The sequence below is a fragment of the Desulfarculaceae bacterium genome, from assembly GCA_020444545.1.
Lineage (GTDB): Bacteria > Desulfobacterota > Desulfarculia > Desulfarculales > Desulfarculaceae > Desulfoferula.
Window position 1 is genome coordinate 676,840 of sequence record JAHLKT010000003.1, and the last position, 46,330, is coordinate 723,169.

At 56.7% G+C, this 46,330-nt stretch carries 41 protein-coding genes (1 of these 41 cut by a window edge); 17 read left to right on the forward strand and 24 right to left on the reverse strand.

The window, feature by feature from the left end; all coding sequences use genetic code 11:
• The 7 genes from asnB to KQH53_11645 all read right to left on the reverse strand — a co-directional run.
• Positions 1–382 carry the start of an asparagine synthase (glutamine-hydrolyzing) gene (gene asnB, locus KQH53_11615; GenBank protein ID MCB2227315.1) on the reverse strand. Its footprint begins 1,541 nt before the window's first position, so only the first 382 of its 1,923 coding nucleotides appear in the window; the start codon lies at positions 380–382; its stop codon lies off the left edge, out of view.
• Positions 382–1,452, reverse strand: coding sequence for a hypothetical protein (locus KQH53_11620; protein MCB2227316.1), 1,071 nt, complete (start codon positions 1,450–1,452; stop codon positions 382–384). Before KQH53_11620 ends, asnB begins: the two co-directional genes overlap by 1 nt.
• 23 nt (positions 1,453–1,475) lie before the next feature.
• Positions 1,476–2,684 (reverse strand): NAD-dependent epimerase/dehydratase family protein, encoded by a 1,209-nt coding sequence (locus KQH53_11625; GenBank protein MCB2227317.1) that lies wholly within the window; start codon positions 2,682–2,684, stop codon positions 1,476–1,478.
• A 229-nt stretch (positions 2,685–2,913) separates the two neighbouring features.
• On the reverse strand, positions 2,914–3,879 hold the full coding sequence (locus tag KQH53_11630; GenBank protein ID MCB2227318.1) for a hypothetical protein: 966 nt from the start codon (positions 3,877–3,879) through the stop codon (positions 2,914–2,916).
• Positions 3,880–4,040: 161 nt separating this feature from the next.
• Entirely contained in the window at positions 4,041–4,982 is a 942-nt protein-coding gene (locus KQH53_11635; GenBank protein MCB2227319.1) for a GDP-L-fucose synthase, read from the reverse strand.
• 102 nt (positions 4,983–5,084) lie between these two features.
• Complete coding sequence (locus KQH53_11640) at positions 5,085–5,723, reverse strand: putative sugar O-methyltransferase (GenBank protein MCB2227320.1); 639 nt, start codon at positions 5,721–5,723, stop codon at positions 5,085–5,087.
• A 366-nt stretch (positions 5,724–6,089) separates the two neighbouring features.
• Positions 6,090–6,683: a GDP-mannose 4,6-dehydratase gene (locus KQH53_11645; protein ID MCB2227321.1), complete on the reverse strand. Its 594-nt coding sequence runs from the start codon at positions 6,681–6,683 to the stop codon at positions 6,090–6,092.
• 1,119 nt (positions 6,684–7,802) lie between these two features.
• Here KQH53_11645 and KQH53_11650 point away from each other — a divergent pair.
• The 10 genes from KQH53_11650 (at position 7,803) to KQH53_11695 (ending at position 20,811) form a co-directional block, all read left to right on the forward strand.
• Positions 7,803–9,062: a glycosyltransferase gene (locus tag KQH53_11650; GenBank protein ID MCB2227322.1), complete on the forward strand. Its 1,260-nt coding sequence runs from the start codon at positions 7,803–7,805 to the stop codon at positions 9,060–9,062.
• An 86-nt stretch (positions 9,063–9,148) separates the two neighbouring features.
• Positions 9,149–10,498, forward strand: a complete 1,350-nt coding sequence (locus KQH53_11655; protein MCB2227323.1) for a hypothetical protein — start codon at positions 9,149–9,151, stop codon at positions 10,496–10,498.
• A 116-nt stretch (positions 10,499–10,614) separates the two neighbouring features.
• The gene (locus tag KQH53_11660) at positions 10,615–12,072 is read left to right on the forward strand and encodes a sugar transferase (protein MCB2227324.1); all 1,458 of its coding nucleotides are present in this window, start codon (positions 10,615–10,617) and stop codon (positions 12,070–12,072) included.
• A gap of 443 nt (positions 12,073–12,515) precedes the next feature.
• Positions 12,516–13,283, forward strand: a complete 768-nt coding sequence (locus KQH53_11665) for a class I SAM-dependent methyltransferase (protein ID MCB2227325.1) — start codon at positions 12,516–12,518, stop codon at positions 13,281–13,283.
• Between the two features lie 442 nt (positions 13,284–13,725).
• On the forward strand, positions 13,726–14,745 hold the full coding sequence (locus tag KQH53_11670) for a thiamine pyrophosphate-dependent dehydrogenase E1 component subunit alpha (GenBank protein ID MCB2227326.1): 1,020 nt from the start codon (positions 13,726–13,728) through the stop codon (positions 14,743–14,745).
• Between the two features lie 27 nt (positions 14,746–14,772).
• Positions 14,773–15,756 (forward strand): hypothetical protein, encoded by a 984-nt coding sequence (locus tag KQH53_11675; protein ID MCB2227327.1) that lies wholly within the window; start codon positions 14,773–14,775, stop codon positions 15,754–15,756.
• An 82-nt stretch (positions 15,757–15,838) separates the two neighbouring features.
• Positions 15,839–16,945, forward strand: coding sequence for a DegT/DnrJ/EryC1/StrS family aminotransferase (locus KQH53_11680; protein ID MCB2227328.1), 1,107 nt, complete (start codon positions 15,839–15,841; stop codon positions 16,943–16,945).
• Positions 16,946–16,958: 13 nt separating this feature from the next.
• Positions 16,959–18,122, forward strand: coding sequence for an aminotransferase class I/II-fold pyridoxal phosphate-dependent enzyme (locus KQH53_11685; protein MCB2227329.1), 1,164 nt, complete (start codon positions 16,959–16,961; stop codon positions 18,120–18,122).
• A 174-nt stretch (positions 18,123–18,296) separates the two neighbouring features.
• Complete coding sequence (locus KQH53_11690; protein MCB2227330.1) at positions 18,297–19,094, forward strand: hypothetical protein; 798 nt, start codon at positions 18,297–18,299, stop codon at positions 19,092–19,094.
• Between the two features lie 190 nt (positions 19,095–19,284).
• On the forward strand, positions 19,285–20,811 hold the full coding sequence (locus KQH53_11695) for an oligosaccharide flippase family protein (GenBank protein MCB2227331.1): 1,527 nt from the start codon (positions 19,285–19,287) through the stop codon (positions 20,809–20,811).
• A gap of 73 nt (positions 20,812–20,884) precedes the next feature.
• Here the strand turns inward: KQH53_11695 and KQH53_11700 are convergent, their stop codons facing one another.
• The 16 genes from KQH53_11700 to rfbD form a co-directional block, all read right to left on the reverse strand.
• Positions 20,885–21,319: a class I SAM-dependent methyltransferase gene (locus tag KQH53_11700; GenBank protein ID MCB2227332.1), complete on the reverse strand. Its 435-nt coding sequence runs from the start codon at positions 21,317–21,319 to the stop codon at positions 20,885–20,887.
• A gap of 38 nt (positions 21,320–21,357) precedes the next feature.
• Entirely contained in the window at positions 21,358–21,897 is a 540-nt protein-coding gene (locus KQH53_11705; GenBank protein ID MCB2227333.1) for a class I SAM-dependent methyltransferase, read from the reverse strand.
• A gap of 314 nt (positions 21,898–22,211) precedes the next feature.
• The gene (locus KQH53_11710; GenBank protein MCB2227334.1) at positions 22,212–22,751 is read right to left on the reverse strand and encodes a hypothetical protein; all 540 of its coding nucleotides are present in this window, start codon (positions 22,749–22,751) and stop codon (positions 22,212–22,214) included.
• 133 nt (positions 22,752–22,884) lie between these two features.
• On the reverse strand, positions 22,885–23,943 hold the full coding sequence (locus tag KQH53_11715) for a WavE lipopolysaccharide synthesis family protein (GenBank protein ID MCB2227335.1): 1,059 nt from the start codon (positions 23,941–23,943) through the stop codon (positions 22,885–22,887).
• A gap of 50 nt (positions 23,944–23,993) precedes the next feature.
• The gene (locus KQH53_11720; GenBank protein ID MCB2227336.1) at positions 23,994–25,076 is read right to left on the reverse strand and encodes a glycosyltransferase; all 1,083 of its coding nucleotides are present in this window, start codon (positions 25,074–25,076) and stop codon (positions 23,994–23,996) included.
• Between the two features lie 198 nt (positions 25,077–25,274).
• Positions 25,275–25,598, reverse strand: coding sequence for a hypothetical protein (locus KQH53_11725; GenBank protein MCB2227337.1), 324 nt, complete (start codon positions 25,596–25,598; stop codon positions 25,275–25,277).
• A 1-nt stretch (position 25,599) separates the two neighbouring features.
• On the reverse strand, positions 25,600–26,331 hold the full coding sequence (locus KQH53_11730) for a glycosyltransferase family 2 protein (protein MCB2227338.1): 732 nt from the start codon (positions 26,329–26,331) through the stop codon (positions 25,600–25,602).
• Positions 26,332–26,376: 45 nt separating this feature from the next.
• Positions 26,377–27,750, reverse strand: coding sequence for an HAD-IA family hydrolase (locus tag KQH53_11735; GenBank protein MCB2227339.1), 1,374 nt, complete (start codon positions 27,748–27,750; stop codon positions 26,377–26,379).
• Positions 27,743–28,366, reverse strand: coding sequence for a hypothetical protein (locus KQH53_11740; protein ID MCB2227340.1), 624 nt, complete (start codon positions 28,364–28,366; stop codon positions 27,743–27,745). Before KQH53_11740 ends, KQH53_11735 begins: the two co-directional genes overlap by 8 nt.
• A gap of 145 nt (positions 28,367–28,511) precedes the next feature.
• Entirely contained in the window at positions 28,512–30,383 is a 1,872-nt protein-coding gene (locus tag KQH53_11745; GenBank protein ID MCB2227341.1) for a polysaccharide biosynthesis protein, read from the reverse strand.
• A 650-nt stretch (positions 30,384–31,033) separates the two neighbouring features.
• Positions 31,034–32,158 (reverse strand): DegT/DnrJ/EryC1/StrS family aminotransferase, encoded by a 1,125-nt coding sequence (locus KQH53_11750; GenBank protein ID MCB2227342.1) that lies wholly within the window; start codon positions 32,156–32,158, stop codon positions 31,034–31,036.
• Between the two features lie 38 nt (positions 32,159–32,196).
• On the reverse strand, positions 32,197–34,107 hold the full coding sequence (locus tag KQH53_11755) for an alcohol dehydrogenase catalytic domain-containing protein (protein MCB2227343.1): 1,911 nt from the start codon (positions 34,105–34,107) through the stop codon (positions 32,197–32,199).
• A gap of 148 nt (positions 34,108–34,255) precedes the next feature.
• On the reverse strand, positions 34,256–34,717 hold the full coding sequence (locus tag KQH53_11760; GenBank protein ID MCB2227344.1) for a dTDP-4-dehydrorhamnose 3,5-epimerase family protein: 462 nt from the start codon (positions 34,715–34,717) through the stop codon (positions 34,256–34,258).
• A 30-nt stretch (positions 34,718–34,747) separates the two neighbouring features.
• Positions 34,748–35,812 (reverse strand): dTDP-glucose 4,6-dehydratase, encoded by a 1,065-nt coding sequence (gene rfbB, locus KQH53_11765; GenBank protein MCB2227345.1) that lies wholly within the window; start codon positions 35,810–35,812, stop codon positions 34,748–34,750.
• A gap of 2 nt (positions 35,813–35,814) precedes the next feature.
• The gene (gene rfbA / locus KQH53_11770) at positions 35,815–36,705 is read right to left on the reverse strand and encodes a glucose-1-phosphate thymidylyltransferase RfbA (GenBank protein ID MCB2227346.1); all 891 of its coding nucleotides are present in this window, start codon (positions 36,703–36,705) and stop codon (positions 35,815–35,817) included.
• Positions 36,698–37,603 (reverse strand): dTDP-4-dehydrorhamnose reductase, encoded by a 906-nt coding sequence (rfbD, locus tag KQH53_11775; protein MCB2227347.1) that lies wholly within the window; start codon positions 37,601–37,603, stop codon positions 36,698–36,700. Before rfbD ends, rfbA begins: the two co-directional genes overlap by 8 nt.
• Positions 37,604–37,863: 260 nt before the next feature.
• On the opposite strand from rfbD, the gene KQH53_11780 reads away from it, so the two are divergent.
• From KQH53_11780 to KQH53_11810, 7 genes are all read left to right on the forward strand, one after another.
• The gene (locus KQH53_11780; protein MCB2227348.1) at positions 37,864–39,279 is read left to right on the forward strand and encodes an O-antigen ligase family protein; all 1,416 of its coding nucleotides are present in this window, start codon (positions 37,864–37,866) and stop codon (positions 39,277–39,279) included.
• Between the two features lie 73 nt (positions 39,280–39,352).
• Positions 39,353–40,234, forward strand: coding sequence for a zinc ABC transporter substrate-binding protein (locus KQH53_11785; GenBank protein MCB2227349.1), 882 nt, complete (start codon positions 39,353–39,355; stop codon positions 40,232–40,234).
• A gap of 3 nt (positions 40,235–40,237) precedes the next feature.
• Positions 40,238–41,182: a permease gene (locus KQH53_11790; protein MCB2227350.1), complete on the forward strand. Its 945-nt coding sequence runs from the start codon at positions 40,238–40,240 to the stop codon at positions 41,180–41,182.
• Positions 41,179–41,961, forward strand: a complete 783-nt coding sequence (locus tag KQH53_11795) for a hypothetical protein (GenBank protein ID MCB2227351.1) — start codon at positions 41,179–41,181, stop codon at positions 41,959–41,961. Before KQH53_11790 ends, KQH53_11795 begins: the two co-directional genes overlap by 4 nt.
• A gap of 109 nt (positions 41,962–42,070) precedes the next feature.
• Positions 42,071–43,270, forward strand: coding sequence for an MFS transporter (locus tag KQH53_11800; protein MCB2227352.1), 1,200 nt, complete (start codon positions 42,071–42,073; stop codon positions 43,268–43,270).
• Positions 43,271–43,406: 136 nt separating this feature from the next.
• The gene (locus tag KQH53_11805) at positions 43,407–43,940 is read left to right on the forward strand and encodes a 4-vinyl reductase (protein ID MCB2227353.1); all 534 of its coding nucleotides are present in this window, start codon (positions 43,407–43,409) and stop codon (positions 43,938–43,940) included.
• Positions 43,937–44,950 (forward strand): GGDEF domain-containing protein, encoded by a 1,014-nt coding sequence (locus KQH53_11810; GenBank protein ID MCB2227354.1) that lies wholly within the window; start codon positions 43,937–43,939, stop codon positions 44,948–44,950. The genes KQH53_11805 and KQH53_11810 overlap by 4 nt, the downstream gene beginning before the upstream one ends.
• A 54-nt stretch (positions 44,951–45,004) precedes the next feature.
• Here the strand turns inward: KQH53_11810 and KQH53_11815 are convergent, their stop codons facing one another.
• Positions 45,005–46,108 carry a TRAP transporter substrate-binding protein gene (locus KQH53_11815; GenBank protein MCB2227355.1) on the reverse strand — a complete coding sequence of 368 codons (1,104 nt, stop codon included), beginning with the start codon at positions 46,106–46,108 and terminating at the stop codon, positions 45,005–45,007.
• Positions 46,109–46,330: the final 222 nt, after the last annotated feature.

Sequence of the window (46,330 nt, forward strand, 5' to 3'; positions counted from 1 at the left end):
CGAACATTCCTCGCAGACGATTAACAACTCCGGGCCCCCAGTACTCATAGCCTGCCAAGATGACTTCAGTATCTGAATTACTTTTAAAGCGGTAACCGGCAGATTGTAACGTTGACCTCAATTCATTCGCGTTATAAATCTCACCATTATGTACAATCCATATCTTGTTATCACTGTTCCCCATCGGCATATTACCATTTGGGCTTAAATCTCTTATCGAGAGCCTGCAGCTTGCTAATCCGGCTTTAGAATTGGGTGACAGATATATTCCCGTGGCATCCGGCCCCCGATGTCGTAATACATATAATGTGCGCTCGAGGCTTTCTGTCATCGCTTCTGGTTTTTTGGCTGTCTGGCCAAATACACCGGCTATACCACACATTATTTTTCTCCTCCCATTAGATCCGAAATCATCTTTTTTGCTGACTCTACCACATCGTCAATGTCTATCTGAGCTAAGCATAGGGAGGGATTTACATAACATGTGTCCAACATACATCCGGCACACGGAACGGACGGGAATAAATTTATGTTTTTTTCGCCATACGGAAACCACCTGCCTTTTAAATCCCTACTGGCAAATAATGTTATACAAGGGACTCCATGAAGAGAAGCCAAATGCATTGGACCAGTATCATTGCCAATATATAAACTACATTTAGACATAGTACTGCTTACAAAATCTAAGCTTGATCCTGTAACTTCAAATACATTGTTATTTCCCAAATAATCCCTTAATTTCTCCGCAGCTTTTTTTTCGTCACGTCCACCTACTACTAAATAAATTACATTTGGGAATTTATCTTTAATTCTGCGAAACACCTCAAAATAATTATTCACTGACCATCTTTTTGACTGCATTTTGCTGCCTAAACACACAGCAATTACAAACCTATCGCGCAAACCATTTCTCCCCCAAAAATCATTTGCCCCATCACTATCAATAATAAATTTAACACAATTTGATTTATCAGCACTGACATTTATAAATCGAAACACACTAAACAACCTGTCATATTCTTTAGAATATATTGTACATTTTTTATCATTATATAATTGAACCAAGTGCCCGATAAAACCTGCGCATCGATAGTAACCTAATAACTTAAAAAAAACATAATCGCGCAGAATCGACTTTATCGATTTTTTTTGATAACTAGCATATAGGAATAAATCACCAACGCGTGGTTTTAGACTTTGTTTCAATTTATTATATATCAACTTTGGCGGATCATGGGCCTCAAAGTAATGGACATTTATATTTAAATCGACAAGACTAAATACTATTTCCGGAGTTATTATATTATCATTTTGATGTTTTTCTGATATGTATTCTATAGAGCAATTCGGATACTTATGGCAAACATAAAATAATAGTGGCAATGCCGTTAAGGTGTCTCCAAAGGTGCCTGGCCTAAAAACTACGATCCGTTTTGCCGAATCAATAGCCATTATAAGTATCAAGCCAAACAGATTTAATCAATTGGCTCATCATATCCTATTTCGTCCACTTCAATTTCTCTTACCCAAGTTGATCTACAAATAATTTTAGATTTATCGCATCGTTCTTTGTACTTGTCAGCTATTTCATATATTTCCTCCATTAACCCATCGTTAAGCGTTATTGGATCTAATCCAAGATTTATCAAATTATCATTGCATACTTTAAGCGTATTTTCTTTTGCTTCCTTCCTAGGATTTACAAAGTACTTGATCTCCGCGCCAGTTAATTTTGCCACTTTCAAAGCTAAATCATTTACCGTATGCACCTCAGTAACCTGATTGAATATTTTTACCTTATCACCCCTATCCGATGGATTTTCTAGGGCCAATTTAATACACTTTACCGTGTCATTAATATTAATAAAGGCACGAGTCTGGCCACCTTTTCCGTGGACAGTTAGAGGAAACTTAACGGCCGCTTCAATTAAAAATCTGTTCAAAACTGTGCCGTAGTCACCATCATAATCGAATCGATTAACGAGTCTTGGGTCTAAACTAGTCTCCTTTATATTGGTCCCCCATACAACGCCTTGATGTAAATCTGTGACCCTTATTCCATCGTTTTTATTGTAAAAAGAAAACAAAAGGGCATCCATTGTCTTTGATGTATGATAGACACTGCCTGGGTCCGGCGGATATATAATACTCTTTTTAAATTGATTTTTATCGTCCCCTTCTATGAACACCGTTAAATAACCTTCAGGGATAGTAGTTCCAATCGAACCATAACCATATACACCCATCGTACCCAAATGAACCAGATGAATATCGTAACCGGAATCCACTATAGAGCAAAGTATATTATTCGTAGCATTAAGGTTGTTATTAATCGTATAAATTTTAGTTTTGGATGACTTCATAGAGAACGGAGCAGACCGCTGTTCTGCAAAATGAATAATAGCATCTGGTTTAAATTCTTTAATAAAAAATAATAAAAGTTCGAATTCGCAAGCTATATCAATATTTAAGAATTGTATTGATTTTCCAGTGGCACTCGACCACGCATTCAATCTCTCTTCTATTGAGGCAATTGGTGTTAGTGATGAACAATTTAAATCGATATCAATCTTGCGCCTTGACAGGTTATCAATTATAGCCACATCATAACCATTATTAGACAAATAAAGAGATGTCGGCCATCCGAGATAACCATCACCTCCACAAACTATTACCCTGCTCATTACGATATCTCCTAGGATATTACCAATAATTCTTGGGTATTATGCCACTTTGGCTATCCCAAAGCAACAAAAATTGGTTTTAGCGCCGCTATTGTCAAATACATGTGATGAAGCTATTCATTGCTGGCATCCATTAAAATTAATATTTACATCTAGCTCTAAAGCTAGGTTCAGTCATCTTAGGATATTGTTTTCACGAATTAACCTTGCGACTCATATCAATCTCTTACTAACGGGGTAGATTAGCACGCATTTCTTTTATACCTCGGTCTTCTATGACCATGGCCAGGAGCAGCGGTAGGTTAATCTCGTGGTGCCCGGTGATGCTGATACCCCGGCCGCCGGTGAGCACCGGGCGGGTGACCACGTTGGTCATGGGCCGGTAGTGGCGGATCATGTCCAGGTTCACGGTGGTGAAGTCCTTGACCTCGTTGCCCAGGTTGCGCGCGGCCGAAAGGGCCTTTAAGAACACCTCAGGCAGCATCACCGCCGAGCCCACGTTGAACAGCACCCCGCCCTTGAGCTCGGCCACCTGGGCCGTGAAGCGGCGGAAGTCCACGTGACTGGCCTGGCCGGTGGCCGCGCCGTCGAAGCTGGGATGCATGTGGATGATGTCCGCGCCGATGGACACGTGCACCGTGGCCGGCAGGCCCAACCGGGCCGCCGCGGCCAAAAGCGAGACCGAAACGCAGTTGGGGTTGGCTTCCTGCAAGGCCCGCCCCACAGCCAGGCCCAGCCCGGCCCCGGGGTCGGCGGCGATGGCCCCGTTGATGAACTCCCCGGTCTGGCGGGCGGTGCCGAAGCTGCCGTCGGCCAGGGCCTCGGCCACGTCCTCGCTGGTGCGTCCGGCCAGGGCCATCTCGGTGTCGTGCACCACTCCGGCCCCGTTGAAGGCCAGGCCGGTGACGATGCCCCGCTCCATGGCGTCTATGATCAACGGGCTCAGGCCCACCTTGATCACGTGGGCCCCCATGGCCAGCATCACCGGCTTGTCCGCCTTGCGGGCGGCGATCACCGCCCCGGCGGCGGCGCGCAGATCGTCAGCGGCCAGCACCTTGGGCAGGGAGGCCACGAACTGGTTCAAGCTGCCCCCGGCTTGCCAGGGCTTGCCCAGCATGTCGGCCGCCACCTTGGAGGGCCGCATGTCCAGGTCCGAGAGCTTGAGCTTGCCCAGGTCTATGGGTTGCTTGCTCATTGACTGCATCCGAACAGGGTGAGATCCACCAGCTTGGTTAACAAATGCTGGGCGTATGCGACCGAGCCCCGTTGCCAACTGCCATCGACCTGCCCCGGGCGGCCATGCCCGGTGACATTATTTTGCCCGCTTCTTCGACTTCCATAAGATCGCTTCTCATATCAACAGGATCGCTGTCGACGATACCACTCGATGGTGTTCTTGAGGCCTTCCTCGAAGCCCACCCGGGCGGTGAAGCCAAACTCTTCCTTGGCCCGCTCCACGTTCAGGCGGCGGCGGGGCTGGCCGTCGGGCTTGGATGAGTCCCAGCGTATCTCGCCCGTGAAGCCGGTGAGCTTGGTGATCAGCTCCACTAGGTCCTTGATGGAGATTTCCATGTCGCAGCCCAGGTTCACCGGGTCGGACTTGTCGTAGCGCTCGCTGGCCAGGGCGATGCCTTCGGCCGCGTCCTCCACGTAGAGGAACTCCCGGGTGGCCTGGCCGGTGCCCCACACCTCGATATGGTCCGCGCCCGCCTCCATGGCGTCGAAGCACTTTTTGATGAGCGCCGGGATCACGTGGCTGCTCTGGGGGTTGAAGTTGTCGCCCGGGCCGTAGAGGTTCACGGGCAACAGGAAGATGGAGTCAAAGCCGTACTGCTGGCGGTAGGCCTGGCTCTGCACCAAGAGCATCTTCTTGGCCAGGCCGTAGGGCGCGTTGGTCTCCTCGGGATAGCCGTTCCAGATGTCCTCTTCGTGGAAAGGCACCGGGGTGAACTTGGGGTAGGCGCAGATGGTGCCCAGGGCCACGAACTTCTCCACGCCCCTGAGGCGCGCCTGCTCGATGAGCTGCACGCCCATCATCAGGTTGTCGTAAAAGAAGCGGCCCGGCTGGGCCATGTTGGCCCCAATGCCCCCCACCACGGCGGCCAGGTGGATCACCAGGTCCGGCTCGCAGGCGTCGTAGGCCCGGGCGATGCCCTCGGCACTCACCAGGTCGTAGTCCTTGCTGCGGGGCACGAAGATGTTCTCGCAGCCCCGCTCCTTCAGCTTTTTCACCAAATGGGTGCCCAGAAAACCGGCCCCCCCGGTAACCATAACCCTGCGCGCGGACCAAAAGCTCACGGGCGGCTATCCTTTCTCCACGTTTATTTCCTTAACTACGCCAACATTTGCTTCTGGCCATACAATTTATTCATTTAAATATTCTGCAATTATCAAATAAATTTATTGCTGATTACCCCAAATTATAACGCAATTTGTTGGATGGGATCGTGGAATTTCTTCAAATCTTTTTGCAGCTGGTATCATCTCCAAGAGCTCCTGCCAAGAGTAACAATTATATTCAGACGGCGATTCGTTATAAGTTATGTACCCAGCCCTGGCGTTTTTTATTATCTTTTCTATATAGACATCCTGAATTTCCCTATTTAATTCAGTAAAAGCATAATTGCTGACGACCAAATCGTAACTGGAAACCTCAAGCTCATTCATGGTTAGGTAGCTAATGCTGGAATGCATTATAAAATTGTCAAGGTATCTCTGAGCTAATAGCAAGGCTGGTTTAATGTCAACCAAAGTATATTTAAAAGGCCTCGCATAAGCATTTATTACCCGACATTGTCCACCATATCCGACCCCGATTTCGCATATACTTATTCCATCTAGCTGACTGAAATATTTTATTAAATCACCGAGAACCTTAATATAGCGAAGAGTGGTGGGCGATACGTTTCCCACCTCTGGATAGCGGCACAGGACAGGACCGCCATATTCATCGTTCATCTTAAACAATGGCAACTTGTCCCACAAATATTGGCTTTTTCTAATTTCTGCGATATATTCTTTTCCTAATTCTTTTGACACGTGTTCCAATATCTCATTATAGATAGGATTGCGCCTAAACTTGTTAAAGCAACGATAATTAAATGCTGCCCTCATACAAACGTGCGGGTATGCTTGATTGTTAGACACACTAATAAGTGATCGTTTTTTATTAGCCAACGATCTATAAGCTTTTCGGTAAATTCTCTGTAAGATACCCATCGGCACCATTCCCGAATAGGTCACCTTTGTCAACTCATCACAACAAAGACCAACGTTGCCGTGTAGCTAATGAGGTTTGGTTATTTTATCATCGACAAAAGCACTCAAACCCCATTGTTGTAAAGACAGCGCACTATAACCTCCGCCGACCATAACCCTGCGCGCGGACCAAAAACTCACGGGCGGCTATCCTTTTTCCAACTCTTGCATATCCGAATCCACCATCATCCTCACCAGCTCATCGAAGCTCACCTTGGGCTCCCAGCCCAGCTGGCGTTTGGCCTTGTCCGGATCGCCCTTCAAATACTCCACCTCGGCCGGGCGGAAGTAGCGCGGGTCGATCTCCACGTAGTCGTGCCAGTCCAGGCCCACGTAGCCGGAGGCCGCCTCCACGAAGTCCCGCACGCTGTGGGTCTCGCCCGTGGCGCCGGTGTCGCAGGTGTGCTCGGGAACATCAAAGCTCACCTTGACGTGGCTCTGGGCCCCTAGGTTGTAGATCTCGGTGGGTTGCACCTTCATCAAAATCTGGTTGATGCTCGAGGCGTCGGCGAGGTCGCCGTAGACCAGGCGCAGATGGGCGCCCTCGGCCTGAGGCGGATGATACAGATGATCGATGCGGCCGGTGCTGAAAGAGCTGGAGCGGCGGATGATGCCCCAAACCTCGTAACCTTTGGGCAGGAGAAGCTCGGCCAGGTAGGCCCCGTCTTGACCGGTGATGCCGGTCACCAGTGAGCGTTTGTCCAAATCCAATTTAAAATAACACCTACTGGCTGCAACCATACAACCAAACAGAAGGATTAGGGGAATAAATGTGTTGAACTGTAAGCCTTGCGGTCCTCATCTGGACAAAACATCTTCTCTCTCAAACGCTCAACTATCCGCCTGTTATGATACATAAGTCGTGTGAGTATACAACAGGAAGAGGTTACGTTTGCATTCTTTTTGCCAGCGCAAAAAGATATACATCAACGTAGTCTTATGCCTTCGTCGCCTTAAGCTGTTGAAATATATAAACTATAAGCAATTTACCTAGCGGACCGCCTGAGTTTCAACGGAGCCACGCCACAGCTTATCGGCTGCGAATATCACAGGTTTAGCCACAGAGTAAGTTCGATTGGCATTCCCTAAATATTTGCCAGGCGGGCACTTGAGATTGCCCATACAGTCCTTACTGCCATTTCCACTTGAATACAAAGAGATTATAACCGCATTGGTCTAATTGTAATGAACACCAACCCCGACGGCTTTATTTTATGTATTTTATTGATATCATATAACATAATGACCGTTTTCCCTGGCGGCGCATTAACCTTCCCCTTCTGCATAAGGCTCTTTGCGTGCCGTCCCAACTAGAGTTGGCATAAGGCCCTTGTCTTGGACGCCCGATAAGATGACCGTTATGGGTGGCGCATGGCTTCGATTGAAACATTTCTCTGGATATCTTCGCTATTAATACTAGCCAAGAACTACCGTCTACAATCATTTTAAGTGCTTGATAAATATAATCATAATCACACATAATTTAGGAAGGCGCGCCTAGATACCGCTCTGAAATCGCAATCTGGCCTTTTCAGCGCTTATCCCAAGTAATTATTGTACTCATCGTTTTGCCAGACAAATTCACGACCATCTTTCTCATTTGATGACTTTGAGGGCAATTTTATCTATGAATACTCTAAGTTGAATTGTTTCTTGCCTTTACAGGAGGTCAGAATTAAGATTTGAACCTGAGGATCAGAAACATGGAATCCAGCCCCGCATCTCCCTGCGAGGCCCTTCGCCTCGGGAATTCGCCCGGCGCAGAATGGCCAAAACTCCGGCGGGAGGATCTTCGGATGGGCCTGATCTTCCTTTTTGGCCCAAGCTGGACTGGGTGACCTCTGTTATATGGGGGCTTGGATGCTTGTTTGGTTGTTAGAGGCAAGTGAAATCCTTCCACTAGAAGATGACACTCGCAAAATGCGTGCGGGATATTTAGCAGATGTCTTAACTAGCCGAGGCCATAATGTAGTATGGTGGGCAAGCACATTTAATCATCAATTAAAAAAATTTATTTACGATAAAGATACTGACATTGAAATAAATAGCAGGTTAACTATAAAAATGATTCATGGCTGTGGATATGGCGGTAACAGGTCGATTAAAAGATACATACATCATCGATTAATAGCCAACAAGTTTTACAAATTCGCTCAACGCTGTGAACGGCCAGACATTATCATTTCATTTATACCTTGCCATCGATTGGCATATATGGCCACAAAATATGCCAAAAATAATAGCGTCCCAATAATCGTGGACATCAGAGACAAGTGGCCCGATATCTTTATTACAAGCAAAAACAAAATTTTTGAGATTATTGCCAACATAATACTTTTTAGTGAGCAAAAGTGCACAAAATATGCAATGCGTAACGCATCAACACTGGCTGCTGTTTCTGAAACATATCTAAACTGGGCTTTGCATAAAATTGACAGGGCAAGAAATAAAATGGACAGAGTTTATTATTTAGGATACGCAAATAGCGATATTAACAGCGGCGGCAAACTTTATAAAGATGAAAATATTTCGGATGAGTTACGCCAATTAATTGATGGCAATTCCAGTAAAAAATTAATAGTTTTTGTCGGAACTTTTGGCTTTTCATATGATTTGATAACGATGGTAGATGTTGGCGCAAGGTTTCACGAGCAGCGCCAAACAGATGTTGTTTTCGTATTGGCCGGCACCGGGGAAAACTACGACAAAGTAAATAATTCAATAAGGTCGCCAAATGTTTTGTTGACGGGTTGGATTAATCATGATGAAATCAAATATGTGCTTAGCAAAAGTTATGCTGGCTTGATGCCATATCATGATTATGCCCCCCAAAGCCTCCCCAACAAATTTTTCGAATATGCAGTAAATAACCTCCCTATTATTTCTTCTTTAAAAGGAGAGATCGCTGAAATAATAACTGAAAATCAAATTGGCATCAATTATAAAGCTAACGACAAACAAGATCTCTATAATGCAATACAGTATCTGGTGGAAAATGAGAGCCTACATGACAAAATGGTTAATGAAAACTTGGCTGCCTTCCGCAACACATGCAATGCTAACTTAATTTATGAAGAATACGCGACCTATATAGAAGAAATATTTCGAAACAATGTTTAACATTATTGGGCATACCATGAACACCAACCGCCAAACAACCAGATCGGGCCCAGCCGCTTCATTCCTAAATGCTGAAAAGGCGCAAAATGTATAATGGCTATACCATATCGCTGGGTTTAATGGCTAGTTTATTATGGGTTTTTATCCTTTACAAAGAACGCGATGATTTATTAGGCATTTTTTCCCCAATTAGCTTAGTATCTATTGGCATTCTTGCTTTCTACATTGTGCCAAGCTTGTACTGGCAAGTTGTCCCATGGCGGAGCATTTTCCCGCCATATTATGGGGGTATTTTGCTGGTGATGATCGCGGCAACAGTGTTTTCCATTCCATTTTTTATTCGTGCTGCCTTAAGCAAAAAACGCGGGGACAAGCACCTACAGCCGCACAATATTCAGGAAAAAATCAAGCTGAATAAGTGGAGCTATTTGGGGGTGGCATTCATAGTAATCGGCTTTATGTGGAGGATTTATCTTATATCAATAGGTCGGCAATCACGGCTTGATAGAGAAATGGCCACATTCATGGGGTCAAAGGATTTGGCCTATTTGCTAGGCAATATTATATATGTATATCCTGCGTTTTATGCAATATTGATATTATTTGGCAATAAATTTAAACAAAAAATTGGATTCGCCCTGCTGATGAGCGACGGATTGTTACAGATGTTTACCTTACATAGATATGAGATATTAACATACACCCTTAGGGCGATGATAATAGTCAGATTAAAGTACAATAGGTTTAATAAAAAAATAATGGCGGCTGCAATTGTATTTATTATATTAATAATTGCTATCTTGGGTCAAGTCGGCCCCTATGCAAGTCAGATTGCTTGGAATAAAAGGTATCTCAATGCCAGTGATATTGTTGAATTAGTATCAAGCTATGAATGGAGGCAGAGGAGCGTTGACTCCGGGTTGTTGTCCCGGGTGGAAATTATGTCCAGCCAAGTAATGAAAAGACTCTATGACGCTCGCTCGGCAAGTGCAGTAATGTCTTCAGTGCCTCAGCGTATAGATTATATGTACGGCGATACTTTTATAGACGTATTGTTCGCATTAGTACCTCGCTATATTTGGAAAGACAAACCAGACTTATCCAGAACACACTTGATTACCAAGACGGTAATGCCGTTGGATAGTGGTGTTAACCCACTTGGCACTTTGGCCGAGCTATACGTAAACTTGAATTTTCTTGGAGTTTTTTTAGGCGCGATCGGATTTTTATTTATTTGCTTGCTGTTTAATTTTATTTTATACAGATCCAGCCGAGTTGGCTTGGCTACCACGGCTTGTTACCCTATACTTTTTGTTTGGTTTGTTGGGATCAATTTTAATCTCAGCCAAATTATCACTGAATTAATACGCGGCGCCTTGATAATAATAATGACAGTTTTATATTTAAAAATTGCATCAAAAAATATTGAAGAATGAATTTAGTAACTGATTCGGGTTAAAATTCAAATAGATGTTACGTTATATGTTTGTATGCTGGTAGTCTATAAATTTTATTTCTCCCCAACCACGCAAGATGATATGGAGAAAAATTAGTGCAAGACACAAGTACTAAATATCATAAGCTGACCGAGGCTCCTGGCGACAAGGCTTCATCCGAACAGCTGCAAAGGCTCTATCATCGCTACCACTTTGCCTGTTCCTGGATTAACGGCAACCGGGTCTTGGAAGTAGCCTGTGGTACCGGCATAGGGCTCAAGTACCTTGCCAAGTCCGCGGGATGTACCTATGGCTGTGATGTGGATCAGACGAATTTGGACCGAGCGAGGCAGATATGCCACGGTGAAGCGGAAATTCGCCTGGATGAGGCCCGCGCGGAGGTGTTGCCTTATGCCGATGGCAGCTTCGATGTAGTGATCCTTTTCGAAGCTCTCTACTATCTAGATGACCCTGGTCTCTTTGTGCGGGAAGCCTGCCGCCTGCTGTCCGACGACGGGATTTTATTGATCGGCACGGTCAACTGCGAATGGGACAGCTTCCACCCCTCGCCTTTGTCCAAAAAGTACTACTCCGCCCGCGAGCTGGGCGAACTGCTGGAAGGGCCCTTTGCCTGGCATAAGATGTGGGGGGCCTTTCCCACCGAAGCCACCGGAACCCGCGAAGCGGTCATCTCCCTGCTCAAGAAGGGGGCCAACACCCTCAACCTGATCCCTGGCAGCCTGCGCTCCCGCGCCTGGCTCAAGCGCATTTTCTTCGGTGAACTGGTGCCCTTGCCCCAGGACTTCTCCAGCGCCGAGATACCCTACGATCCGCCCGCGCCCCTGAGCGGTCAGTCCCCGGAGACCAGCTACAAGATTATCTACGTGGCCGCCGGCAAGGGCGCGGCCTTTGACCTGCCTCAGGCGCCCTTCACCCCAATCGGGGCCTCCAAGGCCCCGGCCCACGGCGGCGGCAGACTAAAGCGGCTCATGGACATCGCAGGCTCCCTGGCCGGGCTCATCGCCCTTTCGCCCCTGCTGGCCATCGTGTCGCTGTCCATTTACCTGCACGACCGGGGGCCGGTGCTGTACCGCCCCTTGCGCATGGGCCGCCACAAGCGGCCTTTCCGCATCAACAAGTTCCGTACCATGGTGCAGAACGCCGACCAGATCGGCGGGCCCACCACCTCCTTGCGCGACAACCGCATCACCCCGGTGGGCCACATCATGCGGCGCTACAAGATCGACGAGGTGCCGCAGTTGGTTAACGTGCTGCTGGGAGAGATGTCTTTGGTGGGGCCGCGCCCCGAGGTGCTCTCGGAAGTGGAGGAGTACGGCCCGGAGTGGGACGACATCTTCCTGGTGCGGCCGGGCATGACCGACTGGGCCTCCATCGATTTCCGCCACGAGGACGAGATCGTGCAGGCAGCGGGCATGGACGACCCTCACCAGGCCTACAAACTCCTTATCCAGCCTCGCAAGTTGGAGTTGCAGTTGGATTACGCCCGGAATCACTCGCTGGGGGTTGACCTGGCCATCATCCTGGCCACCCTCAAGACCGTGGCCGGGGGCTAGGCCGGCAGCAGGGGCGGCCTGTCCTTGATGGGCCGTTTCTGCACCAGCCAGATACCGGGGGCCGCTCCTCTTGTCCTCGGGGGGATTGTTTAAGCAGATTACAAGGATCGAACTTGTGCCCTCCGCTCTCATAACTCTGTTTCGCTGGGATAGCGCGCTTGGCGCTTCCAAAACAGATCGCCCTAGACTCATACAGATCCACAAGCATATTATTATGCACGCTCCTAACCAGCATGAAGGGAGGATCGGAAGTCTATCCAAATCCCTACTTGCATAAGTCATCCGGCATTTACTACAGGAATACGGCAAGTTGACCTTCCAGCAGGCAGATGCCAAAGGCGAGGCCAAAGAACCCACTTTTGTTTATGATTATCCATCAATAAACCCGCAGTTTAGAGCGGCCGCATAGAACAACTGGCCGTATGTCCAGGAGGTAAGAGCAGATGTCATTTGCCGGCGGAAAAATTGGGGCAATTCTTCACTTAATTGAAACATATCTCGCTGTATTACCAACAGTGCTTTATAGAATGACATTGTCTGCTTTTTTCGACCCAAAAGGCTGCCAGAAATTCGTTCATTCAGTGCTGGACAATTTAGACCTAACCACCGACGATAGAGTGCTCAAAACTACGACAATGTCAGAAATATTTAAAACGGACTTACCGGACGAGCTAAACGTCACAATATATTCTAAAGCACAGCCAGGCGTTACAAATAATATCAACGAAATAAATACTCTCGCCTTCTTGGTAAAAACTATTAAACCTAATCGTATTTTTGAATTCGGGACACACGTTGGAAGAACTACCCGCATGTTTGCTCAGCTAACATCCTCCGACGCAAAAATAACCACCTTGGACTTGCCCCGGGAAATGGTTGCTCATGACATAGGGTCAGCTTTTTACAGTTCAGCGGAAGCCAGTAAGATCCGTCAGGTTCATTCTGATTCTATGTCTTACAACTATACGCCGTATTATGATAAATGTGATTTTGTTTGGGTGGATGCGTGTCATGATTTCGAATATGTGATGTTTGATACAAATGAAGCTTTAAAAATGTGTAAGCAAGGAGGCCATATTGGATGGCATGACTATCGCCATACCGCTTGGTGGTCTGGCGTCACCCGTGCGGTTAGAAAAACCGCATCAAAGAAAGGCCTGAAGATAATGCATATACGTGGTACTACAATTGCTTTGTTGAGAAAAGTTTAAAGCTTTCCACCCAGGCCATCTATTGTTTGCGCCGATATTCTGGGATTAGACAAATGATCCGACTTGCCTCCATGCAACTCCGCCCCTAAGGGCGGATTGGAGTCTTAGGGCCACCACCAGATAATGTTAGTCTAAAAGATTACCTGCCCCGCTCAAATAGCGTTAGGCCTTACTGCTCTAAGAGCAACTTGGGTGCCTCGCAAGGATGAAAGTACCTCCCCTCACGCCTTTTTAACCAGCGTTGTGGTTTAAATTACTGCAGCCAGGGCTGGCCCCACTCCAGCCTGGACGTCAGGACGACGGACAGGCATACTAGGGCTAGCCAATCGAGGGAATAATAGGGGCGGCGGCGTGCGAACGACCAACGCCATCCGCCCTAACAACTCCGCCAACTTGTCCAAACATTGGGGGCACCTATGGGGGCCGTCGCAGGTTACCGGACATGACAAGCGCGCCAGGCAAAGACCGACTATACGTGATGCAATACCCCAGGGATCTATTGCTGGACCTCCATCGGCGCATGCTCGCCATTCGCCTGTGCGAAGAAAGCCTGGTGGAGCCCATCCTGGACGGCTCCATACGCTGCCCGGTGCACCTGTGTTCCGGGCAGGAGGCGGTGGCGGTGGGGGTGTGCGCCGCTTTGCGGCAGGACGATTACGTGATGGGCAACCATCGCTCCCACGGCCACTTTTTGGCCAAGGGGGGCCGGATGGAGGCCCTGGTGGCCGAGGTCTTCGGCAAAGAGGGCGGCTGCTCCCGGGGGCGGGGGGGCTCCATGCACCTCATCGACCCCTCGGTGGGCATGCTGGGGTCCGCGCCCATCGTCTCGGGCACCATCTCCCTGGCTCTGGGTGCCGCCTTGGCCGGCAAGATACGCGGCGACCAGCGGGTGGCGGTGAGCTTCTTCGGCGACGGGGCCACCGGCGAGGGGGTGCTCTACGAGTCGCTGAACTTCGCGGCCCTGATGCACCTGCCCATGCTCTTCGTCTGCGAGAACAACCTCTACGCCACCCACATGCCCATCGGTGACTGCCGCCCGGCCTGCGCCCTCAGCGATATCGCGCGGCCCTTTGGCATGGAGAGCGTGTGCGTGGAGGGCAACGACGTGCTGGCCGTGCTGGCCGTGGCCCAGGAGGCGGTGGCCGCCTGCCGCGAGGGGCGGGGGCCGGTGTTCATCGAGGCCAGCACCTACCGCCTGCGGGGGCACGTGGGCCCGGACGACAACATCCAGGGCACCCACACCGACATCCGCCCCCCGGAGGAGTTGGCGCGTTGGCGGGAGAACGACCCCATCACCACCTTCGAGGCGCGCCTGGTGGCTGAAGGGGCGGCCAGCGACGAGGAGCTTGCCCGGATGCGTGGCGAGGTGGGACGGGAGGTGGAGGCGGCCCACGCCTTCGCCGCCCAGAGCCCTCATCCCCCGGCGGAAGAGCTCGCCGCTCATCTGTTCAAACATGATTAGCCGCGGCCGCTTGCCGGGAGTCTCGCGATGCCTACCCTGACTTACGTAATGGCCATCAATCAGGCGCTGCATCAAATGATGGAGGCCGACGATTCGGTGTTCCTGATGGGCCAGGGGGTCAAGAGCCCCTGGTACGTGGGCAACGCGGCCAACGGCCTTTTGGACCGTTTCGGCCCCGACCGGGTCATCGACACGCCGGTGTCGGAGAACGCGGTGACCGGGGCCGGGGTGGGCACGGCCCTGGCCGGGATGCGCCCCATCGTGGTGCACCCGCGCATGGACTTCATGTTCTACGCCTTTGACCCCATCATCAACCAGGCGGCCAACTGGTACTACATGAACGGCGGGCGGCTCAGCGCGCCGGTGGTGGTGTGGGGCATCATCAATCGGGGCGGCGAGCAGGCGGCCCAGCACTCCCAGGCCCTGCACGCCACCTTTGCCCACGTGCCGGGGCTCAAGGTGGTGATGCCCGCCTCACCCCACGACGCCAAGGGGCTGATGATCGCGGCCATACAAGACGACAACCCGGTGGTGTTCATCGACGACCGCTGGCTGCACGGCATCGAGGGCGAGGTGCCGGCCGAGCCCTACGCGGTGCCCCTGGGCCGGGCGGCGGTACGCCGCGAGGGCAGCGACGTGACCATCACGGCTCTGTCCTACATGACCCACCTGGCCTTGCAGGCGGCGGAGGAACTGGCCGCCGAAGGAATCTCCGCCGAGGTGCTGGACCTGCGCAGCGTAAAGCCCATGGACCGCGCGGCGGTGCTGGCCTCGGTGAACAAGACCGGCCGCCTGCTGGTGTGCGACCCGGGCTGGCAGAGCTTCGGGGCCTCGGCCGAGGTGGCCGCTCTGGTGGCCGAAGAGGGCTGCGCCGGGCTCAAGGCCCCGGTGCGCCGCCTGGCCCTGCCCGATCTGCCCGCCCCGGCCAGCGGGCCCCTGGAAAAGGCCTATTACCCCGTCGCCGGCGATGTGGCCCAGGCGGTGCGCCAGCTAGTGCAAAGCCAGAGCTGAGCCCGCCCCGATAAATCAGGTTAGCCATCGGCCCGGCCCGCGGCCCATCCGCCCCAGACCCGGCCTCTAAGGAGTCAAGCCAATGTCATACAAGGTGCGTTTCGTGGACCCGGCGCGGAACTACCGCAACATCAAGGACGAGATCGACGCGGCCTACTTCGAGGTCATGTCCAAGGGAGACCTGATCGCGCGGGGCCAGCTGGACAGTTTCGAAAAGAACCTGGCCGACTTCGTGGGCACCAAGTACGCCGTGGGCCTCAACAGCGGCTACGATGCCCTGCACATGTCGCTGCGGGCAGCGGGAATCGGGTCCGGCGACGAGGTGATCGTGCCGGCCCATACCTTTGTGGCCACCACCTCGGCGGTGGTCAACGTGGGGGCCACCCCGGTGCTGGTGGACGTGGGCAAGGACTTCAACATTGACCCCGGGCTCATCGAGGCGGCGATCACCCCGGCCACCAAGGGCATCATCCCGGTGCACCTGAGCGGCTATATGGCCGACATGGAAGCGGTGATGGCCCTCGCCGAGAAGCACGGCCTGACCGTGGTGGAGGACGCCTGCCAAAGCCTGGGCACTTCCATGAACCGCAAGCAAGCCGGTTCCTGGGGCCTCACCGGCTGCTGGAGCTTCTACCCCTTCAAGATCCTGGGCGGCTATGGCGACGGCGGGGCCATTACCACCGACGATCCCGAGGTGGCGTTATTCGCCACGCGCATGCGCTACAACGGCGAGGACCGCCAGAGCGGCGAGTATCACGGCCACGGCTTTACATGCCTGCTGGACAACCTACAGGCCGCCTTTTTGGACGTGAAGCTCCGGCACCTGCCCGCCTGGATCGAGCGGCGCAAAGAGATCGCCGAGGCCTATCGCCTGGCCTTGGGCGGTTTGCCCGACCTGCTCCTGCCCCACTATGACGACCCCCGGCGGGACCACGTTTATCAGAACTACACCCTGCGCTCCAAGCAGGGCAACGAATTCTCCGAGTTCCTCAAGGCCAACGGGGTGGAGGTGCTCACCCAGTTCCGCAAGCCCTACTACAAGCACGAGGGGTTGGGGCTCAAGGACGGCGACTTCCCGGAGACCGAGGCCCTGAGCGCCGAAGTCTGCTCCCTGCCCATGCACCCGGACTTGGAGCAGGAGGAGATCGACTACATCATCGCCACGGTGCAGAAGTTCTACGGGGCCTAGGGAGGGCGCGGCCATGAAACAGCTTTCCATGATCACCGAGCGTTTCAGCGAGTCGGTGATACGCGAGATGACCCGCATCTGCGACAAGGCGGGCGGCTACAACCTGTCCCAGGGATTCCCGGACTTCGACCCCCCGGCCGAGGTGGTTCAGGCGGCCAAGGACGCCATGGACCAGGGCTTCAACCAGTACCCGGTGACCTTCGGGGAAGAGCCCCTGCGCGAGGCCATCGCCCGCAAGGTGGCCCGTTTTAACCACATCACCTGCGACCCGGCCACGGACATCACCGTGACCTGTGGGGCCACCGAGGCCATGATCGCCAGCCTCAAGGCCCTGATCAACCCGGGCGACGAGATCGTGATTTTCGAGCCCTTTTACGAGAACTACGGCCCCGACTCCATCCTCTCCGGGGCCACCCCCCGCTACGTGACCCTGCATGCGCCGGAATGGAGCTACGACCCCGACGAGCTGGCCGCCGCTTTCAATGAGCGCACCAAGGCCATCGTGATCAACACCCCCAACAACCCCACCGGCAAGGTGTTCAGTCTCCAGGAGCTGGAGTACATCGCCGGGCTCTGCGAGAAGTGGGACACCTACGCCATCACCGACGAGGTGTACGAACACATCGTCTACGAGGACGCCCAGCACATTTCCCTGGCCTCCCTGCCCGGCATGGAGGCCCGCACCATCACGGTCAACTCGCTCTCCAAGAGCTACTCGGCCACCGGCTGGCGGGTGGGTTGGGCCATCGCCGCCCCGGAGATAACCCAGCGTATAAGGAAGGTGCACGACTTCCTCACCGTGGGCGCGCCCACCCCCCTGCAAATGGCGGGAGTCAAGGCCATGGACCTGCCGGAGTCCTATTACCAGGGACTGGCCGGCAAGTATCAGGTGGCTCGCGACTTCCTCTATGAGGTACTGATCGCGGTGGGCTTCAAGGCCTTCAAGCCCAAGGGGGCCTACTACATCCTGACCGAGGTGGAGCCCCTGGCCGGGCGGCTGGGAGCGGGGGACGACTTTGACTTTGCCACCAAGCTGATCCACGAGACCGGGGTGGCCACCGTGCCGGGCACTTCTTTTTATGCCAGCCGAGGGCGCGGCCAAAACCAGGTGCGCTTCTGCTACTCCAAGTCCATGGACATGCTGAGCGCGGTGAAGCAGCGCCTCAAAGCAATATGAGCCACAACAATTATTATGCTCCTGGCCTCGGGAATGATTGCGCATAAAGCGAGGCCAAATTGGGGCCAGGTTCGATTATTATCGCTATTTCGCCTGGTAGTTGGTTTGCCTTGCGGCATGTCCGCGCGTAAACTTATGAGGCCATAACCAAGTATTGGCATAAGGCGCAGCCTGATGAAAAACAGAGGAACCCTTCAACATAATGCCGCAATACCTTTATACTATTACCGCAAAATGCTGCTTTATAACTTCAGCTCCTTCCGGGTATTATCACGCTGCGCCTGCATGGGCTTAGATGTAATACGGATGATCGGCTGGGATAGATCTTGTCTAAATTTTCAGAAATCGCGCGTCGATTACCTACTTAAACTGGCTGAAAACCATCGTATTAAACCGAAGATCGGCACTGTTGAGAAATATTTAGAGCGCAAGGACATATTATCCCTCATCTACCAACAACGTCATGATTTTTGGAGGCACAAAAAGCCCAACCTCATCATTTTAGATTCTTTTTCCGAACTGACAGACCAGCTTTTTGTCCACAAAAAGAACCGATGGTGTTTTTTATGCAATTACAATGACGTAAACCACCAGAAGGTTTTTTCTTCCACATTCCACTGTGATGGTCTTCTGGAATTAGACGAATTGCCCTTTTATTACAAAGCATTTTTTACCAAACTTAAAAAACACTATCCCAACGTGCCAATAGTTTATTTGCACTTTCCGACCACACTCGACGTTCGACCGGTTTTCAAAAATAGAGGGCAACTAATTTTTCAATATATCAACGAAATAGCTGACAGCCATGACAACTTCTTCTCCTTTAAGATAGGCGATTCCGTAGTACTGCAAAATACTTGTTTAAACACAGACGAAACATTCCGCGAGTTTCCTTACCACTTCAACAACGATGTCTACCAATGGTATGCAGATCAGATTAAAATGGCAATCCAGGACCATATAAATATCTGAAACCAAATTATACAGTCTAATGCTGGCATATTAAATCGATACAAATTTTGCCTTTAAAAATTCGATTACATCTGGAAAGGCAACACTGTGGAGCGGGCCTGAAAACAAATGCGAGCGAATGCAAAAAAGGCATGTCCGTGCTCAGCGGACAATATTTTAACAAATCATTGCTTCTCAGGTTTGTCGTCTAATGTCTAGAAAAAAAACCGCTCTTATCAGCATTTTTTCTAATTATGTATTAATAATTATAAACATACTAAGCGCTTTTATTTTGGTGCCATATTATCTTGATTATATATCAGTAAATTTATATGGAGCCTGGCTATCATCGGGAAGCCTTGCGGTCCTAATAATGATTATTGATCCGGGCCTATCAATAGTTGTGCTACAAAAAATAGCCTTTCATTACGGCAAAAATGACTTGGTTGAAGTAGGCCGCCTAATTAAAAACGGAATAGTTATTGCGTTTTTATTCGGGGCCGCCGCACTTTGTGCCGGCATAATCACCTCGTTTTTTTTATTTGACATTGTGGGGATAGTAGACGCTGCAAACCAACCCATATTAAAGCAAGGCTTTATTGTTGCGATCATCGCGGCCAGTATCATGGTCGTAGCATATGGCGTGGGCGGGATAACCTTGGGTTTACAAGCCAGCATCTGCCCTTTCAGCATTCATATTTTAACAACTATTTTCTGTATTTTCTTACAAATTAAGCTGCTTATGTGTGGTTATAAAATACTGGCGATTGCTTATGCTTCCTTGGTGATGTCATTGTGTCTATGCGTGGGGAATAGCCTATACATGCTTTGGCGGATTAAAAAGGAAGCCATTCCTTTTGAAAAGGGATTTAGCGGTATTATAGAATTAATTAAATTTGGGGGCTTCACTTTTTGGTCTAAAATTGCAACTGAAATAGCCATGAATACCGACCTAATTTTACTCAACAATTTTGTTGGGCCAAAATCAAGCGTGGCATTAAGCACGAACAGAAAGGCACTGCAAGGCACCCAAAAATTTGTAACGATGATCTCCGCAAGCATGTTAGCCAGTCTGAGCAACTTATATGGTACCGGCAAAATAGATCGTTCAAAGGAAATTGTTCTACGACTAATCAATATAAAGATTTGGCTAATTGGGCTGTTCATTATTGAGTTTTTGTTGCTGAATGAAACTTTCATTAACCTTTGGATAGGAAACCAATACTTTGTTGGGCAATTTAACAATTTATTAATAGTACTTTCTACCGCGCTTTTAATGCTGAACGTATCAATGAGCAACATTTGCTTCGCTCTTGGCAATATTAAGGGAAATAGCTTGGCCATGATGGCCAGAACCATCATTTATTTGTCAACTGCCGTGCCAGCCACTTATTTCTTCGGATTACCAGGCTTACTTATTTCATTCATATTTGCCGGGACTATCGCCAATCTGTGGTATTTCCCAAAGGTAATAATAGAGCGCCTGAGCCTTTCGAGAACAACCATAATAATTACCCTAATTGAGGCCTCAAAAGTATTAGCTAGTGTTGTCATGATATACTTAATTTTTTACTCAGTTACCGTAGTTTCTATTTTAGGCTTCGCATTATGCGCCCTTGCAATAGCCACACTATACTTTTTGTTTGCTATGGTTGCTTCGGCTAATTTGAGGCAAGAATTGGTGGTGCTATATGGCAGCGCTCAAAAAGCATTGAGGAAGATAAAATCCATAGATTAAAACAAACATTATGTTTTATGGCGCCGAAAATTGGAAGAGAAATGGTTTTTCTTAAAGCTTCCGGAGCGCCCGCCTAGTTTCTTTTTAAAAAACGTCGCGAGTATCGCTTCAAGGTATTGGCAAGAAGCGCCCTGGATGTAATTGCTGCATACTTAAACAGAGCCCTTGAATCTTCTTTAGCAATTATATTTTTCATGGTTGAGTACTCATTTTCCAGAGCACCTACATTTCCCGAAATGTTCATGTCTTTCCTAAATAAAACACCAAAGTTAGCCCCCATTATACCACTCCCGACCATATCTTCAGTTTCTTGCAGCGGAGAAAGCTTGCACTTTGCCATATAGTGCTTTAGCGTCCTTCTATTAAAATAATATACATGGGCATTTTCTAGCATCTTCATAGAAAAATAATCGATATTTGGAACTTCGATGTATATCGAGCCATTATCATTCAATTTCTCTACAAGCCTGCCTATCTCTAATATAGGATCTAAAAAATGTTCTAACACGTGACTCAATACTATGAGGTCAAATTTACCTTCAACATCTAAAACGCCCCTACTCGCAGATCCAATCCAACCTTTTTACCTATTTCGACGCAGTTTTTAGATAAATCATAACCGACAACCTTTTTGCCCGCTTTACTGTAAGGGCATAGCAAATACCCGCGATTGCAGCCCACCTCCAAGACCGATTCAATCTTGTCTAAATAAGGAACTATAATAGGGTTAATTTTGTGATGAAAAGGATATTCATCGTCCTCTGCTTGGAGTGCATACACATCCATATAAAAGCTGGCGCTATAAAATTTGACATATTCTTCATCGGTCATTCTCGGTGATAGGTATATAAGCCCACAATCTTTACAGATAACGGTTCTTTGATGAAAACCAAACCTATCAATCGAGGCTAATACCTCTTTTTCTTCACTGCCACACAGACAGCTCGCGGGAATAAAATCAATTTTGTTTTGTTTAACTTGCTCATTAAACCACCTAATTGATCTTTTAGATTTCCCTTCTCTGTAGGTCAGAGACGGCAACACATTACTATAAAACCACATGCTTTTAGTTAGCTTAACGGCCATGACATACCCTCATCAACAGTCAGATAATTGGTTCAAATTATGGAGATGCGGTGACAAGTAACTTCCCTTTGAGCCCTCTAGCTGCTGAGATTCGCCTTATCGTACAGTTTGGATGCGCCCACATTCTTTGTTTTTTATAAAACGAAGCGCTTTGTCATGGTAACCTCAGGCTCTTTTACGGTCAATCGCTTACCCTGGTGCCACTTTGCTCGCTTCATGGTTTGAGTGCGCAATATCGCCCTTGCCAGCTATTTCTGCCATGCAATTTTTTCGCTTAACAGAGTGCTTGGTTACAACCGGAGCATAAACGCTCCTTACTGCTGGCGCAGGCTCTCCAGCAGCGCGGCGCGGCACTGTAGGCACCACAAGCGCTCAAAAAGCTGTGCGCAACCCGCCTGATCGTGGGCGTAATCGGTTGCCTGGGCTAAAGGAGGCCGGTTAGCATCAGAGTCCAGGATAGCCCTGTAAACATGCAACCGCTGATCGGAAAACGAGCTATTCACTGCCCAGCCATCGCTACTGAGGCATTCCAGCTTTACTACATCATCGCGGGGGCAACCCAATTCCCTCTCCAGGATATTGAAAGCGCCGTCATGAAGGGAGGTGCCCGCTTCCACCCTTCCACCAGGCAAATCTTCGGTTAATTCGTGTAGGCCGTGCCGGTATTGAGGCGCAGGTAAGATTACGCGGTCTTTATATAGCGGCACCACTATCAGCGAATCGGCTTTTTCTACCCGCCAATATTCCAAAAGATTCTTTTTATCGTCCAAAACCCGCTCGACCACTAAAGTGAGCCAGCGGCTTTCCAATCTGAAGATGGTGCCCTCAACAGACCACATTTCATTCTGGCCCACAGTTTCCACCTCCTGGCAGGGATTCCCAGCCCCTACGAGCCTGCCCCATATCCGCTATGCAAACAAGGATATCCTTGCCCGTATCAGTTGGGTTACCAATCCCCTCTGGCTTGCGCCAAATAAATCGGTTCGCTTAGCCTTGGTCCAGGAAAACCTCTTCTTCCGGTGTCACCACCAGGGTCTGTTGCAGGTTCAGCCAGTCGGTGAAGCCGAGCTCCTGCATCCGGGACCTCTCGCCATAGGAGGTCCAGCGGTTCTCGCGGCGGGTGTACTTGGGCCAAAAAAGGTCGATCTGGGCCTTGTCTATTATCAAAAACAGATCCCGGTAGACCGACAGGCTGTCCGCCAAGGTCCATTGTAAAGGTCGGCCTATTTGGGCCAGGTACTGGGTGAGCAGGTACACCTCGCATACCCGGCACTGCGCGAACTGGCGCAGAGAAAAGGTCGCCTCTCCGGCCAGGACCTCTTCCTTTCGCCTCTGGTCATAGGCGGGGCTCCAATAGCGGTGCATATCCTCCGCGTCCCCGAACAGGAACATGTCCGACAGGCCGTAGAGACGGTAGCGGAAAGTGTTCAGGTCCATGCCGATCATTCGTTGCTTCTGGCCCCAGGAGGGCTCGCCCAAGGGAAATTGTTTCAAGAGGTTGTGCAAAAAGGCCAAGGTGGTCGGGTTGTAGAACCTCTGATCCGTGCGCGTCTTGAGGGTGTAGGCGCAACCCAATTCCCGGGCGCGGTCCAGGCCCGCCATGGCGCTCTTGATCTGGCGGTTGATGTTGGAGATGCCGGGATACTCCGCGTCGGGGCTCAGCACCACCTCCACCCCCAGCTCCTGGATCCTGGCCAGAGTGGCCGGGTCCTCAGTATCCCAGGTGGAAAGGATCAGATGGGCCTGGGGGTAAAAGGCGCGGTACAGGCGCAGGGTCTCATAGGTGAAGTCAGCCTCACGCAGCAGGGGGCCTTGCAGCACCAGGGCGGTTTCCTGCTCCCTGGCGCCCGGTACGGAGGTGGGAACCGGCAGGGAAGCCAGCTTGATGGGACGGGCCATGTAGCTGACATAGAGGCCTAGGCGCTCCTCCAGGCTGCGGAAGGCCTCGAATATTGCTTGCAGAAAACGTTGGCGTCCGATCAGGCGGTAAAAAAGGCCCAAAACCAGGGCCACCACCCACCGGGCTATTTTAGCGCGCAGACTCATGCTCGTATGTTCATCCCGCTATGCCTTGACTCATTCAAACCTTGTCCGGCTCAGAACCAGGAGGCCTGCTCCGGCTCCCCAGGGGGCATTATACCCATCACGCCAAAGGCGTGGGCAAAGCGCTGGGCCCAGGTGTGCTGGGCCAGGCAGCGTTGCCGCGCCGCCAGGCCCATCCGCTCCAAATGCCCGGGGTCGGCCAGCAGGCGCTTGATCACGGCCAGGCAATCCTGCTTGTCCTTGTAAGAGGCCACCTCCCGACCCACCTCATAGACCCGGTGCAGGTCTTCCTGCTCGCTGGTCAGATAGGCGGCCCCGCACATGGGAACCTCGAAGTCGCGCCCTTTTAGGCAGGTCTCCCGCATGGAGTAGCCGATGCCGCTGAATCCCAGATTGATGCGCGACTGGGAGTATATCTCGGGCATCTGCCCCGAGGGCACCGGGCCATGCTCCCAGCCGGGGCCAAAGGCGGCCACCCGCACCCCATGGCGGCGCAAATACCTGATCCACTCCGGCCGCTGGCCATAGTTGGCCCCGATAAAGGACACATCAAACTCCAGGGATACTTTGCGGGGCGCAAAATGATCCGGGTCGGCCCCCTCGGGCCAGAAAATTGCCAGCCCGCCTTCCACGAAATACTTGATCAGCGAGCGACTGGCGTTGGTCAGGTTCAGGTCATAGGCCCGGGCCAGGGCCGAGGGGCCGGTGTAGCGCCCGCCGCCGAGCCGGCCGCGAAAATAAAGGCGGTCGTCCCAATGAAAGGCGCAGGTGGCTATGCCCATGCCTTTAATGCGCTCGACGGTCTCGGGCGACACGTGGTATCCGCTGAGGTAGGAGACCAGCACGTCAACCGGTTTGCGGGCGTGGGTCTCGGCCACAAAGGCCAACAGCTTGGCCTCCATCTCTTGCCGGCGCTGGAGCCAGTCCTCGGCCTTGGGGTCGAAACCGTGCTCGGGCAGGGCGAAAACCTCCACCTCGCCCAGGCCGGCCAGGGCGGCGGGTATCTGGTGCTTTTCCCACTCGCCCAGCTCGGAGGCATAGATGGAGCGGACGTGCCCGGACGGATGCAAGGCCGCGCCCACCCCACGCCGCCGCAGATTCCGGGCCACCCGGCGGCCCACCTCCGCCTCGCTCAAGACCTGGAGTCCCTTTTGCCTGGCCTGGCTTTCGTACTCACGCTGCTCGTCCCGGATTCTCCGCTCTTGCTTGTTGGCCTTGAAACGGGCCCAGGCCGACCTCAGGCCAGGGGCTTGCTTTACCCGTGTTTTGAGGGGGGATAAGTTCATAACTGCCGGGCGGAGGGGTTGAGGGGTGGACTTAAGCGAAGCCGGGGCTCAGTCGACCAGGTATTTGTCGCCCATGACCGATGGCATCTTGACCACCACGGTCAGGGTGTCTTCCACGGCCTGGAAGTCGGTGCTCTCGCCTGGGTGGATCAACACGATGTCGCCGGTTTTGTAATCCGTGCCGTTCATGCGCACATGCCCTTGCGCGATCACGGTTATCTCGGCGGCCACCTTGTGCATGTGGCGCTGCTCGCTGTCACCTCGCGTGTACTGCTTTACCGCCACCTCCACATCCTTGCTGCGCACCACCGTGGGGTCGAAATCCCCCACGAACCAACCACCGATCATTTCCGAAAGCTGGTGCTTGTCCATCTCAGGCGCCTTGGGGCTGGATGTGGCGCAGGTAAATCTCCAGGTCCTCCGGAGTGCCGGTGCCGAACATCTGCTTTTCCTCGATGCGGTACACTCCGATCTTCAGACCGTGGGCCACGCAGTAGTTATAGGCCGGCGCGGTGTAGAACTCGTTGTTCACCCGATCGTTCATGGCAATCATCTGAGCCGCCGCGTTGACGAAGTGGGAACCCTTGGAGAAGTAGTAAAGCCCCACGGTGGCGTCCTGGCTGATCACAACCTTTTCAGCCACCCGGGTCACCAGGCCCTGCTCGTTGGTCTTGGCGTAGCTCCATTTGGTGTGGTCGGAATAAAAGGTGAGGATGGAGCCGTCCAGGTCCCGCGCCTTGGCGTCGGCGATGTAATCATTCAGCGGGGCCTCCACGATCTGGTCGCTGTTGGCCAGCAGGAGAGGCTCGTCGTTGTTGATCAGCCAAGAGGCCAACAGGATGGTGCAGGCCGCGCCCATTGTCAGGTGATCCACGGTGAGGAAGGTGCAATCGTAGCGGTCCGACAGATCCGCCACCTGCTCCTTTTGCGCCTCCAAGTGGCTGCTGCGGGCGATGAGGATGAAGCGGCCGCCCTCCAGTTCCAGGTTCTGCAACACCCGCTCGATCATGGTTTTGCCGGCCACGTCGATGAAAGGCTTGGGGGTGTCGTAACCCGCCTCCTTGAAACGGCTGCCTTCGCCGGCCATGGGTATGACGATGTTCATGCCTGCCAACCTCTCCTGGGATTTCCCAGTCGCGCCGCGTATCCCCTAGAAGAACTTCTGAATGAAATGCTCCACGTCCCGGGGGGTGGAAAAGCTCCAAATCTTATCAATGGGGAAGGCGCGTATCTTGGCGTTTTTCTGAATCAGCTCGTTGTACACCGGGCAGATGAAAAACTGGCCCAGCACGCGTCGGTCGCGGGCGATCATCTCCTCGGCGCATTCCACGAAGCTGTGGCCCGTGCGGAAGTAATAGACCCCCGCAGTGGCGACGTCGCTGATGGGCTTTTTCTCGGCCACCTCTTGGACAAAGCCGTCCTCGTTCAGCTTAACGAAGCTCCATTGGGGGTGGGTTGAGTTGAAGGTGACAATGCCGCCGTCGCACTCGTCGGCGGCCATGGCGTAGAAGAACTCGTTGCTGTTCCAGACCATGTATTGATCCGAATTGACAATGACGATGGGATCGTCGTCGTCGAACAGGTGCTTGGCCTGCAGCACCGATGTCGCCGCCCCCTCGCCGGGACCATCCACGGCCACTATATCACAACCCGGCGAAATCAAATTCAGCAGGTAATGCAGGGAGTACTTTTCCATGTGCTCGCGCTGCATTATATAGATGAATTTGGCTTCCACGTTGATGTTTTCCACCACCCACTGAATCATGGGCTTGCCGTTGATATCAATCAACGGCTTGGGGAAGACATAGCCCATTTTCTTGAAGACCTCGCCAGCCCCGGCGGCTGGGATGATCACCCGCAGCTTGCCGCCCTGCCACTTGGGCACGTAATGGTTTACCTGATCGCTCTCCTGGAGCTTGCTCAGATAGCTGCTCACCTTTTCATAAGTCAGATCGTCGGGGTTCTCCACGGCCAAGAGGTGGCCGCCGGAGTCAAAGGCGGCCTGGCGCCCGTGGTGAGAGTCCTCCACGATCACGCAGGAGGCGGGCCCCAGCCCCAGCCGGATCATGGCCTCCAGATACATCTCCGGGTTGGGTTTGGGCAAGCGCACGTCCTCATTGGAGAGATAGAACTCCACGTACTCCAGCAGCCCCTTGCGCAGCAGCATCATCTTGGTGCTTTCCCGGATGGAGTTGGAGCACACGGCGATGCGGTAGCCGTCGTTCCTCAGGCGGGCCAGGATGGAGCGCATGCGCTCGTCGTAGGTGAATTCATTGCTGATGATGTCGATAGTCTGGGCCTGCTTGCCCTTCCAGATGTCGTCGTACACCTCCGGGGGCAGACCCTTGTTCTCGGTGAGCAGGCGCAGCTTGGTGCGGGTGGGCAGGCCATCATAGGTGGACAAGTGCTCATCCCGGGTGATGGTGTACCCAAAGGCGGCCAGAGAACGGTTGAGGGCCTCGTAGTGCAGCTCCCGCGCGTCGACCAGGACCCCGTCCAGATCAAATATGATCGCTTTAATCATTGAAAAATTCCTCGGCCTGTTCCGGGTAATCGGTACAAAGCATGACCTGGCCGCTCCCGGCTATTTCCCTGAGGGTCTCCCAAAAGGGCAGATGCTCCCGGCGGTGCAGCTCGGGTGAGACCAGGCACACCGACTTGCCGTGGTCCAGATGTTCGTTGATCATGCCAGGGGTGACCCATTCACCGTAAAACTGGTCCAGCCACACCCCCTGGGCATGGCCGTACAAGACCGCCTCCCGTTCGATTTCGCTCTGCCGGGTATAGAAGCACATCCCCGCATCCAGATAAGGCAGGGCGTCGGGTATGGCCAGGTCGAAGACAAAGTAGTGGTCCACCCCATGGCGCGCCAAGGCGTCCTTGAGCAGGTTGTGCAGGCCGCAGCTCTTGATGTTGACCGCCAGGAACGATCCCGCCCCCATGGCGGCATAGGCCTCCAGATAGGGTTCCAGCCGGGGGCAGGAGGCGTCGGGCAAGTCGTGGGATACCAACAGGTCGCCCGCCAGGTCCCGGATATCGAACTCCACCCCGTAGCCCTGGGCCAGGGCGCTTTTAAAAGCGGCCAGGGTGTTTTTTTCGGCAGGCTCGGTCCACAGGCCGCGGTGGGCGATTATATGCATCGACGATTAGCTCCTGAGCCACGATTTCCCTGCGACCACCGGGTCACATTTGGGGAGCGCCTTGGGCCGGGCAGGCCGCTTGCGCTCCCTCTATCTCTCCCCACGACGGCCGCGGTTGCTCCCATCAAGCAGGGCGGGCGGGCAATCAATTAAATTTACAGGGGGTGTATTCCCTTACCACTTCCCGGAGCAGCGCTTTGATCTCTTCGCGGTCGTAGTGCAGGGCGGCTTCGTGCAGCTTGGCAATGAAACCATTCAGGCTCTCGCGGTATCCAGCCTGATCCCCACAGCAGTTTTCATTAATATCGGGGATCAATATCATGATCTTTTTGTGTTCAGTGTTCAATACGTGGTCATCGTCGGCGATCAACTCTTCGTTGATCTTTTCCCCCTCGCGCAACCCGGTTATAACAATGTCAATATCCTCGTAGGGCTCCTTGCCCGAGAGGCGGATCAAGTCCTTGGCCATCTCCAGGATGTTGACCGGGGTGCCCATCTCCAGAACGAAAATCTCTCCACCCGAACCAAGGGCGCCCGCTTGCAAAATAAGCCGGCTGGCTTCGGGTATGGTCATGAAGTAGCGCGTGGCCTCGGGGTGAGTGACGGTTATGGGGCCACCGTCCCGGATCTGCTGCCGGAAGTGGGGCACCACCGACCCCGACGAGCCCACCACATTTCCAAAGCGCACGGCCATGAACTTGGTCCCCCCGCCGTTTAAGGACAGGGCGATCATCTCGCTGACCCGCTTGCATGCGCCCATTACATTGGTGGGACGCACCGCCTTGTCGGAGGAGACCACCACGAAGCGCTCCACCCCGTGGGCCACGGCTGCGTCCATCAGAATTTTACTGCCGACTATGTTGTTGATGACGCCCGCCCAAGGCGACTCTTCCACCAAGGGGACATGTTTGTAGGCCGCCGCATGGAAGACGATCTTGGGGGCGTGGTCTATCAACACCTTTTCCATAAGCACTTTGTCTTGGATCTGCCCCAAAACACAAGTGACTGACATACCATTTGAGTGTTTTTTCAGCTCCGAGTCGATGCGGAACAGGTTGAACTCGCTGTGGTCGAGGATCAGCAGATGTTTGGGATGGAACTTCACTATCTGACGGCACAACTCAGAGCCGATGGAGCCACCGGCACCGGTGATCAGGATGCTGTTGTCTTTTATATAGTCACTGATGGAGGCCTCATCCAGCTCCACCGGTGACCTCCCCAACAAATCCTCGTAGTTGACATCGCGCAGGTCCTGGACGCTGATGGAGCCGTCTATGAGCTTTTCGTAACCCGGCAGGGTTTTATAGGGGAGACCAGTTTCCTCGCAAAGCTTAACCACTCTGCGGATTTGGGTGGCCGAGGCAGAAGGCATGGTGAGAAAAATCTGTTTCACCCGACACTTGGCGACGACATCCTTTAGGTGCTTGGTATTGCCTAACACCGGAACCCCGTGCAGCGACATCCCCTTTTTGCGGGGATCGTCATCCAAGAAACCCACAGAGTTTATATTGAGGTTTGGATTGTTTTCTATCTCCCTTATAAGTGCCTCGCCAGAGGAACCAGCCCCAACAAGCAGAGTGTTCAGCCCTTCACTGGGCTGACTTTTTAACCCAAGGGCCCGCTTAAAAGTCACCTTTACTCCAGAATTCCGATTGGCGTAATATATCCTGATTACGACTCGTAATCCTGCCGTGAACAAAAAACAAAGTACCGAGTCTATAAGGAATATTGATCGGGAAAGCCCTTCAAAACGGTTAAACAAAAGCAAGGCAACGATAATAATAAGCGAGGCAGATATATTGGCCCTAAGCAAGTTTTGCAGATCGCGAATGCCTGTGTAGCGCCACATCCCACGATAAAGGCCAAACCAATAAAATACGAATATTTTAAATGGAACGAGAAAAAGAATTCCCAGCAAAAGGTTATGAACCTCTTTGAGCGGTACGACCAATTCAAAGCGCAACAGATAGGACAGAATCTGAGCCAACGCGATGCTGGCGCAGTCGGCCGTAAGCACGAATAGGCGGCTTATCCTGTATGGGCCGTTGGCCATTATATCGCTCGCTCTTTATAGATATAGCGGGACGATACTGCGAAATTAATTAACATCATCCAAGCCTTTAGTAGCGTGTCCAGTTGAAGTCATGGGTTGCGGCCATAATGGTCATTCGGCCCTTCTATTTTGCTAGACAAAATCTGCTTCAAACAAATATATTTCCCATCAAACAATTAAAATTATTGGCCAAAATAAAATGCTAAGTTAAGACATTTCAGCATGCGATCCCACCCGAGTCAAGGAGTTTTGAATAGCCCGGCATTGTGACCCAAATCGTTGCAATTGCGCCATTCACCTGTTCTCTTACACCCCGCTTCAAAATGGTAACCCGCGTCTGTAGTTTGTCTGGCCGTCCTTCTTTTGACACTAGCCCCTTGCGAGCAGACCCACTTCGTCCCCAAGGGCGCAGGCCCGGGCTTTGCAAGCAATCCCCCACGGTTGGCAAATAATGGGCAGGCGGATGGCACCGTCGGGTAGCGCCGGCAAGGCTCCCAAGGAAAGCCGGGAACTCGGAAGGGCGCAAGGAAAGAGCTATCTGCCTGGGCGGCAGCCACCGTACATGGCCGCCGGGACGGCCCGGACCAGCAACCTCCGTTGCTCACGCACGGTTTTCAACTGGTTGCGGACCGACCTAAAAAATCTCGCACCAAAGTGGTGATTTTGTCAAGATGCCTATCATTTAGCCCGCAATGCATAGGTAGGCTCAAAATCTCCTGGTTGAGCTTTTCGGCAACCGGCAGGCTCTGACCATCCAGGCGGTATTGGGTGTGCAGATGCCCCGCCGGGTAGGAGACTCCGGTCTCCACCCCGTTTTCGCGCAGATGGGCGGCCAGCTCGGCCCGGCGGCCATGCAGCACCCTTATGGTGTAGATGAACGGGGCCACCGAGGCATAGTCCATCTTGAGCAGGGCCAGGCCTTCCAGGCCCGCCAAGGCCTCATCGTAGCGCTTCGCCACCTCCCGGCGGCGGGCCACGAACTCATCGGCCTTGGCCAGTTGCACCAGGCCCATGGCCGCGTTGAGGTTGCTCATGTGATAGCGCCAGCCCTGGGTCACCACGTCGTAGGCCGAAGCGCCCGGCACTCCGGTGGCCCCGCCCCGCTCCATACCCAGGGCGCGCTTTAGGCGCACCAACCGGGCCACCTCCGCATCGCGGCAAACCACGGCCCCGCCCTCGCCGCAGGTGATGTTCTTGAGCGAGTCGAAGCTGAAGCAGGCCGCCTCGCCGGTGGTGCCCACCTTGCGGCCCTGATACTCGCTGCCAAAGGCATGAGCGGCATCCTCCACCACTCTAAGACCTCTTTCAGCCGCCCAGACATAAAGAGCATCCAAATCGCCGGGGTTGCCAGCATAGAGCACCGGCATCACCGCCTTGGTGCGTGGCGTGATCCGCCGCCCCGCATCCTCTAAATCCAGCAGGAGATCGGATTCTCTGACATCGCAGGCCACCGGCGTGGCGCCCGTGGCCCCAATGGCCTGAAAGCTGGCCACAAAGGTAAGGCTCGGAACCAGCACCTCGTCGCCCGGCCCGATGCCCATCGCCTCCAGGGCTAGTTGCAGGGCTGCGGTACCCGAGCTTACGCACACCACCTGATAGGCGGGGTCCCCCAGGAAATTCTGGAGCGCCTGCTCGAATTCCAACACCTTGACGCCGTGGCCAAAGTAGGCCAGCTCCATGGCCTCGGCGATGGCGTCGAGCTCGGCCTGGCCGGTGACGGGTTGGGAAACCCGGATCATGCGTGTCTCTCCTTGTCCAAGGCTTACCGCCTCGGTGATTATTCCTGGTTCACCGCCAGAACGGTCTTGAGGTTCTTGTGCTCCTGAAAGTCCTTCCAGGCCTGCTGGAAATTCTCCAGGCGGTAGTCCTGGCCGAAAAAAGGCTCGGTGTGCAGCTCGGGCAGGGCGGCCAATGCCTCGGCGAAGTTGGCCGCGTCGCTGCCCAGGGAGCCTACGATGGTCTTTTCGTAGGCCACGATGTTCTCGAAGTCCACCTCCACCCGCGAGTAGGGCAGCCCGATGAGCAGCAGACAGGCCCCGGCCTTGCTGTGGCTCAGGATGCCGCGCAGGGCCTGCACCGAGCCCGTGGCCTCCACGACGGCGTCAAAGTCCCTGAGGCCTTCCAAGGACTCCGAAGCGCTCAGGCCGCACTGGCCGGCCAGCTCCCGACGCCGGGCGTCGCGGTCCAGGATGGTCACCGCATAGCCCCGCTGCTGGAGCAGCTGGCCGCAGAGGTTACCGATGGGCCCCGCGCCCACCACCGCCACCCGCGCCCCGGGCGTCGCCCCCCGCCAGGAGGCCCCCAGCCGGGTGATGCCCCGGATGGCCACCGCCGTGGGCTCCACCAGCACCGCCGTGCGCAGGTCCAGTTCCGGCGGGATGCGGTGCAGGAAGCGGGCCGGGGTGATCAGGTATTGGCTGTAGCCGCCGTTCAGGCCCATCACCCCCAGCTCCTGGCGCTGGGCGCAGTTGGCATGGTTGCCCTGGCGGCAGTCCGGACACCGGCCGCAGCTCTGGATGCACTCCACCACCACCCAGTCGCCCACCCAGGCCTGGTCCACGTTGTCGCCGACCTCCACCACCTCACCGCTCATCTCGTGGCCCGGCACGATGGGGTACTTGGCCGTGCCGTGCTTGTAGTAGCCCAGCTCGCCGGAGAGCATCTCCAGGTCCGTGCCGCACACGCCCTCGTAGGCCACCCGTATGCGCGCCTCGCCCGGGCGCAGGGAGGGTAGCTCCAGCTCCACCAGCTCGGCCCGGTGGGGTCCTTTTATCTGCACCGCCCGGCAGCGGCTCTCGAAGTAATAGGCCCGCTTTTTCTCGGCCAGCTCGCGCACCGCCTTGGCGTCCCACAGGCCGTGCACCGTGCCCCGCAGCTTGTGATAGCGGAAGCGGCAGATCTCCGTGAGCCGGCGGGCACTGGGCTCCTTCTTGGCCGCATGGGCCAGGTCGCCGCAGAGCCAGGCCAGCTCGCGGGCACACTCGGAGGGCACCCGCCGCCGCCCGCTCACCCCTAGATGCTTGGCGGCCACCGCCTCGCGGTAAAAGCGCCGCCGCACCTGGGGCCAGGTTTCCTCGTGGATGTGCTGCAGCGCGGCCGAGGGTTCGTAGACCACCGACCAGCCCTGCTCCACCCAATGCTTGGCCCAGGCGATGTCCTCCAGGCCGGGCAGCGCCTCGTCAAAGGGCATTTGCTCCCACAGCTCGCGGCGCACCGCGCTGTTGGCGTTGTTGGCGAAGCAGCCGTTGGCCAGGGGATCCTTGGGGTGGGGCCCGAAAGTCCGCTCGAAGTCCAGAAGCTCGCTAAGCTTGGAGGCCTGGTGTCCCACCTGGCGGCCGTAGGTCATGGCCACTTTGTCGCGGCGCAAGGGAGCCACCAAATTGCCCAGCCAGTTCTCGTCCACCGGCAGGGTGTGGGCCGAGGCGATGGCGATGAGAGAGCCCCGCGCCGCCCGGATGCCCGCGTTTAGCGAGTAGCCGAAGGTGAAGTCCCAGCTTTTGATGCGCACCAGGTTGGCCCCGTGGGCCCGTGCGATCTCCCGGGTGCGGTCAAAGGAGCCCGAGTCCACCACGATCACCTCGAAGTCGCGGTAGGCCTGGCCGGCCAACGACTCCAGGAGCGGCCCCAAATGGCGCTCCTCGTTGAAGGTCCTGATGACCAGCGAGGTCTCGGGTAGGGAATCAGGCATCTTGGCTAGGGCTCTCCGGCAGCGTCCGGCAAACGCGGATCATGCAAAAGTCTCCTTAGTCACCCCAGGCAGAGAACATACAGCGGGAAGGCCCGGGCCCTCAAGACCTATCCGGGCGTTTCGCGGCCCGGAGCGGGGCAAGGCGCGGCTAGCCGTCGCGGTCGCTCCAATCCCATGGGATGGCCGGGTCGTGGGGGTCGCGGCGGAACTCGTCGGGGTCGCGGTGATCGTAGGTGTGGGTCACGGTGTTGATGATGATCGCCTCCTCTTGGCTGATGCACTTCCAGCCGTGATAAAGCCCCGGCGCGATCTTCACCAGCATGGGGTTGTGGGTGCCGATGAAGAGCTCGTTGGTTCGGCCCCGGCTGGGCGAGTCCTCCCGGTCGTCGTACACCCCCAGGCGGATCATACCCACCGCGCAGAAGATGTGGTCGTACTGCTTGCGGTGCAGGTGCCAGGCCTTGACGATGCTGGGACGGGTGGTGGTCATGTAGACCTGGCCGAAGCCCTGAAATATCTCGTCGTCGGCCCTAAGTATCTCCACTAGGCGGCCCCGGCCGTCGGGGATCACCTTGAGGGGCTTGACTTCCACCCCGTGCAATAGCTCCATGTCCGTCCTCTCCCCGATGCGGCGCGGCCCTCAGGCCAGGCCCAGCCGATGGCCTTGGTAGTTGCTTTTGAGGATGTTTTCCCACCAGGCGCGGTTGTCCAGATACCAACGCACCGTTTGCGCCAGGCCCTTCTCGAAGACCACCTCCGGCCGCCAGCCCAGCTCCCGCCCGGCCTTGGTGATGTCCAGGGCGTAGCGCTGGTCGTGCCCCGGCCGGTCAGGCACATAGGTTATCAGCGCCTCGCAAGGCCCGGTGCCCTGCCCGGCCAGCTCCTGGTCCAAACGGCGGCAGAGCTGCTCCACCAGCTCCCGGTTGCTCAGCTCCGTGCCGCCCCCCAGGTTGTAGGCCTGGCCGGGACGCCCATGCTTGAGGGCCGCGAGCAGCCCCTGGACGTGATCCCGCACGTGCAGCCAATCGCGCACATTGTCGCCCCGACCGTAGATGGGCAGGGATTCGCCGCGCACCGCCTTGATGATCATCAGAGGGATCAGCTTTTCCGGGAACTGGCGAGGGCCGTAGTTGTTTGAGGCGTGGCAGGTGACCACTGGCAAACCGTGGGTGCGCTGCCAGGCCCGGGCCAGCAGGTCCGAGGAGGCCTTGCTGGCCGAGTAGGGCGAGTTGGGCCGGTAGGGGCTTTCCTCGCTGAAAAGGCCGTCCGGCCCCAGGGAGCCGTACACCTCGTCGGTGGATACATGCAGGAAACGGAAGACCTCGGCCTCGCCGCCCTCCAGGCCGCGCCAATAATCCAAGGCCGTTTCCAACAGCACATGGGTGCCGATGATGTTGGTCTGGATGAAGCCGGCCGCGTCATCTATGGAACGGTCCACGTGAGACTCGGCGGCCAGGTGCATGATCGCGCTTGGCCGAAACTCGGCCAAGAGCCGCGCCACCAAGGGGCGGTCGCGGATGTCGCCGTGCTGAAAGGCGTAGTTGGGCCGCCGCTCGAAACCGGCCAGGGCCTCGAGGTTGGCCGCGTAGGTCAGCTTGTCCAGATTCAGCACCCGCGCGCCGGGCCGCTCCAGAAGCGCCTCCACCAGGGCGGAGCCGATGAAGCCCGCCCCGCCGGTGACCAATATTCGCTCTTCGCGGGGCATCGTCAATCCAGGACCACAGGCGGGCCGGCCTCGATCAGGTCCAGCACATACTTATAATATGGAATGTCCGCCTGGCTCTGCAGCCGCTCCCGAAGCTCCTCGCGCCCCACCAGTTGCAGGTTGTAGGCGATCTCCTCCAGGCAGGCGATCTTCACTCCCTGGCGGCGCTCGATGGTGCCCACGAAGGAGGAAGCCTGCAACAAGGCCTCCGGGGTGCCGGTGTCCAGCCAGGCATAGCCCCGCCCCATCTTGACGCTGTTGAGCCGCCCGGCCTTTATGAAATGGTTGATCACCTCGGTGATCTCCATCTCGCCGCGGGGTGACTTTTCCACCTTGGCGGCCACCTCGCACACCTCGGAAGCGAAGAAGTACAGGCCGGTAACCGCCCAGCGGGAAGGGGGCGCGGCCGGCTTTTCTACCACCGAGGTCACGCTCTCGTCCTCGCCGAACTCCGCCACGCCGTAACGGCCGGGGTCGGAGACCTGGTACAGGTAGATGGTGGAGAGCTCCTCGCGCTCGGTGGCCCGGCGCAGCAGGCTGGTGAAGCCGTGGCCGAAGAAAAGGTTGTCGCCCAGGGTGAGTGCCGCCGGAGCGCCGTCCAGGAAGTCGCGGCCCAGCACAAAGGCCTGGGCCAGCCCCTCGGGCGCGGCCTGGGTGGCGTAGGAGAGGCGCAGCCCCCACTGAGAGCCGTCGCCCAGCAGGGCGCGGTAGGCCTCCTGGTCGTGGGGGGTGGTGATGATCAATATCTCGGTGATGCCCGCCAGCATCAGGGTGGAAATGGGATAGTAGATCATGGGCTTGTCGTAGACCACCAGGAGCTGCTTGCTCACCGCCCTGGTGGCCGGATACAGCCTGGTTCCCGACCCCCCCGCCAAGATGATGCCTTTATGCATGGGCCAGCTTCTCCTCTGAGAGCAACCCCGCCACAATGCGGGCCAGCTCCGGCCGCCAGTCTTCCAGGGCCAGGCCGAAGCACTCCTTGATCTTAGCGCAATCCAGGGCCGAGTAGGCCGGACGCGCCGCCGGAGCGGCAAAGACCTCGCTGCCCACCGGCTCCAGGACCAGTTCTTTGTCCATCCTATCCCGTGCAGCCTCCCAGATCATTTGCGCGAACTGGTAGCGGCTAAGGACCAGAGGCCCGCATAAATGATAGGTGCCCCAGGCGCTCTCGCCTTGCGCGGGCAGCAGTCCCGCCACCTTAATCAGGGCGGCGGCCAAACCCAGCGTGGCCGTGGGGCAACCCACCTGGTCGTCCACCACCTTGATGACGGGGCGGCTCTTGATCAGCCCCACCATGGTGTGGATGAAGTTATGGGCCCAGGCCCCGAAAAGCCAGGAGGTGCGGATGATCAGATGGCGCGGGCATTGGGCGCGCACTAGCTCTTCGCCCTCCAGCTTGGAGCGGCCGTACTCGTTGAGAGGCGCGGGCGGGTCGCTCTCGGTGTATGGCCGCCGCAAGGCCCCGTCGAACACGTAGTCCGTGGAGAAATGCATCAGCGGCACGCCTGCTTGATGACAAGCCACGGCCAGGTTCCCGGCGCCCCCCGCATTCACCGCCCGGGCGGCTTGCGGATCGCCCTCGGCCTGATCCACCTTAGAATATGCCGTGGCGTTGATCACCAGATGGGGCCGGTGCGCGGCCAGGGCCCGCTCCACCGAGCCGGGATCGGTCACGTCCGCCTGGGCGCGGGCCAGCCCGGTCAGCTCCATGGGCGCGGGTAGCGGCGTCATCATGATCTCGCGCCCCAACATGCCATGGGCGCCGAAAAGCAGTATCTTGCGCGTGGCCATGAGAGCATTGTACTCGATTGGCGAATCTTTCCGGCCGGTAAGGTTTGGGGGCGGCTCTTTTTGATCCTACCCAACGCGGGCGGCCCCGCCAAGCGCCCGGCGGCCTCCCCGGCCCCACGGCTCCCAAAAATAAACAGGGCACGGCCCGAGAAGTGGTACATTGGTCGGAAGCGGGCCGGCGGCCCGAACCGCCGGTCCGGCGAGACGCCTCGGAATCGGCCAGAGCCGCCCACGGAACAGAACCGGGACTCGACCTGAACATGAACTCCAGCCACGCTCAAGACAACCGCGCCAAATCCTATGTGATCATCCTGGGGGCGACCCTTTTTCTGGGTCCGCTGCTCTTCGGCGGGGTCTATCCCTGGGCACACGGGCTGATCGAGATCGGCATCCTAGTGGCCTTCCTGCTCTGGCTGCGGGGCAAACCGGCCGGGCCCCAAGGGCCGGACGCCGCACCCTGGGGGCTGTGGTGCCTGCTGGCCTTTTTGACCTGGGCCGGGGTGCAGCTGATACCCCTGCCCCGCGAGATCGTCCGCCTGGTGGCCGAGCCGATCTTCAGCCTTTGGCAGCTTGATTTCCTGCCTGGAGACATTGTTCGGCCCCATGCCCTGCTCCCCTTGACCGTCTATCCCTTCGCCACAGCCAGCACCGGCCTGCTTTGGCTCTGCTACGCACTGGCCTTTGTCCTGGCCATTAGAACAGGCAACTCACCGAGGCCTGCAGGCCTGATATGGCTGGTGCTGGTAGCCGGGTTAACGGTAGCTTCCGTTGCCATTATCCAACAAGGCCTGAACGCCAAGGCGATATACGGCATTTTTACTCCCTTGCACAGCAGTTCCTTCACCGGACCTTATGTGAACTACAACCATTTCGCGGGCTATCTGGAACTTGCAATCCCTCTGGGAATAAGCTTGCTGGCCCTGCACGCCCGCAAGGACTCATCTTCGGAATCGGGCCAGGCCTGGGTCTGCGGAGGGGCTGTGGCCATCATGGCCGCGGCTCTGTTCATGTCCCGTTCGCGCGGCGGCATCTTCGCCTTCGGCCTGGTGCTCCTTGGACAGATCCTCTTCCTAGTCGTCCTGATGGGACGGACGCGCGCCCGGGGCAAACTCGTGACCTTCGGTTTGCTGCTATTGTTCCTGCTGGGCCTGGGCGCAGCTATCACCGACTGGTCCCAAACCCTGCCCCGTTTTCACAACCTGTTTCGACAAGACGCGGCGAGCAGCATCCGCTGGCAGCTTTACAAGGACGTGTGGGGCATGAGCAAGCAATTGCCCCTCACCGGCAGCGGCCTGGGCACCTTTAAGGAGGGCTATCCTCCCTTCAAGACCATTCCCCGTCAGGGCGTGTTCGTTCATGCCCACAACGACTACTTGGAGATTCTGGCCGAGACCGGCTGGCCGGGGCTGCTCATGTTCCTGGGCTTCGTGGCTTGGGTGCTGGCCCGGGGCGGAGGCTGTCTGCTGCGCGCCCTCTCGCGGCGCACCCGGGGCGATCCCCCGGACCCGGGCCGGGTCCTGCTCCTGGTGGGCTGCCTGGGCGGCTTCATCTCTTTGCTCATCCACGGTCTGGTGGATTTCAACCTGCGCATCCCGGCCAACGCCCTCACCTGGTTCGTGCTGGCCGGGCTGGCCGTGGGCCTGAGCGCGCCGGCCCCGCCCCAGGAAACCGCCTGAGCCCGGATTGCTTGGCGAAGGCAAGCCCCCATGGTATTAATATGTAATACCGCCGCCCCTGGGAGATAGAATAATGCGTCGTTTGCTCGCCATCTGCCTCTGCCTAGTGCTGACCGGCCTTTCCCTGCCCGCCCTGGCCCAAGCGCCCCTGGTGGTGGGGGTGTCCATCCCGCCCCAGGCCTGGTTGGTCTCGGCCATCGGGGGCAAGCACGTCCGGCCCCTGGTGCTCCTGCCCCCCGGGGCCTCGCCGGCCACCTATGAGCCCGGCCCCCGCCAGCTGGCCGATCTCGGCCAAGCGCGCCTCTACTTCAGCATCGGGGTGCCCTTTGAACAAGCCTTCCTGCCCCGCCTGGCCGCCGCCCTGCCCAAGCTCAAGATAGTGCCCATGCAGCGGGGCATAAAGCTGCGCCGCTTGGAAGGCCCAGGCCATGCCCACGGCAAGGAAGCTTTGCCAGGCCACCAGGCGGGGGCGCCCGACCCCCACGTTTGGCTGGGGCCGCGCGAGATGATGCAGATGGCGGCCAACACCACCGGCGCGCTCAGCGCCCTGGACCCGGCCCACGCCGCCGAGTACGCGGCCAACCTGGCCAAGCTGCACCAACGCATCGTGGCCCTGGACGCCAAGCTCTTGAAGGTGCTGGCCCCGCTCAAGGGCCGGACGGTGCTGGTCTACCACCCGGCCTACGGCTATTTGCTGGACACCTACGGCCTCAAGCAGGAGGCGGTGGAGCTGGAGGGCAAGGAGCCCGGCCCCCGCCGTTTGGCCGCCATCGTGGACGAAGCCAAGGCCGAGGGCATCCGGGTTATCTTCGTGCAGCCTCAGTTCAACCCGGCCACCGCCAAGGCCCTGGCCCGGGCCATCAACGGGGTGGTGGTGCCCCTGGACCCCCTGGCCCGCGACTACCCAGCCAATATGGAGTCCATGGCCGAGGCCATCGCCCGGGACATCAAGTAGGGCATGGCCCAGCCCGATCAAATCGAGCTTTTCTTCTCTCTCTTCCTGGCCCTGTTCTGGGAGGCAGCGCCCTTTTTGCTCCTGGGATCGCTGGTGGGCGCCCTGGTGGAGGCCTACCTCAGCCCCGAGCTCTTGGCCCGCCATCTGCCCCGGGGCCGCTGGGCTCAGGTGGGCCTGGGCCTGGGCGCGGGCATGCTGCTGCCAACCTGCGAATGCGGGGTGGTGCCGGTGGCCCGCCGCCTGCTGGACCGGGGAGTGCCCCCCACCACCGCGCTGACCTACATGCTGGCCGGGCCGGTGATCAACCCGGTGGTGCTCATCTCCACCTACGTGGCCTTCCAGGGCCGCTGGTCCATGCTCCTGGGCCGGGTGGTAGTGGTGGGCCTGAGCGCGGCGGTGGTGGGCCTGTGGCTGGGCCGCCGCCCGGGCCGCGAGCTGCTCCGGCCCGAGGCCCCCCGCGCCGTGCCTTTGCTGAACGAGCTGCCCATGCTTTCGGCCGCGCCGGAGGCGGCCTGCGGCTGCGGGCACGACCACCTGCCCCCCCGCCGGGGGCTGTGGCATCTGATGGCCCGCACCGGCGAGGAGTTCGCCTCCATGGCCCCCTACCTTTTGGCCGGGGCGGCGGCCGCCGCGGCGGTGAAGGCCTTTTTGCCCTTGGAGATCCTGGGCGCGGTGCGGGGCGACCTGCTGCTCTCGCTGGCGGCCATGATGGGCCTGGCCGTGCTCTTGTCGGTGTGCTCCGAGGCCGACGCATTCGTGGCCGCATCGTTCCTGGGCTTCCCGCCCGCCTCCCAGCTGGCCTTCATCGCCCTGGGGCCCATGGTGGACCTGAAGCTGGTGGCCATGTGGGGCGGGGCCTTCCGCAAGGGGGCGGTGCTGACCCTGGCCTTGTTGCCCACCCTCCTGGTGGCCGGGCTCTCGCTCTTGTGGGGGTGGCTGTGCTGGTGAGGCCCAACCGCTTCCTGGCCATGGCCGAGGGGCTCATCCTCACCGGCCTGGGCCTGTGCATGATCCAGTTGGCCTTCAGCCAGGACTACTGGATGCTCCTGAACCCCTCCTTCCGCTGGCTCACCGGCACCGCCGGGGGGCTCCTGGCCCTGTGCGGCCTGGCCGCCGCCCTGATTACCGGCCGCAGGGCCGGGCTGGTGCGGCCGCTCTTGTTGGGCCTGCTGTTGGCCCTGGCCATCTCCTGGGACCTGGGGGCCTGGTCCCAGCCCGGGGTGGGCACCGGCGGCGCGGCCTTCAACCCCCAGCAGCGCCAGCGCATCGCCTCCCGCCTGCAACACGGCGGCCACGAGTACATCAAGATCAACCTGGCCGAGCTGTTCCTCCTGGCCGAGCAAGCCCCCGAGGCCTGGGCCGACAAGCGCTACGTGTTCCGGGGCCAGGTGGTGAACACCGCCAAGCTCTCGGCCAAAAAGCACTTCGCGGTGGTGCGCCTCAGTGTGTGGTGCTGCCTGGCCGACGCGGTGTGGGTGGGTTTCGCGGTCTCCCTGCCGCCCGGGGCCGAGCTGCCGGGCCAGGGCCAGTGGGTGCGGATCTACGGCCGCCTGGTGGCCCGCCAGGGCGCGCCGGACCAGAGCGAGGCGGTGATGGACAAGGCCACCAACCGCCTGACGGCCATCAACTCGCGCTGCTTGTTCCGCTCCGAGGCGTTGGTGCCCATCAAGATGCCCAGGCCTCCCTACATGTTCCAGACCCGCCAACAGGAGCCTTACGCCTACTGAGCCGGGTTGCCCCACGCCGCCGCGAGGGGTAAATTATAGGCTACAGGTTGGGTATTGTTCGCCGCCGCCCCGGGGGCGGCGGTTGTTTTTTTATCAGGGAGGATCGGCCTTGAATCCCGAGGAAAAGCACATCCTGGCGGTGACCTGTTTCGGTCACTTCCTGAGTCACTACAACATGCTGGTCTTTCCCTCGGTGGTGCTGCCTCTCGCCGCCTTGTTGAACCTGCCCCTGGCTGCGGTGCTGGGCCTGAGCCTGTGGCAATACCTGCTCTTCGGGCTCACCGCCCTGCCCTGGGGCCTGGCCTGCGACCGCTTCGGGGCCAAGCCCCTGATGATGGTGTTCTTCATGGGAGCCGGGCTCTGCGGGCTGGCCGCCGCCTGGTTCGTGGACGACGCCACGATGCTCAGCCTGTGCCTGGCCGGAGTGGGTCTGTTCTCGGGTTGCTACCATCCCGCCGGGCTGGGCCTGGTGGCCCGGGGCGTCCAGCGGATCGCGCGGGGCATGGCCTTCAACGGCATCTTCGGCAACCTGGGCCTGGGGGCCTCTCCCCTGATCACCGGGCTGATGGTGTGGCTGTGGGGGCCGCGGGCCGGCTTCGTGGCCATGGGCGTGTTGAACCTGGCCGGTTTCGGGCTGATGGCCGCGCTCAAGCTGGACGAACCGCCCCGCGCCAGCGGCGAAGACGCCCGCAGCGCCAAGGGCCTGGTGGGCCCCTTCCTCATCCTGCTGGTGGCCATGATGCTGGGCGGCATCACCTACCGGGGCCTCACCGTCAGCCTGCCCAGCTATCTGGAGATCGACGCGCCCGCCCTTCTGAGCTGGTTCCAGGCGGTGTTCGGAGCCGGGGTCACCGGCAACTTCATGGCCACCCTGATCACCGCCTTTATCTTCACGGTGGGCGCGGCGGGGCAATACTTCGGCGGCTGGGTCGGCGAGCGGATCGACCCCCGCTGGGGCTACCTGACCTTCCACGCCATCAGCATCCCGGCGGTGTTCCTCATGGCCTGGGCCTCCAACCTGCCCCTGGTGATCCTGGCCATGATCTACGTGTTCTTCCTCTTGGGCATGCAGCCCATGGAGAACACCCTGGTCAGCCGCCTGAGCCCCCCGGCCTTCAAGCACACCGCCTACGGCACCAAGTTCATCCTCACTTTCGGGGTGGGGGCCTTCGCGGTGAAGGTGGCCGGCTGGGTGGAGGCGGCCTGGGGCCTGGGAGCCATCTACCTGGGCATCGGCTGCGTCACCCTGGCCCTGGTGGGGACCATCGCGATACTCATCAGCCGCACCCCCAAGATGGAGCACGCCTGAGAGCCGGTTACATTTGTGCAGATTAAACGTATTGGTTTGACTGCCGATACGCGGCAAGTTAACATCCTCGCTGGACCTGCTCCGGCCCAAGGCCCGCGCCCACGGCGGGCCACAACCAGCGAGGGGATCATATCTCATGCCGCCATCCACCGATGAAAACAGAAAATACCGTTTTTCCTGGGACCTGCTGGGCAACATCAGCGTGGGCCGTCCCAATCTGGGCGCCCAAACCCGCCTGGAGGTCTACCGCTTGATGCAGTTCGCCTTCCGCGACGTCATGGAGCAGAAGCTGGGCACCGAGCAGACCGACCAGCTTTTCTATGAGGCCGGCTATTTGGCCGGCGCGGAATTTTTCAAAAACGTCCTGCCCCCCACCGACGACTTCAGCCAGTTCGTGGCCAACCTGCAAGCCGCGCTCAAGGACATGGGCATCGGCATCCTCAGGGTGGAAAAGGCCGATCTGGAAACCGGCTCCCTGGTGGTCACCGTCTCCGAAGACCTGGACTGCTCGGGGCTTCCCGAGCTGGACTTCGAGATCTGCATCTACGACGAGGGCTTCATCGCCGGTCTCTTGGAGAGCTACACCGAGGCGCGTTTCAAGGTCAAGGAAGTGGACTGCTGGTGCACCGGCGACCGCACCTGCCGCTTCACCGCCGAGGTCATAGATTGACCCCCGTTTTCGGCACCAATAAGCTCGCGGCTTCTTCCGAGAGCCACCCCCAGTGCGACCAGAGGTGGCTGGAGCTTTTGGACCAAGTCCTGAGCTCCCCCCAGGAGCCCAGCTTGCCCGCGGACCTGGCCAGGGTTCCCCTGGCGGTCAAGCTCTACGAGCAGTGCCTGGAGCTGCGCCGCTTCTCCATGGGCCTGTTCAACGGGGAGCTGGACCAGCAGCTCAAGTCCAAGGGCTTCGTGGCCGGGGCCTTCAAGGGCCTGCAAGCCAACCTGCGCCACCTCTCCTGGCAGACCCAGGTCATCGCGTCCGGCGATTTCAGCCAGCGGGTGGATTTCATGGGCGAGTTCTCCCGCTCCTTCAACTCCATGGTGAAGCAGCTGGACCATAGTCTGAAGCTGCTCCAGGAAAAGGAAGCCGCCCTGGTCCAGGAAATCCAGGAGAGGAAGAACACCGAGGAGGCGCTCAGGGCCAGCGAGGAGCGCTACCGCCAGCTGGCCACCACCGATTCGCTCACCGGCCTGTACAACCGCCGCCACTTCTTCCACCTGGCCGAGCGCGAGATGGCCCGGGCCATGCGCTACAGCCACCCCCTGGCGGTGATCATCATGGACCTGGACCATTTCAAGCAGGTCAACGACACCCACGGCCACGCCGCGGGCGACGAGATACTCAAGGAGGTGGCCGGCCTGGCTCAGAGCAACTTCCGCGCCAGCGACATCCTGGCCCGCTACGGCGGCGAGGAGTTCATCTTCCTGATGCCCGAAACCGACCCGGAGGCGGCCACCGCCGCCGCCGAGCGCCTGCGCCAAGACATCGCCGCCCGGTCCTTTGCCCAAGACCCGGCGCCTCTCAAGGTCACCGCCAGCATGGGCCTTTGCTGCCACCACGATGGGGAGCACACCCCCCAGCAATGCCGCCAATGCCTGGAGGCGATAATATCCTTGGCCGACAAGGCCCTGTATCAGGCCAAGGAAGCGGGCCGCAACACGCTGAGACAAGCCCAGTAAAAAGCCGGGAGCCCCGAAAGGCTCCCGGCTTGGTATTCGCGCTGTCGCCGAGGGTTAGCCCTTGAGGCTGAACTTCTCCGCGATGACGTCGTAGTAGGCCTTCTCGGAGACCTCGCCCCAGACGCCGACCTGCTTCTGGAACTTCTTGAAGGCCGCGTGGACCTTGCCGGCCTGCTTGTCCTTGGCCGCGATCTCGTCCAAGGTTTCCTGGGCCAGCTTCCTCAGCTGGGCCATCACGTCGGCGGGGAACTGCACCAGGTTCACGTGGTGCTTGGTGATCAACTTCTCCAGCGCCGCGCCGTTGTCGGCGTTGAAGCCGGCCAGCATCCAGTTGTAGGTCTCGGCGCAGGCCATGTCGATCATGAGCTGGAACTCCTTGGGAAGCGCCTGATAGGCCTTCTTGTTGAAGAAGTTCTCCAGCACGGTTCCCGGCTCATGCCAGCCGGGGTAGTAGTAATACTTGGCCACTTTGTAGAAGCCCATGATGTAGTCGTGCAGGGGGCCCACCCACTCGGTGGCGTCGATGACGCCGCGCTCCAGGTTGGTGAATATCTCGCCGCCGGGGGTCAGCACCACGGTGCCGCCGGCCTTGGCCAGCACCTTGCCGCCCAGGCCGGGGATGCGCATCTTCAGGCCCTTGAAGTCGTCGATGGAGTTGATCTTCTTGTTGAACCAGCCGCCCATCTGCACGCCGGTGTTGCCGGCGGGCCGGGGGATCAGGTTAAAGGGAGCGTAGACCTCTTCCCACAGCTTCAGGCCGTCGCCGCCCCAGAACCAGGCAGCCATGCCCACCGCGTTGAGGCCGAAGGGCACCGCCGCGAACCACTGGGTGGCCGGGGCCTTGCCGGCCCAGTAGTAGGCCGCGCCGCTGCCGGCCTGCACCGTGCCGTTGCTCACCGCCTCGAAGGAACCGAAGGCCGGAACCAGCTCGCCGGCCGCGTAGACCTTGATATCGAACTGACCGCCGGACATCTCCTTGATGCGCTTGGCGAAGCGCACCGCGCCGGTCTGCAGGTAGGGAAGGTTTGGCGGCCAAGTGGTGACCATCTTCCACTTGATCTTCTTCTTGGCCAGCACGGCGGGAGCGCTGATCGTGGTGGCCGCCGCCGCCGCGGCCGCGCCCACGCCCGCTTTCTTCAGAAAATCTCTGCGTTTCATATCATCTCCTCCTGGGGTTAATGCCCTGGCAAAGCCTATGTAACCGCGTCACGCCCGCTTCGAGCCCAGGATTCCTCCAGGGCTGAAAGGGGTATGTGTGGGCATACACAACCTTTTTAATACAAAATCACCCCTAGAAACAACCCGCCTTTTCAGCGAGCCGCCTAGCCTAGTCGTAGACGATGCTGGGGAGCCAGGTTGCCAGCTTGGGCCAGTAGGCCA

Excerpts from the sequence above, each read along its gene's own strand:
- KQH53_11620 (MCB2227316.1), bottom strand. The coding sequence starts at position 1,452 with ATGGCTATTGATTCGGCAAAACGGATCGTAGTTTTTAGGCCAGGCACC.
- KQH53_11625 (MCB2227317.1), bottom strand. The coding sequence starts at position 2,684 with ATGAGCAGGGTAATAGTTTGTGGAGGTGATGGTTATCTCGGATGGCCG.
- KQH53_11630 (MCB2227318.1), bottom strand. The coding sequence starts at position 3,879 with ATGAGCAAGCAACCCATAGACCTGGGCAAGCTCAAGCTCTCGGACCTG.
- KQH53_11645 (MCB2227321.1), bottom strand. The coding sequence starts at position 6,683 with ATGGTTGCAGCCAGTAGGTGTTATTTTAAATTGGATTTGGACAAACGC.
- KQH53_11650 (MCB2227322.1), top strand. The coding sequence starts at position 7,803 with ATGCTTGTTTGGTTGTTAGAGGCAAGTGAAATCCTTCCACTAGAAGAT.
- KQH53_11655 (MCB2227323.1), top strand. The coding sequence starts at position 9,149 with ATGTATAATGGCTATACCATATCGCTGGGTTTAATGGCTAGTTTATTA.
- KQH53_11665 (MCB2227325.1), top strand. The coding sequence starts at position 12,516 with ATGTCATTTGCCGGCGGAAAAATTGGGGCAATTCTTCACTTAATTGAA.
- KQH53_11670 (MCB2227326.1), top strand. The coding sequence starts at position 13,726 with ATGACAAGCGCGCCAGGCAAAGACCGACTATACGTGATGCAATACCCC.
- KQH53_11675 (MCB2227327.1), top strand. The coding sequence starts at position 14,773 with ATGCCTACCCTGACTTACGTAATGGCCATCAATCAGGCGCTGCATCAA.
- KQH53_11680 (MCB2227328.1), top strand. The coding sequence starts at position 15,839 with ATGTCATACAAGGTGCGTTTCGTGGACCCGGCGCGGAACTACCGCAAC.
- KQH53_11685 (MCB2227329.1), top strand. The coding sequence starts at position 16,959 with ATGAAACAGCTTTCCATGATCACCGAGCGTTTCAGCGAGTCGGTGATA.
- KQH53_11690 (MCB2227330.1), top strand. The coding sequence starts at position 18,297 with ATGAAAAACAGAGGAACCCTTCAACATAATGCCGCAATACCTTTATAC.
- KQH53_11695 (MCB2227331.1), top strand. The coding sequence starts at position 19,285 with ATGTCTAGAAAAAAAACCGCTCTTATCAGCATTTTTTCTAATTATGTA.
- KQH53_11705 (MCB2227333.1), bottom strand. The coding sequence starts at position 21,897 with ATGGCCGTTAAGCTAACTAAAAGCATGTGGTTTTATAGTAATGTGTTG.
- KQH53_11715 (MCB2227335.1), bottom strand. The coding sequence starts at position 23,943 with ATGAGTCTGCGCGCTAAAATAGCCCGGTGGGTGGTGGCCCTGGTTTTG.
- KQH53_11725 (MCB2227337.1), bottom strand. The coding sequence starts at position 25,598 with ATGGACAAGCACCAGCTTTCGGAAATGATCGGTGGTTGGTTCGTGGGG.
- KQH53_11730 (MCB2227338.1), bottom strand. The coding sequence starts at position 26,331 with ATGAACATCGTCATACCCATGGCCGGCGAAGGCAGCCGTTTCAAGGAG.
- KQH53_11735 (MCB2227339.1), bottom strand. The coding sequence starts at position 27,750 with ATGATTAAAGCGATCATATTTGATCTGGACGGGGTCCTGGTCGACGCG.
- KQH53_11740 (MCB2227340.1), bottom strand. The coding sequence starts at position 28,366 with ATGCATATAATCGCCCACCGCGGCCTGTGGACCGAGCCTGCCGAAAAA.
- KQH53_11750 (MCB2227342.1), bottom strand. The coding sequence starts at position 32,158 with ATGATCCGGGTTTCCCAACCCGTCACCGGCCAGGCCGAGCTCGACGCC.
- KQH53_11755 (MCB2227343.1), bottom strand. The coding sequence starts at position 34,107 with ATGCCTGATTCCCTACCCGAGACCTCGCTGGTCATCAGGACCTTCAAC.
- KQH53_11760 (MCB2227344.1), bottom strand. The coding sequence starts at position 34,717 with ATGGAGCTATTGCACGGGGTGGAAGTCAAGCCCCTCAAGGTGATCCCC.
- rfbB (MCB2227345.1), bottom strand. The coding sequence starts at position 35,812 with ATGCCCCGCGAAGAGCGAATATTGGTCACCGGCGGGGCGGGCTTCATC.
- rfbA (MCB2227346.1), bottom strand. The coding sequence starts at position 36,705 with ATGCATAAAGGCATCATCTTGGCGGGGGGGTCGGGAACCAGGCTGTAT.
- rfbD (MCB2227347.1), bottom strand. The coding sequence starts at position 37,603 with ATGGCCACGCGCAAGATACTGCTTTTCGGCGCCCATGGCATGTTGGGG.
- KQH53_11780 (MCB2227348.1), top strand. The coding sequence starts at position 37,864 with ATGAACTCCAGCCACGCTCAAGACAACCGCGCCAAATCCTATGTGATC.
- KQH53_11785 (MCB2227349.1), top strand. The coding sequence starts at position 39,353 with ATGCGTCGTTTGCTCGCCATCTGCCTCTGCCTAGTGCTGACCGGCCTT.
- KQH53_11790 (MCB2227350.1), top strand. The coding sequence starts at position 40,238 with ATGGCCCAGCCCGATCAAATCGAGCTTTTCTTCTCTCTCTTCCTGGCC.
- KQH53_11805 (MCB2227353.1), top strand. The coding sequence starts at position 43,407 with ATGCCGCCATCCACCGATGAAAACAGAAAATACCGTTTTTCCTGGGAC.
- KQH53_11815 (MCB2227355.1), bottom strand. The coding sequence starts at position 46,108 with ATGAAACGCAGAGATTTTCTGAAGAAAGCGGGCGTGGGCGCGGCCGCG.